At 41.9% G+C, this 57,671-nt stretch carries 56 protein-coding genes, 2 tRNA genes and 1 pseudogene (1 of these 59 running past the window's edge); 40 read left to right on the top strand and 19 right to left on the bottom strand.

The genetic code is table 11. The features are described from left to right. The 4 genes from astB to alr all read left to right on the top strand — a co-directional run. On the top strand, positions 1-1,149 hold the 3' portion of the coding sequence (gene astB / locus GWK51_RS14095; RefSeq protein ID WP_161934180.1) for an N-succinylarginine dihydrolase. It extends 192 nt beyond the left edge of the window; the window shows 1,149 of its 1,341 coding nt (coding positions 193-1,341); its start codon lies beyond the left edge, outside the window; it ends in the stop codon at positions 1,147-1,149. A 20-nt stretch (positions 1,150-1,169) separates the two neighbouring features. Then, the gene (gene astE / locus GWK51_RS14090; protein WP_161934179.1) at positions 1,170-2,147 is read left to right on the top strand and encodes a succinylglutamate desuccinylase; all 978 of its coding nucleotides are present in this window, start codon (positions 1,170-1,172) and stop codon (positions 2,145-2,147) included. A 405-nt stretch (positions 2,148-2,552) separates the two neighbouring features. Next, entirely contained in the window at positions 2,553-4,052 is a 1,500-nt protein-coding gene (locus GWK51_RS14085) for an amino acid permease (protein WP_161934178.1), read from the top strand. Between the two features lie 60 nt (positions 4,053-4,112). After that, on the top strand, positions 4,113-5,339 hold the full coding sequence (gene alr, locus GWK51_RS14080) for an alanine racemase (protein WP_161934177.1): 1,227 nt from the start codon (positions 4,113-4,115) through the stop codon (positions 5,337-5,339). Between the two features lie 103 nt (positions 5,340-5,442). On the opposite strand, the gene GWK51_RS14075 is transcribed toward alr, so the two are convergent. The 3 genes from GWK51_RS14075 to GWK51_RS14065 form a co-directional block, all read right to left on the bottom strand. Then, a complete protein-coding gene (locus GWK51_RS14075; RefSeq protein WP_161934176.1) occupies positions 5,443-6,384 on the bottom strand; it encodes a SphA family protein in 942 nt (313 codons plus the stop codon). 307 nt (positions 6,385-6,691) lie between these two features. Then, positions 6,692-6,767: transfer RNA gene (locus tag GWK51_RS14070), tRNA-Gly, on the bottom strand. Positions 6,768-6,806: 39 nt separating this feature from the next. Beyond that, positions 6,807-6,882, bottom strand: a tRNA-Gly gene (locus GWK51_RS14065). Positions 6,883-7,081: 199 nt separating this feature from the next. On the opposite strand from GWK51_RS14065, the gene GWK51_RS14060 reads away from it, so the two are divergent. The 5 genes from GWK51_RS14060 to GWK51_RS14040 all read left to right on the top strand — a co-directional run bounded on the left by GWK51_RS14060 (position 7,082) and on the right by GWK51_RS14040 (position 9,931). After that, a complete protein-coding gene (locus GWK51_RS14060) occupies positions 7,082-7,390 on the top strand; it encodes a BolA family protein (protein ID WP_100242289.1) in 309 nt (102 codons plus the stop codon). Positions 7,391-7,405: 15 nt separating this feature from the next. Beyond that, positions 7,406-7,795, top strand: coding sequence for a SirB2 family protein (locus GWK51_RS14055; RefSeq protein ID WP_161934175.1), 390 nt, complete (start codon positions 7,406-7,408; stop codon positions 7,793-7,795). Between the two features lie 83 nt (positions 7,796-7,878). Further along, a complete protein-coding gene (locus tag GWK51_RS14050; RefSeq protein ID WP_161934174.1) occupies positions 7,879-8,718 on the top strand; it encodes a ParA family protein in 840 nt (279 codons plus the stop codon). A gap of 14 nt (positions 8,719-8,732) precedes the next feature. Next, complete coding sequence (locus GWK51_RS14045; protein WP_161934173.1) at positions 8,733-9,122, top strand: hypothetical protein; 390 nt, start codon at positions 8,733-8,735, stop codon at positions 9,120-9,122. Between the two features lie 218 nt (positions 9,123-9,340). Continuing rightward, positions 9,341-9,931: a LysE family translocator gene (locus tag GWK51_RS14040; RefSeq protein WP_161934172.1), complete on the top strand. Its 591-nt coding sequence runs from the start codon at positions 9,341-9,343 to the stop codon at positions 9,929-9,931. 4 nt (positions 9,932-9,935) lie between these two features. On the opposite strand, the gene GWK51_RS14035 is transcribed toward GWK51_RS14040, so the two are convergent. Then, a complete protein-coding gene (locus GWK51_RS14035) occupies positions 9,936-10,571 on the bottom strand; it encodes a DedA family protein (protein WP_161934171.1) in 636 nt (211 codons plus the stop codon). A 189-nt stretch (positions 10,572-10,760) separates the two neighbouring features. Here GWK51_RS14035 and GWK51_RS14030 point away from each other — a divergent pair, with 189 nt between their 5' ends. Both GWK51_RS14030 and guaA read left to right on the top strand, forming a co-directional pair. Further along, positions 10,761-11,186 carry a DoxX family protein gene (locus tag GWK51_RS14030; protein ID WP_161934170.1) on the top strand — a complete coding sequence of 142 codons (426 nt, stop codon included), beginning with the start codon at positions 10,761-10,763 and terminating at the stop codon, positions 11,184-11,186. A gap of 181 nt (positions 11,187-11,367) precedes the next feature. Further along, on the top strand, positions 11,368-12,936 hold the full coding sequence (gene guaA, locus GWK51_RS14025) for a glutamine-hydrolyzing GMP synthase (RefSeq protein WP_100242283.1): 1,569 nt from the start codon (positions 11,368-11,370) through the stop codon (positions 12,934-12,936). Positions 12,937-12,984: 48 nt separating this feature from the next. On the opposite strand, the pseudogene GWK51_RS14020 reads toward guaA, so the two are convergent. Beyond that, positions 12,985-15,435 (bottom strand): annotated as a pseudogene (locus GWK51_RS14020) (AAA family ATPase). Positions 15,436-15,606: 171 nt separating this feature from the next. On the opposite strand from GWK51_RS14020, the gene GWK51_RS14015 reads away from it, so the two are divergent. The 3 genes from GWK51_RS14015 to GWK51_RS14005 are packed head-to-tail and all read left to right on the top strand — an operon-like array spanning position 15,607 to position 16,899. Further along, positions 15,607-16,137 (top strand): PadR family transcriptional regulator, encoded by a 531-nt coding sequence (locus GWK51_RS14015; RefSeq protein ID WP_100242281.1) that lies wholly within the window; start codon positions 15,607-15,609, stop codon positions 16,135-16,137. 17 nt (positions 16,138-16,154) lie between these two features. Continuing rightward, complete coding sequence (locus tag GWK51_RS14010) at positions 16,155-16,562, top strand: transcriptional repressor (RefSeq protein ID WP_161934169.1); 408 nt, start codon at positions 16,155-16,157, stop codon at positions 16,560-16,562. A gap of 25 nt (positions 16,563-16,587) precedes the next feature. Then, positions 16,588-16,899: a DUF3861 domain-containing protein gene (locus GWK51_RS14005; protein WP_161934168.1), complete on the top strand. Its 312-nt coding sequence runs from the start codon at positions 16,588-16,590 to the stop codon at positions 16,897-16,899. A 30-nt stretch (positions 16,900-16,929) separates the two neighbouring features. Here the strand turns inward: GWK51_RS14005 and GWK51_RS14000 are convergent, their stop codons facing one another. Next, positions 16,930-18,210 carry a GGDEF domain-containing protein gene (locus GWK51_RS14000; RefSeq protein ID WP_161934167.1) on the bottom strand — a complete coding sequence of 427 codons (1,281 nt, stop codon included), beginning with the start codon at positions 18,208-18,210 and terminating at the stop codon, positions 16,930-16,932. Positions 18,211-18,512: 302 nt separating this feature from the next. Here GWK51_RS14000 and GWK51_RS13995 point away from each other — a divergent pair, with 302 nt between their 5' ends. The 3 genes from GWK51_RS13995 (at position 18,513) to GWK51_RS13985 (ending at position 20,590) form a co-directional block, all read left to right on the top strand. Then, positions 18,513-19,460 carry a pirin family protein gene (locus tag GWK51_RS13995; protein ID WP_161934166.1) on the top strand — a complete coding sequence of 316 codons (948 nt, stop codon included), beginning with the start codon at positions 18,513-18,515 and terminating at the stop codon, positions 19,458-19,460. Between the two features lie 15 nt (positions 19,461-19,475). Continuing rightward, positions 19,476-19,874 carry an OsmC family protein gene (locus tag GWK51_RS13990; RefSeq protein ID WP_142769765.1) on the top strand — a complete coding sequence of 133 codons (399 nt, stop codon included), beginning with the start codon at positions 19,476-19,478 and terminating at the stop codon, positions 19,872-19,874. Between the two features lie 71 nt (positions 19,875-19,945). After that, a complete protein-coding gene (locus GWK51_RS13985; protein ID WP_161934165.1) occupies positions 19,946-20,590 on the top strand; it encodes a glutathione S-transferase family protein in 645 nt (214 codons plus the stop codon). Between the two features lie 49 nt (positions 20,591-20,639). On the opposite strand, the gene GWK51_RS13980 is transcribed toward GWK51_RS13985, so the two are convergent. After that, entirely contained in the window at positions 20,640-21,254 is a 615-nt protein-coding gene (locus tag GWK51_RS13980; protein ID WP_161934164.1) for an SPOR domain-containing protein, read from the bottom strand. A 143-nt stretch (positions 21,255-21,397) separates the two neighbouring features. After that, a complete protein-coding gene (argS, locus tag GWK51_RS13975; protein ID WP_161934163.1) occupies positions 21,398-23,188 on the bottom strand; it encodes an arginine--tRNA ligase in 1,791 nt (596 codons plus the stop codon). A gap of 187 nt (positions 23,189-23,375) precedes the next feature. Between argS and GWK51_RS13970 the strand changes: the two genes are divergently transcribed. The 6 genes from GWK51_RS13970 (at position 23,376) to GWK51_RS13945 (ending at position 32,932) form a co-directional block, all read left to right on the top strand. Next, positions 23,376-23,660: a DUF2798 domain-containing protein gene (locus tag GWK51_RS13970; RefSeq protein ID WP_161934162.1), complete on the top strand. Its 285-nt coding sequence runs from the start codon at positions 23,376-23,378 to the stop codon at positions 23,658-23,660. Between the two features lie 431 nt (positions 23,661-24,091). Further along, positions 24,092-25,792 (top strand): NAD-dependent malic enzyme, encoded by a 1,701-nt coding sequence (locus GWK51_RS13965; RefSeq protein ID WP_161934161.1) that lies wholly within the window; start codon positions 24,092-24,094, stop codon positions 25,790-25,792. 197 nt (positions 25,793-25,989) lie between these two features. Further along, positions 25,990-29,379: a type VI secretion system Vgr family protein gene (locus GWK51_RS13960; RefSeq protein ID WP_161934160.1), complete on the top strand. Its 3,390-nt coding sequence runs from the start codon at positions 25,990-25,992 to the stop codon at positions 29,377-29,379. Between the two features lie 7 nt (positions 29,380-29,386). Next, on the top strand, positions 29,387-29,920 hold the full coding sequence (locus tag GWK51_RS13955; protein WP_161934159.1) for a hypothetical protein: 534 nt from the start codon (positions 29,387-29,389) through the stop codon (positions 29,918-29,920). 2 nt (positions 29,921-29,922) lie between these two features. Next, positions 29,923-32,406 carry a hypothetical protein gene (locus GWK51_RS13950; protein ID WP_161934158.1) on the top strand — a complete coding sequence of 828 codons (2,484 nt, stop codon included), beginning with the start codon at positions 29,923-29,925 and terminating at the stop codon, positions 32,404-32,406. Position 32,407: 1 nt separating this feature from the next. Continuing rightward, the gene (locus GWK51_RS13945) at positions 32,408-32,932 is read left to right on the top strand and encodes a hypothetical protein (protein ID WP_161934157.1); all 525 of its coding nucleotides are present in this window, start codon (positions 32,408-32,410) and stop codon (positions 32,930-32,932) included. Between the two features lie 54 nt (positions 32,933-32,986). Here the strand turns inward: GWK51_RS13945 and GWK51_RS13940 are convergent, their stop codons facing one another. Then, positions 32,987-33,901 (bottom strand): Dyp-type peroxidase, encoded by a 915-nt coding sequence (locus GWK51_RS13940; protein WP_161934156.1) that lies wholly within the window; start codon positions 33,899-33,901, stop codon positions 32,987-32,989. A 163-nt stretch (positions 33,902-34,064) separates the two neighbouring features. On the opposite strand from GWK51_RS13940, the gene GWK51_RS13935 reads away from it, so the two are divergent. Continuing rightward, positions 34,065-34,688: a LysE family transporter gene (locus GWK51_RS13935; RefSeq protein WP_161934155.1), complete on the top strand. Its 624-nt coding sequence runs from the start codon at positions 34,065-34,067 to the stop codon at positions 34,686-34,688. A 36-nt stretch (positions 34,689-34,724) separates the two neighbouring features. On the opposite strand, the gene znuB is transcribed toward GWK51_RS13935, so the two are convergent. Genes znuB through GWK51_RS13920 form a run of 3 tightly spaced genes read right to left on the bottom strand, consistent with a single transcriptional unit; the run spans position 34,725 to position 36,790 of the window. Beyond that, entirely contained in the window at positions 34,725-35,525 is an 801-nt protein-coding gene (gene znuB, locus GWK51_RS13930) for a zinc ABC transporter permease subunit ZnuB (RefSeq protein ID WP_161934154.1), read from the bottom strand. A gap of 3 nt (positions 35,526-35,528) precedes the next feature. Further along, positions 35,529-36,320, bottom strand: coding sequence for a zinc ABC transporter ATP-binding protein ZnuC (gene znuC / locus GWK51_RS13925; protein WP_161934153.1), 792 nt, complete (start codon positions 36,318-36,320; stop codon positions 35,529-35,531). Then, on the bottom strand, positions 36,293-36,790 hold the full coding sequence (locus GWK51_RS13920; protein ID WP_142770097.1) for a transcriptional repressor: 498 nt from the start codon (positions 36,788-36,790) through the stop codon (positions 36,293-36,295). The genes znuC and GWK51_RS13920 overlap by 28 nt, the downstream gene beginning before the upstream one ends. Before the next feature lie 138 nt (positions 36,791-36,928). On the opposite strand from GWK51_RS13920, the gene GWK51_RS13915 reads away from it, so the two are divergent. The 12 genes from GWK51_RS13915 to adhP all read left to right on the top strand — a co-directional run bounded on the left by GWK51_RS13915 (position 36,929) and on the right by adhP (position 46,705). Continuing rightward, positions 36,929-37,768: a metal ABC transporter solute-binding protein, Zn/Mn family gene (locus GWK51_RS13915; RefSeq protein ID WP_142769756.1), complete on the top strand. Its 840-nt coding sequence runs from the start codon at positions 36,929-36,931 to the stop codon at positions 37,766-37,768. A gap of 170 nt (positions 37,769-37,938) precedes the next feature. Continuing rightward, a complete protein-coding gene (locus GWK51_RS13910; protein ID WP_100242266.1) occupies positions 37,939-38,337 on the top strand; it encodes an ATP synthase subunit I in 399 nt (132 codons plus the stop codon). 102 nt (positions 38,338-38,439) lie between these two features. Then, positions 38,440-39,315: a F0F1 ATP synthase subunit A gene (gene atpB, locus GWK51_RS13905; RefSeq protein ID WP_100242265.1), complete on the top strand. Its 876-nt coding sequence runs from the start codon at positions 38,440-38,442 to the stop codon at positions 39,313-39,315. 84 nt (positions 39,316-39,399) lie between these two features. Continuing rightward, positions 39,400-39,645 (top strand): F0F1 ATP synthase subunit C, encoded by a 246-nt coding sequence (atpE, locus tag GWK51_RS13900; RefSeq protein WP_000424060.1) that lies wholly within the window; start codon positions 39,400-39,402, stop codon positions 39,643-39,645. A gap of 38 nt (positions 39,646-39,683) precedes the next feature. After that, a complete protein-coding gene (locus GWK51_RS13895; RefSeq protein ID WP_100242264.1) occupies positions 39,684-40,154 on the top strand; it encodes a F0F1 ATP synthase subunit B in 471 nt (156 codons plus the stop codon). Positions 40,155-40,166: 12 nt separating this feature from the next. Further along, positions 40,167-40,703: a F0F1 ATP synthase subunit delta gene (locus tag GWK51_RS13890; protein ID WP_100242263.1), complete on the top strand. Its 537-nt coding sequence runs from the start codon at positions 40,167-40,169 to the stop codon at positions 40,701-40,703. 42 nt (positions 40,704-40,745) lie between these two features. Then, positions 40,746-42,290, top strand: a complete 1,545-nt coding sequence (gene atpA, locus GWK51_RS13885; protein WP_100242262.1) for a F0F1 ATP synthase subunit alpha — start codon at positions 40,746-40,748, stop codon at positions 42,288-42,290. A gap of 86 nt (positions 42,291-42,376) precedes the next feature. Beyond that, complete coding sequence (gene atpG, locus GWK51_RS13880) at positions 42,377-43,246, top strand: F0F1 ATP synthase subunit gamma (RefSeq protein WP_100242261.1); 870 nt, start codon at positions 42,377-42,379, stop codon at positions 43,244-43,246. Between the two features lie 29 nt (positions 43,247-43,275). Beyond that, entirely contained in the window at positions 43,276-44,670 is a 1,395-nt protein-coding gene (gene atpD, locus GWK51_RS13875) for a F0F1 ATP synthase subunit beta (RefSeq protein WP_100242260.1), read from the top strand. Positions 44,671-44,687: 17 nt separating this feature from the next. After that, on the top strand, positions 44,688-45,107 hold the full coding sequence (locus GWK51_RS13870) for a F0F1 ATP synthase subunit epsilon (RefSeq protein ID WP_100242259.1): 420 nt from the start codon (positions 44,688-44,690) through the stop codon (positions 45,105-45,107). Between the two features lie 84 nt (positions 45,108-45,191). After that, entirely contained in the window at positions 45,192-45,491 is a 300-nt protein-coding gene (locus GWK51_RS13865; protein ID WP_100242258.1) for a hypothetical protein, read from the top strand. A gap of 182 nt (positions 45,492-45,673) precedes the next feature. Then, positions 45,674-46,705 carry an alcohol dehydrogenase AdhP gene (adhP, locus tag GWK51_RS13860; RefSeq protein WP_161934152.1) on the top strand — a complete coding sequence of 344 codons (1,032 nt, stop codon included), beginning with the start codon at positions 45,674-45,676 and terminating at the stop codon, positions 46,703-46,705. 57 nt (positions 46,706-46,762) lie between these two features. Here the strand turns inward: adhP and GWK51_RS13855 are convergent, their stop codons facing one another. From GWK51_RS13855 to GWK51_RS13840, 4 genes are all read right to left on the bottom strand, one after another. Further along, positions 46,763-47,338 (bottom strand): hypothetical protein, encoded by a 576-nt coding sequence (locus tag GWK51_RS13855; protein WP_161934151.1) that lies wholly within the window; start codon positions 47,336-47,338, stop codon positions 46,763-46,765. A gap of 152 nt (positions 47,339-47,490) precedes the next feature. Continuing rightward, positions 47,491-47,904 carry an RcnB family protein gene (locus GWK51_RS13850; protein WP_161934150.1) on the bottom strand — a complete coding sequence of 138 codons (414 nt, stop codon included), beginning with the start codon at positions 47,902-47,904 and terminating at the stop codon, positions 47,491-47,493. Between the two features lie 173 nt (positions 47,905-48,077). After that, positions 48,078-48,623: a glutathione peroxidase gene (locus GWK51_RS13845; RefSeq protein WP_142769752.1), complete on the bottom strand. Its 546-nt coding sequence runs from the start codon at positions 48,621-48,623 to the stop codon at positions 48,078-48,080. Between the two features lie 105 nt (positions 48,624-48,728). Next, positions 48,729-49,487: an AraC family transcriptional regulator gene (locus GWK51_RS13840; RefSeq protein WP_161934149.1), complete on the bottom strand. Its 759-nt coding sequence runs from the start codon at positions 49,485-49,487 to the stop codon at positions 48,729-48,731. A 99-nt stretch (positions 49,488-49,586) separates the two neighbouring features. Here GWK51_RS13840 and GWK51_RS13835 point away from each other — a divergent pair, with 99 nt between their 5' ends. Next, on the top strand, positions 49,587-50,516 hold the full coding sequence (locus GWK51_RS13835) for a DMT family transporter (protein ID WP_235941155.1): 930 nt from the start codon (positions 49,587-49,589) through the stop codon (positions 50,514-50,516). A gap of 383 nt (positions 50,517-50,899) precedes the next feature. On the opposite strand, the gene GWK51_RS13830 is transcribed toward GWK51_RS13835, so the two are convergent. Genes GWK51_RS13830 through GWK51_RS13820 form a run of 3 tightly spaced genes read right to left on the bottom strand, consistent with a single transcriptional unit; the run spans position 50,900 to position 53,821 of the window. Beyond that, on the bottom strand, positions 50,900-51,469 hold the full coding sequence (locus GWK51_RS13830; protein ID WP_161934147.1) for an L-threonylcarbamoyladenylate synthase: 570 nt from the start codon (positions 51,467-51,469) through the stop codon (positions 50,900-50,902). Between the two features lie 38 nt (positions 51,470-51,507). Next, positions 51,508-52,653 (bottom strand): DNA-processing protein DprA, encoded by a 1,146-nt coding sequence (gene dprA / locus GWK51_RS13825; protein WP_161934146.1) that lies wholly within the window; start codon positions 52,651-52,653, stop codon positions 51,508-51,510. Positions 52,654-52,666: 13 nt separating this feature from the next. Beyond that, positions 52,667-53,821, bottom strand: a complete 1,155-nt coding sequence (locus tag GWK51_RS13820) for a LysM peptidoglycan-binding domain-containing protein (RefSeq protein ID WP_161934145.1) — start codon at positions 53,819-53,821, stop codon at positions 52,667-52,669. A 119-nt stretch (positions 53,822-53,940) separates the two neighbouring features. Here GWK51_RS13820 and def point away from each other — a divergent pair, with 119 nt between their 5' ends. From def to GWK51_RS13805, 3 genes are all read left to right on the top strand, one after another. Then, positions 53,941-54,474 (top strand): peptide deformylase, encoded by a 534-nt coding sequence (gene def, locus GWK51_RS13815; RefSeq protein ID WP_100242248.1) that lies wholly within the window; start codon positions 53,941-53,943, stop codon positions 54,472-54,474. Positions 54,475-54,562: 88 nt separating this feature from the next. Beyond that, positions 54,563-54,994, top strand: a complete 432-nt coding sequence (locus GWK51_RS13810) for a DUF2946 family protein (RefSeq protein ID WP_161934236.1) — start codon at positions 54,563-54,565, stop codon at positions 54,992-54,994. Positions 54,995-55,063: 69 nt separating this feature from the next. Next, complete coding sequence (locus GWK51_RS13805; protein ID WP_161934144.1) at positions 55,064-57,106, top strand: TonB-dependent copper receptor; 2,043 nt, start codon at positions 55,064-55,066, stop codon at positions 57,104-57,106. Positions 57,107-57,671 lie beyond the last annotated feature (565 nt).

Below are 57,671 nucleotides of genomic sequence, written 5' to 3'. Positions count from 1 at the left end.
CAAGAACGCCCGCATGTGCCAACTTTACGTAAATTGGGCTTCCGTGGTGATGATCACAGCGTCATTGAACAAGCGATGCGTACTTCGCCAGAGTTGTTGTCTGCGCTAAGTTCAGCTTCATGCATGTGGACGGCCAATGCAGCAACGGTATCACCGTCAGCAGACAGTGCAGATGGTCGCGTGCATTTTACTGCGGCAAACTTGAACAACAAATTCCACCGTTCAATTGAGCATGAAACCACATCACGCGTGATGGCTGCGATGTTTAATGATGAGCGTCACTTTGCACATCACGAAGCTTTACCACCAGTGGCATTGTTCGGTGATGAAGGCGCGGCGAACCATAACCGTTTAGGCGGTGCTTATGATCAAGCCAGCGTACAAGTGTTTGTCTATGGTCAGCAGTTCATGGGTGGTGGTGTAGGTCCAAAACGCTATCCTGCTCGTCAATCGCTTGAGGCGAGTGAAGCAGTGGCGCGTTTACATCAGTTGAAAGCCGAACAAACTGTGTTTGTACAACAGCATCCAGATGTGATTGACCAAGGGGTCTTCCACAACGATGTGATTGCGGTGAGTAACCAAAATGTCTTGTTTCATCATCAACATGCCTTCTTGAACCAAACGGAAGCTTTGGCCGAAATTCGTGAAAAAATGGCGCGTTTGGGTCAAGAGTTTGTGTCCATTGAAGTACCTGATCAGCGTGTTTCAGTGAAAGATGCGGTGAATACTTATTTATTCAATAGTCAATTGCTCACGCGTGCCGATGGCGGTATGAGCATTGTGGTGCCTGAAGAATCCCGTCAAAACCAAGCGGTATGGAGCTACTTGAACGACATGATTCAAATGGGTACCCCAATTGATGACATTAAAGTCTTCGACCTACGTGAAAGTATGCGTAACGGTGGCGGTCCTGCATGTTTACGTTTACGTGTTGCAGTGAACGAAGCAGAGCTGAAGGCGATTAATCCGAATCTGTTCATGAATGATGCTTTGTTTACTCGCTTAAATGCATGGGTAGATCAGCATTACCGTGATGAATTAGCGCAACAAGATTTGGCAGATCCGCACCTATTGATCGAAAGCCGTACAGCCTTAGATGAATTGACGCAAATCTTGGGCTTAGGCTCGGTGTATCACTTCCAACGTTAATCAGCAGGCAGGGACAGCAGATGATGGATTTTTTAAAAAGTGTTTTAGAGCAAAAAGTACCGACCTCAACTCGAGGGGTACAGGATGACTTTAGCTGGGAATGGCTGGCTGAAGGCGTACTATCTTTTACGCCAAAACAGGATTATGAAAAAGCCATCGTGTTGTCTGCAGGTGTGCATGGCAATGAAACTGCGCCGATCGAGTTATTGGCGCAGATCAGTCAGGATATTTTTACAGGTGCATTACCACTCAAGGTCAAATTGTTATTGATCTTGGGTAATCCTGTCGCGATTCGTTCAGGTCAACGTTATGTTGAAAATGACATGAATCGCATGTTCTGCGGGGCACATCAGCAATTTGCAGAGACTTTTGAAGCGCAGCGTGTGGCAGAGCTGGAACAATTAGTGGCTGATTTTTATCGATCTAGCCCTGAACAGGTCAAGCGCTATCACTATGATTTACATACGGCTATTCGTCCGTCTTTGCTTCCGACTTTCGCTTTATTCCCTTATCAAACCCATCGTTATGATGCGGTGATGTTGGACTGCTTAAGTGCAGCGGAACTGGATGCCTTGGTGTATCACAATGCCGCAGGGCGAACCTTTACCCACTATACCAGCTCAAGATTTCAGGCAGCGAGTTCAACCCTTGAACTCGGTCATGCCAAACCTTTTGGTCAAAATGATTTATCGGCTTTTACAGCGATTGATCAAGTGTTGCGCGCGGTCGTGACAGAGCAGGCATTACCTGTACGTCAAAAGCAAGCAATCAAAAACTTTCGTGTCGTCGATTCGATTATCAAAACTGAAGATGACTTTCAGCTCAATCTTGCTGATTCTGCCCCAAATTTTTCAACGTTCCAATCTGATGCGGTTATTGCACTACAACAGGGCAAACCCTATGTAATTGCACCAGAACAGGTCTGGATTTTATTTCCAAATACCCAAGTGAAAAAGGGCTTAAGAGCAGGTTTGATATTAACTGAGCTTCGTGCGTGATTATTCGTGTCGATTTATTAAATATGATGATGGTGGTTTATCGAACTTAAATCGTTAAATTAATTTTCAATGGAATTGAATATATGGATATTGTAAAAAATATTAATTCAATATTGACATCCAGTGATTATAAGTCCGCTTGTAGTCACTGGATAAACTCGTTTCGAGTTTTTGTTAAGCTATTGTATTTCAATATAAAATTAATTAAATTGGCATAGCTTTTGCAATCTGTGTTGTGGTTATTTGGTTGCTGTGATTGAAGTGTAAGAACAGGGCTAAATAATAAAATTAATGTTATTGAAAGATAATATGTAGCTTAATTTTGGACTGTAATGAAATAACGGACTTATTTTATTTTAGTCCCATATTTACACCCGATTTGGGCTGTAAATTGGAGTAAAAAACATGATGAATGGAAAAAAACTCACTCAGTCAAATGAACCGTTAGAGGGCGATTTACTGGGCGGACATCATTACGACGCAGCTGGAGAAGAACAACTCGATCGTTCTCTCAGTAATCGCCATATTCAAATGATTGCGATTGGCGGAGCCATCGGAACAGGTCTATTTATGGGTTCGGGGCAAACCATTGCCAATTCTGGAACCTCAGTCATTTTGACTTATATGATCGTTGGCTTTGTCTTGTTTTTTGTCATGCGTGCCATGGGCGAGTTGCTGCTTTCCAACACCAACTATAAGTCATTTGTGGATTTTGCTACGGATTATCTCGGTCCTTGGGCAGGCTACTTTTTGGGCTGGACCTACTGGCTTAGTTGGGTCATTACTGCCATTGCCGATATTATCGCGATTGGTGGTTACATGCAGTTCTGGTATCCCGACTTACCTGTGTGGATTCCTGCTTTGGCTACTATCACCATTTTGACCGTGCTGAACTTACTGACGGTAAAAATGTTTGGTGAAACCGAGTTTTGGTTTGCCATGATTAAGATTGTGGCGATTGTGGCCTTTTTAATCTTGGGTATTAGCTTGGTGGTGATGGGCTTTGTATCTCCAAATGGGGTCAAGGCATCTTTCTCGCATATCACTGATCCTGATGCGTTTTTACCGCATGGTGTGACAGGTTTCTTGGCGGGATTCCAGATGGCAGTGTTTGCTTTCTTGGGTATTGAATTGGTCGGTACCACTGCAGCAGAAACCAAAAACCCAGAAAAATCATTACCTAAAGCCATTAATTCAATTCCTTGGCGCATTCTGTTGTTCTATGTGGGTGCTTTATTGGTCATCATTTCCGTGACTTCATGGCATCAAGTTGATCCAGGTAAAAGTCCATTTGTGGCCATGTTCCAATTGGTCGGGCTTACAGCGGCTGCTGCTGTGGTGAACTTTGTGGTGGTGACGTCGGCGATGTCTTCGGCAAACAGTGGTATCTTTGCCACCAGTCGTATGTTGTATGGCTTGGCGGTTGAGAAAGATGCACCGCAACGCTTTAGAACCTTGTCTAAAGGTAAAGTGCCTGTACAAGCGCTGTTGTGCTCGATGATTTGTGTCTTTATCGGTACGCTAATTCTGTTTGTTACGCCAAACGTCATGTCTGCCTTTAATATTGTGACGGCATTGACCTCAATTTTGACTGTATTTGCTTTTGGTATGATCCTCGCATCGTATCTGGCTTATCGTAAAAAGCGTCCTGATTTGCATGCGCAGTCTGTTTATAAAATGCCTGCGGGTATTTTTATGAGCTGGTTTGGTATCGCATTTATGGTGTTTGTGGTTGCGATTTTATGTCTCGATCATGATACGCGTATTTCACTGTTTGTTTCACCACTTTGGTTTATCGGTTTATGGATTGCTTACAAGCGTCGTAAACGTCAAGACAGCGAACGCACTTGGATTTTAGAGCATGGTCGTCGCATTGATCATGATGAAGTATCTGAAAATAATTAATGATGCATGAGAGAGGGAATTTCCCCTCTCTTTTTTTATAACGACGAAGAGGGATTTGTCTTGAAAAAAGTAACATTATTGGCATGTATGTTGGGGGCGGGACTGCTAAATATGAGCAGTACCATGGCTGCACCAATGTTGACATCACATATTTCTTCGACACAAGCAACAGCTCCACAAGCCAATGCTTGGGTGGAAATTAATGTGCAGGCCTTTGAGCAAAACATTCAAACTTTGCAGCAGCAATTGCAGGATAAAAGCCAAATTTGTGCCGTGATGAAAGCCGATGCCTATGGACATGGTATTCAGTTGCTAATGCCAAGCATTATCAAGCTGAATGTGCCCTGTGTGGGCATCACCAGTAATGCGGAAGCAGCGATGGTACGCCAATCAGGTTATCAAGGTCGCATTTTAAGATTGCGTGCAGCAACCGATCAGGAAATTCAAAATGCAGCTTCACTCAAGATGGAAGAATTGTTCGGCAACTACGAGCAGGCACAGCGCATTTCCGCTTGGGCAAAACAGCAAGGCATAACGGTTGCTTACCATCTAGGCTTGAATGCTGGCGGTATGGATCGTAATGGTTTGGAGCTGAACACCGAGCAAGGCAAGCAGCAAGCGTTCAACATGACCAAATTACCGAACCTGAAACTGGTGGGCATCATGACGCACTATGCAGTGGAAGATGAAAAATATGTGCGTGAGCATTTGGCGATTTTTAATCAGCAAACCGATTGGTTGATTAAAAAAGCCAAACTCAAGCGTGAAGCCTTGACCTTGCATACTGCCAATTCATTTGCCACATTAACCGTACCAGAGTCGCATTTAGATATGGTGCGTGCGGGCGGTGTGATTTATGGCGACAGTATTCCGGATCGTGTCGAATATAAAAAGTTGATGACCTTTAAAACCCAAGTCGCAACAGTGAATGCCTATTTAAAAGGTACCACGGTTGGCTATGACCAGACCTATACCTTAAAGCGTGATTCGTTGTTGGCGAACTTGCCGATGGGCTATTCGGATGGCTACCGCCGTGCATTTAGTAATAAAGCCTATGTGCTGATTCGTGGACATAAAGTCCCTGTTGTGGGGCGTACTTCCATGAATACCACCATGGTGGATGTCACCGATTTCCCTGATATTCGTGCCAGCGATGAAGTGGTCTTGTTTGGTCAGCAGGGCAATGAAACTGTAAAACAAAGTGATTTGGAAGACTACAATGGTGCGCTGCTTGCAGACGTATATACCATGTGGGGCAATTCTAATCCTAAAATTGCCGTGCGATAAATTGGCTAAAACCCGTTAAAAATCATTACCCCATGCTTGAGTCATCAGGCAAGGGGTATTTTTATATGCACATCTAGAGGGTCAGTTGATGATCCATCAAAGCTTAATATTGATAGTTGATGGTCAGTTGATAGGCCTCACCTTCAGGGCGGTTTTTCACATCAAATTCATAGATCCCGCGTAGTGATGCAGAAAGTCCTGTGCTTTGGCTGAGTTTTTTGTCGTAGGTCAAAATTGGACCAGCACCTAAAGCACGACCTTGGAAGCCATTCAGGCGGTCTGCCAGACGACCATCATCATCAGTGGTTTGTTCAATCCAGCCAAACACTGCACCCACGCCTAAACCATCACTTCCCAAATCACCAAAGCGTTTTAAACCGAGGACGTCAAGGCGGAAAATATCGCCACTGGTATAATCGGTGGCATCATTTTTGGTGTACATCTCGTAGGCCATATTGCTGCTGAATTCTGCATTGATGCTAGGGAAAATGTGAGTGTAGGCAAAGTTAGGAATAAAGGTCCAAGTATTTTGCCCTGCATTGCTGAGCCGATCCGTATCATAGCTGCCTGTCGGTGCATAAATGGAAACACCAAACAGGGCGTGCGTAGTTGGGCTAAAGTGATAGTTCATCATTAGTGGTGAAAATATGGCATCCCCGATTTTGGTCGAGTCATCACTACGGTTTAAATTATTCACATAGGCATTGATATCGGTATATTGCACAGGAATGCCGACTGTGGTTGCTAAGCTCCATTTGTCATGGGTATTCCACACAAAAATCCCGTTAATGAGATTGTAAGAGACTTTATAGTCTAGCCCAGCGGTAATTTGCCCTGAGATCGGGGCATTGCGCGAGGCTTCAATATTGCCATCATAGTAAATGCTGGAAACGGTGAGTACGCCGCCTTCTTGAATCGGTAAAATACCATTCATGGGTTGTACTTGCATGCCTGTAATCGGACGTCCAATACCGCCTTCAGTCGCGAAAACCTGTTGTGTAGAGCATAGTGTGAGGAGAATACCGAGCGCGTGTTTGTAGTTCATGTGATGGGGTCCTTATTCGTAAGTTAGCTGGACTGTTTTATCGTTATGGCTATTTTTTAAACTTATTGTGACATGTATACATTAGAATGCTTTGCTCGTCCAACCCACATTTCAATTTACGATTGAAGTAAGATTGTGATGACAGTTGAGAATTCAGAAAAGATTGAAGTGAGATCCATCATCCAGAATTTCTAAACGGGAATAACTTTATGGAAAGTGGGCTGTTTTAAGCGTTGCAGGGGGGGGGTGAAATTTTTATTGTATAAATAAAAAAGCCCTAATCTTTCGACTAGGGCTTTTTTGAATCTGGAGCGGGAAACGAGACTCGAACTCGCGACCCCAACCTTGGCAAGGTTGTGCTCTACCAACTGAGCTATTCCCGCATATTGAGCAGTTTTTTCTAAAACTTACACTAAAAAATTTGGAGCGGGAAACGAGACTCGAACTCGCGACCCCAACCTTGGCAAGGTTGTGCTCTACCAACTGAGCTATTCCCGCATGCCGTGTATAATACAGTATGAAAAATCATGGTCAATATGTTTCTGAAAAAACTTGTATCAATTGCATAAAATAAAAGCATTTTATGTCATATTTTTTAAAAATTTGCGCTTGTAGTCACAAAAAATGCGTGTTGATACAAAACCGACAGGTAGAACCGCTATACTGTAAGCAACTGAAAAGATAAAGGCAGAGTACCATGAGCTTAGAATTACAACTGCGCGACCGTTTACAGCAATTAGCTCCGACTTATTTAGAAATTGTGAATGAGTCTTCGGGACATGGTGGTTATTTCCCTGGTAAAGAATCGCATTTTAAGGTGGTGATTGTCAGCGAAGCCTTCGATGGCTTACGTTTAGTTCAACGTCATCAGAAAATTTATGCGGCTGTGGGAGATTTATTGGCACCGAGTCGCATTCATGCCTTAGCCATTCATGCCTTTGTGGAATCGGAATGGCAAGGACAAGACACCTCAAGCCCTGAATGTGCGCATGCACCTAAGAACTAAGGATATTGAGTCTTTATGGATGCACAAATGTTATTAACGCTGCATTGGGTAGCGGTGATACTGGCAGGTGTGGCAATTTTGAGCCGCGCATGGAGTTTATTTTCGGGAACTGAAGGCAATATGCCGAATCCAGCGGCACGTAAAGTTTTTGTCGCGGTGCAGCACAGTGCCATGACCCTGTTGATTCTGACGGGTGTTGCCTTGCTGGTCATGAAAGGTTTTGAGGTACAGTCTTGGTTTTATGCCAAAATCATTCTGTTTGTAGTGCTGTTGTCTTCTTTAAGCAAAGCCTATAAAAAACAGGATCAGGTTCTGTTGGCGCAGCGCCGTGCAGGCTTGTTTTTGGCTGTGGTGGCGTTTATTTCCATCTTGGGTTTGGTGATGATTCAGCCAAATTTCGGCTGATTGTCGGACATAATCTTAAACGATAAAAATATGATCGATTACACTGCTGAACGATCACAAATAAAAATTGAGGGAGGGGGCATATGCGGACACGTGTGGTATTTAATCAGAAAGGCGGGGTAGGCAAGTCAAGTATTACAGTCAATCTGGCTGCCATTAGTGCTCATCAGGGGCTAAAAACACTGGTGATTGATTTGGATCCGCAAGCCAACTCCAGTCAGTATTTATTGGGAGATGATGCGACCTATTCGGTGGATAAGCCTGCATTAGAACCCAATGTTGAAAACTACTTTGAAGAAGTGTTGGGCACAACCCAAACCAAAGCAGGCTTATTGGGCAATGCGATTGGCTCTTTACTGAAGAATCGCCCCAAAGGGCTGGAAAGTTATGTGCATCAGACCCCGTTTAAACTATTGGATGTGATTCCTGCGAGTCCGAGTCTGGGTACGTTGGCCTATGCTTTAGAAGCCAAACACAAAATTTATAAATTACGCGATGCCTTGAAGTTACTGGAAGGCAAATATGACCGTGTTTATATTGATACGCCGCCAGCGTTTAACTTTTTTACCTTGTCTGCTCTGATTGCTGCCGATCGCGTGTTGATTCCTTTTGATTGTGATGTGTTCTCGAAGCGGGCCTTACAAAGCCTCATTGAAAATGTGATTGAAACCCAAGATGATCATAATGACCAGTTGGAAATTGAAGGCATTGTGGTGAATCAGTATCAAGCACAAGCCAAGTTGCCGCGTGAAGTGGTGCAGCAACTGAAAGATGAAGGCTTACCAGTATTGGAAAATATGTTGCCACCTTCGGTGCTGATGAAAGAATCCCATCATCAAAACCTGCCATTAATTCATTTGGCTAAAGATCATAAATTGACGCAGGCCTATCTTTCATTGTTCAATGAAATTGAGCAAAAATAAGATTGAGAAAACAGATGAAAAAAATAGCTTTATCTATCCTTGCTGCCAGTAGCCTATTGCTGACCGCGTGTGCCACTACGGTAAAACCGACTTATGTTTCTCCAACGCAATATCAGTCATTGAACTGTCAACAATTACAGGCAGAGTATGACCGTATTCAACAATATTTAGACCAAGGTGTATCAACTGCGAAACGGACTGGTGTCGGGGTAGATGTTGGCTTGGGCGGTGGCTGGAGCCATGGTGGAGGCTGGGGCTTTGGTCCAAGTGTTTCATTAAATATGGGGCAGTCTTCAAACACCAAAAAGACCGAAATCTCGCGTTTAATGGGTCAGCAAGATGCCATTGTTCAGGCAGCTCAGTTTAAAAACTGTCCAATTCAAGTGGTGCCAAGAACTTCATAAGGGTCGTTTTCACCCTCTGTCGACGAGTCAAGAAAATGATCGAGGGTGAAAGTTTTTCAAAATATTTCAGATATAAATATAATATAAATAAAAACTTAGCGTAAATTTTGGGGTTGAATGAAACCCAGAGGTTCTCAATTTAGACTGAGCTTGGCTTGTTCTTCAGGGCAGCTTTCAGATAAGGTGTGCAACACTTTGAACTTGAGTGATAGGTTTTTATGATTGAGAGTTGGCTATTTGTATTTGCAATGATTGCGGTGTTTCTGATTCCAGGACCGACCAATGCATTACTGGCAAGCTCTGCGCATCAACAAGGCGTTTTAAAAACCAGTTTACTCATTCCCGCTGAACTGTTGGGCTATGTTTATGCTATCAGCTTATGGTCCTTGTTCATTCATCTGACCGATCCTGTTTGGCCGCATTTAATTACCTTATTGCATGTGCTCAGTGCGCTATATGTCTTCTGGATGGCTTTTCATTTGTGGAAGTCTGCACATTTACAATTGCTTAATCAAAAGCATCCCTGTATCCGTCCACATCAATTATTTTTTTCCACCCTGAAAAATCCGAAAGCGCTGCTGTTTGCCGCGGGAATTTTACCGCCAGAAATGTGGAATAGCAGTTTAAGTGCAGGACTGGTATTTCTGGCTTTTTCCTTGATTCTGATTCCTGTGGCGATGTTCTGGATGGTCTTTGGCAAGGCACTTTTGGCGGGAAATTTAAAGCAAATAAAAGCCGATCACTTGTATAAAGGATCGGCCATGTTATTGATTGTCTGTATGTTGCCAGTGGTGATTCGCTTCTTTTAAATGCTTATGCTTTGTTTTTTCCCAGCTTCTGACGAATAAAACCAATAATGCCCGGTAAGATACTGATAATAATAATGCCGAAGATTAAATGGGTGAAATTGTCTTTGACGATTGGCATGTTGCCAAACAAATAACCCAGAGTAATAAACGAAGCAATCCAGCAAAATGCGCCAATCACATTATAAGTGAGGAAAAACTTATAGTTCATTTGTCCTGCACCTGCCACAAAGGGTGCAAAGGTACGTGCAAACGGAACAAAACGGGCAAAAATAATAGTTTTACCGCCATGTTTTTCAAAGAATTTCTGGGTATTAATCAGGTGTTGTTTATTAATAAAGCGTGAATCCAGTTCAAATACCCGTGGTCCAATATATTTACCAATATGGTAATTCAGGGTGTCACCCAAGACTGCAGCAATAAACAGTAAAACACCCAACGCCCAAGGGTCCATTGCCCCTGTAGAGGCTGCCAAAGCACCCGCAGCAAATAACAAACTGTCGCCAGGTAAAAATGGCATGACCACCAAACCTGTTTCGACAAAAATAATTAGAAATAAAATAGCGTAAATCCACACCCCATAATTTGTAATAAATTCGAGTAAATGGTCATCTACGTGTAAAATAAAATCAATGAGTTCCATGGGGTACAGCATCGCGAAAATGTAGCCAAATGCTAGCAGCCCATATATGGAAAGTCAGTACTAAAAGGTAACTAATTTGCCAAATTGTCGTTTCATATATAAAACGATAAGTCTGAAAAATGCATATTTATTCTATTATCAACAAAAACTAAGCTGTGCCTATCCACAAAATTAAGAAAAGGTTCAATTATGTTTAATCCCAATGTTGTTGTGAAAAATATCGTCACCCAACCTGCACTCGACACTACCGTTAGTTTGATTGGCCGTGTCCTTTTGGCGTATATCTTTCTGGTTGCAGGCTGGGGCAAATTGACGGCCTATAGCGCTACCGTTGGCTATATGGAAGCTATGGGGGTGCCAGGTGCATTACTACCTTTAACCATCTTGGTTGAATTTGGCGGTGGCTTAGCACTGTTATTTGGTTTCCAAGCGCGCTTTGCTGCCTTGGGTCTAGGTATATTTAGCATTATTACTGCATTTATTTTTCATGGTGGTGCAGAGGATGCGATTAACTTTATGAAAAACTTTGCCATAGCGGGTGGTTTATTTTTCTTGATGCTGCATGGTGCAGGCAAGTTCAGTCTCGATGCGCTGATTGAAAAATCAGAGGTTTAGTTTCTAGGTGGTAGGATTGCAGAATTTTGTTACCAACCCCAAGCACCGACAAGTTCGGTGCTTTTTATTTAACTCTATGTTTTATTTGAATATTTATTGATTGCCCAAATAGTGTGCTTAATAACTGGAAAAATGTTAGAATATGGCGCTTATATTCGTTTGCCTATCATAGTTGTTTGTCATGACTACCAATTCTCAAATTACTGAAGATCGTATCCTTATTTTGGATTTCGGCTCTCAATATAGTCAGCTTATTGCACGTCGCGTACGCGAGGCGGGTGTATATTCTGAAATGTATGCCTACGATATGTCTGAAGAAGATATTCGTGCGTTTAATCCAAACGGTATTATTTTATCGGGTGGACCTGAAAGTGTTCATGTTGAAGGGAGCCCACGCGCACCGCAAGTGGTTTTTGAGTTAGGCGTGCCAGTATTGGGAATCTGTTATGGTTTCCAAACCATGTCTGAACAGCTAGGCGGTAAGGTTGAAGCGGGTACAGTACACGAATTTGGCTATGCTGAAGTTGATATTCAGCAGCGCGACCATTTAATTGGTCAGCTTCAAGACCGTGAAAACCAATTACACGTGTGGATGAGCCACGGTGACAAAGTGAGCCGTCTTCCAGAAGGTTTCTCTACAACTGCAAGCACACCAAGCTGCCCATTTGCTGCGGCATCTGATGAAAGCCGTCGTTTCTATGGCGTGCAGTTCCACCCAGAAGTGACGCACACTGCAAAAGGTGCAGAGTTATTGTCTAACTTTGTTCACAAGATTTGTGGTTGTGGCGGTTTATGGACACCAGAACACATTATCGATCTTCGTGTAGAACAATTACGTGCACAGATTGGTGATGAAAAAGTACTTCTTGGCTTGTCTGGTGGCGTAGATTCATCGGTTGTAGCGGCGTTATTACACAAGGCGATTGGTGACCAATTGACTTGCGTATTTGTAGACAATGGTTTACTTCGTTTAAACGAAGGCGATCAAGTGATGCAAATGTTCGCTGACAACATGGGTATTCGTGTAATTCGTGCGGATGCTGAAGAGCGTTTCTTGACAGCGTTGGCGGGTGAAGTTGATCCTGAGAAAAAACGTAAGATCATCGGTCGCGAGTTCATTGAAGTATTTGCAGAAGAAGCACGTAAACTTGATGGCGTGAAATTCTTGGCACAAGGCACAATTTACCCAGACGTGATTGAATCTGCTGCAAGCAAGCAAGGTAAAGCACACGTGATTAAATCACACCATAACGTGGGTGGTTTACCAGAAGATTTAGCATTTGACCTTGTTGAACCATTACGTGACTTGTTTAAAGACGAAGTGCGTAAATTGGGGACAACTTTAGGCTTGCCACACAGCATGATCTATCGTCATCCATTCCCAGGTCCAGGTTTGGGCGTGCGTATTTTGGGTGAAGTGAAAAAAGAATATGCAGATATTCTTCGTCTTGCAGACGACATCTTCATGCAAGAGCTTCGTGCAAGCGGTTGGTATGACAAAACTGCGCAAGCATTTGCAGTATTCCAACCTGTGAAATCTGTGGGTGTAGTTGGTGATGGTCGCCGTTATGCATGGGTTGTTGCACTTCGTGCCGTTGAAACTGTGGACTTCATGACTGCGCGTTTCGCTCACTTGCCGTATGAATTGGTCGACAAGATTTCTACACGTATCATGAATGAAATTAAAGATGTATCACGCGTAGTATATGACGTGTCATCTAAGCCACCAGCAACAATTGAGTGGGAGTAATTTTTCCAGATAGTTGTTAAAAGAAGGACGCGTAAGCGTCCTTTTTTATTATGTTTGATTGTCTGGATACAGAGAGTCATTTTTAATCTCTATATCTATACTTTCTAATAAGGCATTGTATTGGACTATATCTTCTTGTTGCACTTTTCTAATGATAGCTTTAGCTGATTTTTGCATTTCAGGTTGTTCAGAAATGGTTTCACCACGTTCAAGTACACCTGTCATATGAGAATATTCATTATGAATTCTATCAGTCAAAGTTTTATGGATTTGTTCTCCCCAAAAAACCTTTAATTGAGCATCGAGTTGATATGTAGGAGATGGGAACTTATAAAAAGTATAAATTTCTAAAAACTTTCGTGCATTATTGCCGAAATTGTAGAAAAGATGAAAGTTTGAATCATCAATTTGATTTACTGTTGCGCACTTATAAATTTGATCAAATAAGAAGTTAAATTCTGTTAAGAATTTACTTAAATAAAGAGGCATTTGTCTAATAGTTGAAAAGTTATCATGTCTTTGAATTAAAAAATAACTAGCTTTTCTTTTTGGCTCTCCAATTTGTCCAATCGAATTGTCAGTTTCCACACCTTTAATACGGCGTAAATATTTTAGGAATTCTACATTGTGAGTGGAGATAAAAAGCTGTAAAAATTTCTGATCGCTACAGATTTTTTCCTCAATTATTGAATATATGAAGAAAATATGATTGCTATCGAGACTAGAGATCGGATCATCAATCCAAAGAATTGGTTCTTTATTTTGATCCAAATCATCTTGAATTTTTGCTAAGAAATAGCAGAAGGCAATCAAACTTTGTTCACCTTCACTTAAGTTGTGAGCTTTAGTTTTATTACGTTGAATTTCAAATTTAATCTCTTTCCCATTTGTAGTGTTGACTTCGATTGGTTCTAAGCTTAAGGCTTGGTGTCCGAAATCATGCTGTAAAATAGAATTAATGCGTTTACAAGCTTCACCTTCGGATTTTAATTTAGCTTCTTCCTCTTTAATCTGGCTTTCAATCAGGCTCTTTCTAGTATTTAGTACTTCGAGCTGATGCTCTAAAGGTTCAATTGCTTGAAAAGCTGTGTCTATATCTGCTTTTAATTTGGTGTAATTAATGTTTTGTATAAATTGATAAACATGATTGAGGCGTAGTTCATTCTTAGCCTCTTTTTGTTTGGTAGTCAGTTCGCTGTTAAGTTGAATACACTTCAATCTAATTTGGGAAATTTTGTTGAGGACAGTTATAATTTCATCTGAGTGATCATCAGGATATTCCGCTTCTAGCTCAGTAAATAGCTTTCCATTTTTTTGTTCTAATAAAATTTTAAGTTGTTCAATAGACGATTTTTGCTTACCTAGGGCTGCTTGCAGATCTATATTAAGTTTAAAAAGATTGGTGTGATATTGTTGATAATAATGATTAACATCAAAGCTGATTTTAAAATTTTCACCATTTAATAAGCTAGTTAAATGTTCAATACCCTTTGAAATACGATTGCGAAGGTTTTGAGTTTCTAGGTCAAAATGATTTCTTAATTCTTCGCGTCTGTTCTCTGATATTTCATTACTACAAAATGCACAAGTAGTTCGATCACTATGTAGCTGATGACCCGTTTGTACCTATATATTTAAAGCACTATTATTTACTAATTCTTCAATCTTTTTAGAATCACCAACTATTGTTTTTAAAATTTCAGCTATCGACTGAATAAGAGAAGTAAAGTTTAGAGTATATGCTGAAACTTCGGGAGGATTATCTAATTCTTTTTGAGTTATTATGGTTTTATTTTCTGCTATTTGATCATCAGTTAATGCGTTAAAGGTACTTTCTTGAACTGAGGCTATGTCCTGATAGAGCTTAGTGATAGTGTAATTAATCTCACCAAATATAGAGTATTGGTTCTTTATAGAGTCAGAATTTTTTGTTGCTTTATCATTTAGTAGTTTGTCGAGGTCACGCTTTTTAGTCCCATGTTCTACTGTAGCATTTTTTAACTCATTTTTCGTATTTTGAATATCTAGAAAAGTACCCGTTTTAGTATTTTCTGTATTTGTTCCAAGTTCATGCTTTAATTCTTGAATACGATCTAGAATTGGCTGATTCTCATCACCTAAAGTTACTGAAAAAGATTCAATACTTTCATCTTCATTATGAAGAAATTTTAGATTTTCTTTTACAAAATCAGAATTATAAACATGAATTGGATGTGCAAACTTAGAGAGAGTAGATTGGGTAATTAGACTTTCATCATTTAACTCAATTGTAAAATCAGGATTTTCATATTTTGAAGGTAAAACCTGTTTCTCTAAAGATCGAATGATTTTCGATAGACTGGTTTTTCCTGAGTAATTACGACCATAAAAGATATTGATATCTTTAAAATTATAGATTTCAGTGTTGTTTTTATGTTGGTAACTTAGACTGGAATCCCAATCAAAATTTTTAAAAATACCGAAATTATCAATCTTTGCAATTTTCGTTATTTTCGACATCTTATTTCCTATTATAGTGTTCTGTATCTTATGAATTTTATATAAAAAATACTTCAAAATTAGTAAAAGTTAAAAATAAGCCAGAATCTATAGTTCTATCTTTACTTGATTTAAGATATATAAAGATATATCTTAATGGGTATAAATTCATTACTAAAGAGAGCAATCATCATGAAACATGGTTCTCATCATGACTATGAGTCGTACTCCCATCATCCAGAACGCCCACATGGTGGGCGTCGTGGTCGTTTATTTGAAGCAGGGCGCATGAAGCTACTGGTTCTCTATCTAATTGCCCAAGCGCCCAAACATGGCTATGAGCTAATTAAAGACATCAGTGAATTGGTGGGCGGTGGTTATAGCCCAAGTGCAGGAACTATCTATCCAACTTTAACCTATCTGGAAGATATGGGCTTTGTGCAGGTTCAACTGACCGAGGGTGATCGTAAACAGTTTTATATTACAGAAGTCGGACAAGCCCATTTAAAAGAACAACAAACGGTGATTCAGCAATTATTAGAAAAGTTGGAAACCAAACGTGATATTCAAAGTAAAGATGAGCTGATGGATATTCATCGTGCCATGGAAAACTTAAAAACCTCGCTACGCTTAAAGCTAAATGCTAAATCGGTTGATGCTGAAACTGTACGTCAGATTGCTGCACAAATTGATGCCGCCGCTGTAGCCATTAGCCGACTTTAAGGATCTTGAGCCTAGATATGCAAAGTCAGGAATTATTGAAACAAGCCCATTTAAAAGTTTCATTAGCCCGTACATCCGTCTTGCAGCAATTATTGGATGCCAAGGTGGCGTGCAGTGCCGAGCAGGTGTATTTACAGCTACAACAGCAACAAAGCGGCTTGAGTTTAGCCACGATCTATCGCGTACTGACAGAGCTGGAACAGGCAAAATTGATTGAACGGCAATACCATCAGCGCGCCAAAGCCAGTTTTGTAATACGGCAACAACGAACGCAGTTTCAAATTTTGCATGTGCAAAATGGGCAAGTCGAGGCATTTGAACATCCAGATTTATCCAATTATTTGAACCAGTTGGCTGAAGCCATGCAACAGCAATTGGTCAAAGTTGAACTCACTTTACATGTACAACCCAAAGCTGAGTTTTAAATTCATCCGTTTAAAGGACAATACAATGAAACAACATCAATATCATATTACTGTAGAACATCTTTGTGATGCCAAAGGTCAGCCTTCAACTTATACCGAGAAACTCGCCTTTGATGTTGGTAATCATGATGATATCTTGGCAATCGTCGCGCGAATGCAGCAGGCAAAACTCTTTGATGCAGATGCGACGGCTGCCTTTGCGGTGGGTTTAAAGTTGTTTGGTGAAACCTTATTGGAAAACCGCCAACATCCCTTATTTCAGCAACTTCTGCCGCAGTTTGGTCAGTTTATGAAGCATTTGAAACAAACATTGGCAGAGCAGAGAGTTGAACAGTAATAGTATTGCCAGATGTATTTCAGGGGTGCCCTAGACTTCATTCGGTAAAGGATCGTAAGAGACCACTTGATTACGTCCATTTTGTTTGGCGCGGTACAGCGCCACATCAGCTTCTTTAATTAGTAGATGTAAATCCACCTCATCAGGATCAAGTTGTGAAACTCCAATGGAAATGGTGAAGTTGAGCTTGATCGTGTTGCTGATACAGACTGTGGTCGATTCGATTTTTTGACGCAACCTTCCCGCAATCATCATGGCATCATCAATGGAAGTTTCAGGCAGTAGTGCAACAAACTCTTCGCCGCCAAAGCGTGCCAAAACGTCATCTCGACGCATTTCTTTACGTGCAATCTCGGCAATTTTTTGTAAGACCTGATCGCCAATATCGTGTCCATAATTGTCGTTGATGCGTTTGAAAAAATCGACATCGAACATCAGTAAGCAAATTGACTTATATTGCGGCCATTGATGAATTTTCTGTTCCGCAATCAGTTCAAATTGACGTCGATTATTGAGTTGAGTCAATTCATCGGTATGTGCCAGTTCACGCAACATATGTCGATCCCATTCATCGAGCATGGAGCGTAAAAAGGTTCGCCGTGCATTTAAGGTATTGTTCCAACTGATATACAGGCTGAAAATCAGAATCGGGACATAAACCAGTAAAAAGATGATGGTTTGTTGCGCGCTGTTCATTTGGACGACACCTGCAATAATCACCACACTGATCAACAGTGCGGTAAGAATTGAGGGGCGAAAGCGCACCTGAATAGACAAACAGCCCAACAAGATAAAAATCACCGATGCATATTGATAATAATAGACGCTCGGACTACTGGATTGATGCAGTAGCCAAAACCAGACACTGGCGGCAAAAGCACTGGAAAGGGGGAGTAATAAGTCTAAGGTTAAAATATTTTTGCAATATTTAAACATTGCCCAGTTCAGCAACATAATACTCAAAACAGCACTGACACGGGTCACTCCTGAAATATAGGCAATATCGGGCAATAAGAACCAGTCGGCGAAAAAATAGGACAGAAAGGACAGTTGCGCCAAAAAGTTAATTTGCCGCAGGTAGCGCCGTTGATGTGCATTCTGATAACTGTAATAGCATTCCAAAAACTGTTTTGGAATTAAAGCATTATGATCTTGTAGTGCATTGATGATGGCAGTGCGATTTTCAGGTTCACATAATTGGGAGGGTAAAATATAGGTACTTTCATGAGCATGCTGAATATTTTGGTTGTCTTGAAGTTCAGTCGTGTGCTTATGACCCAAATCAGTCTGTCCATGTCCTCCTTTAATCATAGGCTGCTCCATTGTATCTACAATGTATTCTTTTGAAATAATAAACATTTATCACGTTTTTGTATATAAAATGCGCATTTTTCATTGGAATGGATATGTAAATATACGTTCTTTATTCTTGTCGATGTTTGTGCCTATTCTATGGGATAAATGCCATTCAGCATATAGACAGTCGTATTTTATTGTATTGAATTTTTAACCTTTAATTGAAGATTTGCATCCAAATTTGAATTTGAGCTAGTCCTTTGCAGATGTTGTGGTTATGCTGATGGAATTGGTAAAACAAAATTCAGGATAACAACATGACCAATAGTAATTATATTGAACTTTCAGATTCTGATGACTGCGAAAAATATATTAACCAATTTATTCAAGAGTTTCCGTTACGTTCAGCCGAAATTGGGCAGGGCACCATCATCAAGCGCGCATTGCCAAGTCGGCATAAACGCATGATCGGAGCTTGGTGTTTTTTGGATCATGCTGGTCCTGTGAGTTTTCCGCAAGGAGATGGATTGGATGTTGGTCCACATCCGCATATTGGTTTGCAAACCTTTACGTGGATGATTGAAGGCACCATGATGCATACTGATAGCTTGGGCTCCAAACAGTTGATTCGTCCAAAACAGGTCAATTTAATGACGGCAGGTTATGGCATTTCACATACTGAAGTTGCTCCTGCAACCGAAACCCATATGCATGCCGCGCAACTCTGGATTGCTTTGCCAGATGATAAGCAAAATATGGCACCGCGTTTTGATCATTACCCAGCACTGCCAAGTTTCGCGCAAGATCAAATCGAATTTACGGTTTTGGTGGGTGAATTCTTGCAGACCGCTTCCCCAGTGAAAGTGCATACCGAACTGTTGGGGGTGGACATGAAGGCTTTGGTCTCGACTACAACACGTTTGCCACTCAATCCTAAATTTGAATATGGCTTTTTAGCCTTAGAAGGCACGGCTGTGGTCAATGGTCATGAATTAAATGATGATAATATGTTGGCACTGGAGCCTGGCGTCAAAGAAATCAGCATCGAAATGCATCAGGGCGCGCGTATTCTGCTACTGGGTGGAGAACCGTTTGAATCGGCCATTTTGCTGTGGTGGAATTTTGTCGGACGTACACAAGAAGAATTACAGTTGGCGCGTGAGCAGTGGATGAATCAAGATGAGCGCTTTGGCAGCATCCCAGATTATGATGGACCACGCTTGGAAGCCCCTGTTTTTCCAGAAAAAATGAAAGCATCAAAATAAGCAAGGAACAGCAAGATGAGTATTATTGCACAAGCGCAGGTGCGGACTCGGGCAGAACACTGGTTAGGTGAGATCTCGAGTGGCACCCATCATTTTTTGACGGATAAACCTGCTGCATTTGGTGGAGAGGATCAAGGCCCAGCACCTTACGATTTCCTTTGTTCGGCTTTGGTGTCCTGCACCATGATTACTTTGCGCATGTATGCGCAGCATAAGCAAATTGAGTTGGGTGCTTTTAGTGTAGACGTTGATTTTCATAGCAATAAAGAAGGGCAGGAGTGGATTGAACGACGCTTGTCCTTTCAGCAGCCCTTGTCGGCAGAGTTGCAGCAGAAAGTGCTGGAGATTAGCGAGAAAACGCCCGTCACCAAGACCTTATTACGCAGTGTAGAAATACGCACCCGCCTGATTTAATCAGGCATTTGACGAGACAGATAATTGCCACTTGGCTGATTCTGAAATTACTTTTTAATTGAGGCAAGGGCATGATTACCTTACATCATTTGGAGCAATCACGCTCTTTTCGTATTTTATGGGCTTTAGAAGAGTTAAATCTCGATTATCAAATCAAGTTTTATCGTCGCTTGGCAACACTGGCTGCGCCACCAGAACTGAAACAGATTCACCCTTTGGGTAAGGCGCCCGTATTAACCGATCAGGATCAGAATATTGCCGAATCTGCGGTCATTTTGGAATATCTGCAAGAACAGTATGATCCACAACAACAGTTCAAGCCGCAGGAACGAGCCGATTTGCAGCAATATCGCTACTGGATGCATTATGCCGAAGGTTCATTGATGCCGTTGTTGGTGATGCAATTGGTAATGAACAATGTGCCGCAGCATGTTCCCTTTCTGGTCAAACCTGTGGCAAAGAAAATTACCGCAGGTGTAAAAGCCGCATTTATTCAGCCACGCTTAAAAGACCATATTCAGTTTTTAGAAATGTATTTGGCCAGCCATGATTATTTTGCAGGGACATTTTCCTTTGCAGATATCCAAATGAGTTTTCCTTTGCAGGCACTCATGACTCGCGCGCATGGCAATTACCCCAATATTCAAGCTTTTCTGCAACGTATTGCACAGCGTCCCGCCTATACGCGAGCGCTCAGCAAAGAGCAGGCGTTATAGACATTTAAGACATAAAAAAAGATGCCGAGGCATCTTTTTTTATGTTGTTTTAGCGTTTGACCACAATCGAATCAATCCCGCTATGCTGTAAGGTTTGTTGGGCAATTACGGCTGCCTCTTGTGTGTCGTAGGGTCCAGATACCACGCGATACCAAGTTTTACCCCCTTCAACAGTTTTGACTACGTCGGCAGATAAACCATTCAAGATGATTTCGGCACGACGGGCATCGGCACTGTCAGGGTCTGGATAGCTACGCACTTGGAGTATATAGCTTGGCGTACGTTCTGCAGGCAGGGCATTGATTTGTGCCTCTATTGCATCGGGCGCAGCGCTACTGGCTGCAGTTTCGGTGCGAGGTGCTTCCACAATCACAACAGTACTTTGATCTTTGCTTTCAGGAATGGCTTGTTCAGGAATCGGGGTCACTTGCTGCTGCGGCAGCAAATCGTAAAAACGATAATCCTTGTTGGTTTCTTCCTGATAATGCTCAGAAGTCACTTTGTTTTTCGGTTGAACAGGCGCCCACGGTTTCCATAGCATCAAAGCCACGGCAAAACTCAATACGATCAGAATCACCACAAGCGTACCTAACCACGCTGGAATGAGGGGTTTCTTCGGTTTATTTGGTCGTTCTGAAACACCGCGTTGCGTTTTTCCAAACACGTGGAAATTCCTCTCTTCTTATCTTTTTACAAGGCGACTCAGGGCAAAGCCCCGAGCAAATTCGCCATGTAAAATGAATTTACATGGCTACCTCAAGCGTAACTTTCGGTCATGCGACGATGCACAAAGTATTGCTTTGTTAATTACATCGTCTCAGGTGCTGATACACCTAATAATTCTAAACCATTGCGTAATACTTGTTGTACGTTTACTGAAAGTAAGAGGCGTGCTTGTGTAAGTTCCGCATCATCATTCAGTACTTTGTGCTCATTATACCAGCCATGGAATAAAGCAGCCAATTCTTTCAAGTAGTTACCAACCTGATGTGGCTCATAAGCATTCGCAGCACGTGCAACTACTTCTGGGTAAGCCGCCAGTTTGGCAAGAATTTCAGTTTCTGCTTCCAACTCAAGTTTGTTGGCAAATTCACGCGCAGTTTGAGCACTGAAGTTCACGTTAGTTGTTGTTGCTTTTTCAAGCATACGGCAAATACGGGCATGCGCATATTGGATGTAGTACACCGCATTGTCTTTGCTTTGTGAAACTGCAAGGTCCAAGTCAAAGTCAATGTGTTGTTCAGATTTACGCATAACATAGTAGAAACGCGCAGCATCATTCCCCACTTCTTTACGCAGGTCACGTAAGGTGACGAATTGACCTGAACGAGAAGACATTTGCACCATCTCGCCACTACGCCATAAGCTCACGAACTGCACCAATAATACGGTCAGTTTTTTCGAGTCATAGCCCATTGCATCAATCGCTGCTTTCACGCGTGAAATATAACCGTGGTGGTCAGAACCCCAGATGTCGATTAAATCGGTGTAGCCACGTTGTAATTTATTTAAGTGATAAGCAATGTCAGACGCGAAATAGGTGGTTTGTCCATTACGACGTTTGACTACGCGGTCTTTTTCATCGCCAAATTCAGTTGATTTAAACCAGATGTTGCCATCTTTCTCATAAAGGAAGCCACGTTGATCCAGCGTTTGTAGCGCTTCATCAATTTTTTCAGTCAAAGAGGCTTCGCTGAACCATTGATTGAAAGTTACGCCGAATTCACCGAGGTCATCTTTAATATCATCCAAAATGGCTTTCAGTGCCGCTTGATGGAAAACGCGATAACCTTCGCCAGTCAACTGTTGTGAATTGAAAATTAAGCCATCGATATGCTTTTCTTTATCACCAGAAAGCACGACTTTATTGCCTTCCGCATCTAACTCTTCTGCATATTGCACATCTTCAGGCACATCTTTATACACGTCAGCCACTGGATGTACATAAGCGTTGCCATCTTGGTCAATAATGCCTTGTGCGATTTCTTTGACGTAGTCACCTTGGTAAGCATTTTTCGGGAAAACCAGTTCCTGACCTGTCAGCTCGAGGTAACGTAAATAGGTGGAAGTCGCTAAAATGTCCATCTGACGACCAGCATCATTCACATAATATTCACGATCTACTTTAGCACCAGTCGCTTCAAGCAGGTTGGCTACTGTCATCCCATAAGCCGCGCCACGACCATGTCCCACATGCAGACTAGAGGTCGGATTCGCAGACACAAATTCTACTTGGATGCGTTTTTCTGCATTGACTTGCGTACGACCAAATTCAGCACTTTGCGCTTGAATTTGATCCAGTACAGCAAAACGCTGGTCTGCATTTAAAAAGAAGTTGATAAAGCCTGGACCTGCGATTTCTGCTTTGCTGATGTCAGTGACTTCAGGCAGGGCTGCGAGAATTTTTTCGGCCAAATCACGTGGCTTGATACCTGCAGCTTTAGCACCAATCATGGCGATATTCGATGCGAAATCCCCGTGGCTTCGGTCTTTGGTACGCGTCAAATTGCTGTTGTTGTTCCAGTCAGATGGGAGTACGCCTTCCGCTTGAAGGGATTGCACTGCATGATCGAGCGCTGCTTGGATTGCCGTGTTCATATGAGTCGAAAATAAATGTCGCAGAAAAACAGCAAATATAGCAAATTTCAGACTGTTTAGGTGAGTCCTTTCTAGAGAATGTTTTTTATTCAGTTTAGGTTTGATGCGCTGGTTTTGTGGAGAATCATCACATCCATGCAGCGAAATTGTGGCATAGTCAATCATTACAACATTTTGGATGCCAAGAATGAGCAATCAACGTCCGAAAATTATCGGTAATATTCCCAAACTCCCGACTAAATTTGTAGGCTGGGTCATGCCCTTTTTTCTCTCCTGTTTAATGAGTGGCATTATTTCCTTTATTAATATGTTAAGGAACTTGGGCTGGAGTGATGCATTCCTGTCACTTTGGTTTTCGGCGTGGATGATGTCTTGGGCAATTGCTTATCCTGTGGTCTTGGTGATGTTGCCACTGGTACGCAAGTTGACGGGACTGATTGTCGAGATGCCTCCAAATCAAACACCGAAGTAGGCGTAAAATGGCTGAATAAATTAGCTAAAAGTCTTAATCTTTTATAAGTATATGTTTTGTAATTATTTTTAATAAATTTTAACTTGGCTGTTCATCATATAGAAAAATACATACTGATTAACATGGATTAAGTGTGTAAAATTATAATAATAGAAATTATCTATTTTTATATTTGTGGGATTTAAATGTTAATGTACTAAATTTGCTTTAAATGGTGAATATATCTGCAATATTTTTTGAGAATCTCGATTTAATAAATAGATAAAAACGATGAATAAATCTTCATTTAATTGCGAAATTAACTCTATACCATTATCACGTATCTAAATATACGTTACTGAAAAAATAGGTCTAAGCTATACACCGAATCGAAGAGAATTTGATGACGTAATGTAATCCTGCTGAGAGGATTGCGCGCACTGAGACTGGTTATGACAACTGTACATTTGAAGACAAAACACCCTTTATATATCCCGTATGCTGGAAACACTCTATTAGAACTACCCCTATTAAACAAAGGCTCTGCTTTTACAGAAGAAGAACGCACTCGCTTTAATCTACATGGCTTGGTTCCGCATGTAATTGAATCGATTGAAGAGCAAAGCCAACGTTCTTATCAACAATACTGTGCTTTCAATGATGAGATTAATAAGCATATTTACCTGCGTAATATTCAAGACACCAATGAAACTCTGTTCTATCACCTGATTGAAAATCATTTAAGCGAGATGATGCCGATTATTTACACTCCAACTGTGGGTGAGGCCTGTCAGCGTTTCTCGGACATTTACCGCCGTCACCGCGGGATTTTTATTTCCTATCCTGATCGTGCACACATCGATGACATTTTGCATAACGTGAATAAAAAGAATGTCAAAGTGATTGTGATTACTGATGGTGAACGTATTTTAGGCTTGGGTGACCAAGGGATTGGCGGCATGGGCATTCCAATTGGCAAACTCTCGCTGTATACCGCATGTGGTGGGATTAGCCCAGCCTATACTTTGCCAATTACGCTGGATGTCGGTACCAATAATCAGCAATTGCTGAATGATCCGATTTATATGGGCTGGAGTCAGCCGCGCATCAGTGGTGAAGAATACTATAACTTTGTGGATGAGGTGATGGCGGCAATTAAGCGTCGCTGGCCAAAAGCACTGATCCAGTTTGAAGATTTTGCACAAAATAATGCCATGCCGCTGTTAAACAAATACCGTGATCATGTGTGCTGCTTTAATGATGATATTCAGGGGACAGCCGCAGTTTCGGTGGGCAGTTTAATTGCAGCATCACGTGCGGCTGGCAAGCAACTCAAAGACCAGATTATTACCTTTTTGGGTGCGGGTTCGGCAGGTTGTGGTATTGCAGAGCAAATCGTTGCGCAAATGGTGGCGGAAGGTTTAACTGAAGCACAAGCGCGTGGACGTGTATTCATGGTCGATCGTTTTGGTTTGATCACTGAAAATCAGCCAAACTTGCTGGACTTCCAACGTAAATTGGCACAGCAACCTGAAGCCATTGCTGCTTGGGGGAATGTGGAAGAACACATTTCTTTATTGGATGTGGTGAAACATGCTAAGCCAACGGTGTTGATTGGTGTTTCAGGTCAACCGGGCTTATTTACTGAAGAAGTGATTAAGACTTTGGCAAGCAATTGCGAATCACCAATTGTATTACCGTTATCGAATCCAACTTCTCGTGTAGAAGCGGTGCCTGCTGATATCGTGCAATGGACCGAAGGTCGTGCATTGATTGCGACGGGTAGCCCATTTGCACCTGTAAATTATCAAGGCAAAATTTACCAGATTTCACAATGCAATAACTCGTATATCTTCCCAGGTATTGGTTTAGGTGTAGTGGCTTCGGGTGCAACCCGTGTGACGGACAGTATGCTGATGGCATCGAGTAATGCTTTGGCAGATTGCTCGCCAAAACTGAGTAATCCTGATGCGGACTTGCTGCCAGATATTAATGACATTCAGCAAGTTTCTAAAATCATTGCTTTCAAAGTGGCGAAAGCCGCGATGGAGGCAGGCGTTGCACCAATGGTCAGCGATGAATTATTGCATGAAGCGATTGAGGCCAATTTTTGGAAACCTGAATATCGTCAGTACCGTCGCATTACGTTCTAAGTGATTATATTGATTGATATAAAAAAGGGGCTTTAGCCCCTTTTTTATTGGCGATATTTATAAAATAAGCACGCGATGATAGTGTCATGATCTGTGTTGCGAATAAAAATACGACAAAAAACACTAGACCTTTATTTGAACGATTCATTAGAATGTCGCGCTTAATCGACGTATAACTTTAATAACGAATTACAACTATGTTGAATCATATCCAAAGTGTTTTAGACCAGCTTGGTTTAACTACACTGAAAAGGGCTATTCATGTTCATTTTTCGAATGTGGAACTCAATGCGCAGGTGTTTTTACAGCGGATTGAAGGAAAACATGTATTAAATGGTCTGTTGAATGTCCGTTTAACCTGCTTATCTACAACGGTACAGCTGCCATTGAAGCAGTTTATCGGTTGTCAGGTGGCTATCGATCAAGTGACGGATATGGGGCAATACACCCGTCTCACCGGCATTATTACCCAAGCCAGTCAAATATATAGTGATGGCGCATTTACCCTCTATCAGCTGACCTTACAAGACCCAACTTCACTGTGGCATAAACGACGAAATAGTCGGGTGTTTATGAATAAGACTGTGCCAGAAATTAGTGAAATTTTGTTTAAAGAATGGCAGCAAAAAAGTCCCTTATTCAGTCAATCATTGACCTTGGATTTGTCTAAATTATCAGAAAGTTATGATATTCGACCTTTTGTCATGCAGTCGAATGAGTCGGATTATGAATTTCTTACGCGGCTATGGCGAAGTGAAGGCATTAACTGGTGGGTGGATGAGCAGCATTTGATTGTGTCACAAGTGTTGCAAATGATTGAGCCGCAAATTTTGCGGTTGGTGGATAATAATCAGCACTTTTCTGCCCTACAGCGCGGGTCAATTCGATTTCATCGCAGTCATGCAACCGAACGCTTTGACAGCATGATGAGCTTTACCGCACATCGGCAGTTACAGTCGACCGCAAGCTATGTACAACGTTGGCAAGCAGACAGTTTGACTCAGGATGATGGTGCAGGGTCGGTACTCAGTTCGCATCAGCATAGCCAACTTTTTGAAAATGAAAGCTTGAGTCTAGAGCAGGCATGGTCTGTCAGTCCTGCATGGGTAGCGGACTTAAACGGAGATGATCAGGCGACCACTTCAAGTTCTCAGCAATTAGATAAACTCAGTTCGAACTTAGCTGCCTATCAGGCGTTACAGGCAAAGTATTTTAAGGCACAAACGACAGTGCGTGATGCACATGTCGGATATTGGTTCAGCTTACAAAATCATCCCGAGCTTGATTTACATGCAGAAGGAGATCGGCAGTTTCTGATTTGTGAAAAGCATTTTTATAACCAGAATAATTTGCCTATTGAACTCAATCAGCGTTTGGCTCATTTATTCGATCAGGCAAATTTAGATGACTTAAAACAGGATGAACGACAATTCAGTGAACTTGTGTTGATTCGTCGACAGATTAAATTGGTGCCAGAGTTTGATTTGTTGAAGCATCGTCCTGCTGCTCATCCTCAACATGCGCGTGTAGTTGGACCTGAAGGTGAGGAAATTCATGTCGATGAATGGGGGCGGATTAAAGTTCGCTTTCTTTTCACGCGGGAACAGGATCATCAACATCATGATGGTGCGGGTAGTAATGAGAATGATGCTGATTCGGCATGGGTGGATGTACTGACCCCGTGGGCGGGTGAAGGTTATGGTGCCCGCTTCTTGCCTCGTATTGGGGAGTTGGTGGTCATTGATTTCTTTGATGGATGTATTGATCGACCTTTTGTGCTGGGGCGAATTCATGAAGCTCATCGCTCTCCAACCAAGTTTGATGTAAAAGGACAATTGCCAGCCACCAAAAAATTGAGTGGCATCCGCTCTCAAGAAGTAGATGGAAGCGGTTTTAATCAGTTACGTTTTGATGATACGACGGGTCAGATCAGTGCCCAGTTGCAAAGCAGCCATGGAGTAAGCCAACTGAATTTGGGTAATCTCAGTCATCCTAAAGAAGCTGAGCAAAGCAGTGGTCGAGGGGAGGGGTTTGAGCTCAGAACCGATGCTTGGGGCGCCGTACGAGCGGGCAAAGGTATGCTGATTAGTACGTATGCCCAAGAACAGGCCATTGCAGACCATTTGGAAGCTGCTCAAGCACAATCTTTACTGTCACAGGGTTATGACAGCATGAAAATGCTGAGCGAAGTTGCTACAAAGCAACAGGCAGATGCGCTCAATGTGATTAACCGTCTACCCAAGTTCATTCAGTCACTAGAACTCAAAACTACAGGGCAAGCATTTGAGAGCACCTTGAATCTATTTAAAGAAGGGATGAGTAAAGATCCGATTCATGCCTTAAAAGATTGTGGTGGCTTTATTGAGGATATTGGTGCATTAGGCGGTGATGCTAAAGGCGCAGTGGATGAGTTCAATGCATTCTTTAGTGATGCTAAAGATGCGGTAGAAAATCTAAAAGAATTTATCGAAAACGTAGAGGAGCATGGAGCTGATATTGTCAAAGGCAAACTTGCCAGTATCAAAGATCGGATTCAGCAGAATCCATTTGAGAGTATTAAAGAAGTTGGGAAAGTCTTAGCCAATGTCCATATTCAAGATTTTGACTTGATGAGTGCCTGTGGAACTTTTCAAAAAGGCAATAAATTGGAAGTTACACCATCCAAAGCTTTGGATTCATTGCAAGGCTTTATGGAGGGATATACCCAAGGTCTAGAAAGTAGTTCTGATGCAAAGCAGCAAGAACAAGGCAAGATTTTTAGACAGGCATTGATGTTGTTGGCTTCACCTAACGGGATTGCTTTAACAACACCTGAAAACATTATTTTGCAAGCTTCGCAGGATATTGCGGAGAGTGCCAGTGGTTCAATTAACCTGAGCGCGCAGAAGAATATTATTGGGCATGCACAGGATAAGATCAGTTTGTTTGCCGCACAAAAGGGCTTTCGTGCTTATGCAGCAAAAGGAAAATTGGAGTTGCAGGCGCAGGATGATGCGATTGAAGCGATTGCCAAGAAGGTAATTAAACTGATTTCCACTGAAGACAAGATTGAAATCACCAGCCCCAAAGAGATTGTACTAACAGCGGGCGGATCTCAGCTCAAAATTAATGCAGATGGCGTATTTTCAACAACAGGTGGTAAGTTTGAGAGTAAGGCTGGTCAGCATTTGTTTGTGAGTGGCGCAACCGTAAATGCTGAACTGCCTAAAATGCCAGAAAGTGGAATTTTTAGCCGTCGATTTGATTTTAGTGAGTTGGTTAATGCTGATTTATTGAAAGATGGATTTAAATATAAAGTTATTAATCACGCTAAGAAAACAGAATACATCGGTTTTCTTGATCAGTTTGCAAGAACGGGGCGGATCTTTAGTGATAACCCAGATAGCGTCGAAATTCTTTTACTTGGTAAGAATGATGACAGTTCAGATAAGCTACAACTGGTTGAAGAAGTGATCACGGAAGGGCAAGGTCATGGCTCAGATGAGGCCTGTTGCGGTGGTGATGATGACCATGGCCACGATAGTGATGAATATATTGAAGATACAGATTTAAAAGCAGATTTTGAAAGTTTTGGACTTAAGGATTAATTTAATAATGAATACTGTAAAGATAATGATTGGTGCATGTATTTTGCTAAATAGTATAAATTTACACGCAGAAAGTGCCAAAGAATGTATGAAATATTGGGAAGAAAAGTCAGTTGTACCTATTAAAAAATTGGGTGAAGTAGAATGTGAACATATATGGGATTATGGAAAGAGTAATACTAGTCAAAATCGCTTAAAACTATTAAGTCAATTAAATCTAAAACCAAAAAACAATCAATGGATGTCAACAGGGAGTTGTATCAAGGTTTTATATAATAAGAATAACTATTATATCTATCGAGCTTATTATAAAGAAGATAGAGATGAAATATGGATTGCATATAATGATAAAAATGCATTTTCATATTTTAGAAAAGTAACTGCTCCACAGAAAGAAGAGGAGAGTTCTCGGGTAAAGCTAAGTTGTGCAAGAAATGGAGATTATGGAGAAGCCAAAACTGTATTGAATAGTTATTTAAAGAATAATACTGAAGTTAGTATGAATTTTTATAAAGTGGGTGATTGGTATAAAGAGAATTGATTATGAAAAAGACAATTAACTTCAAAAAATCAAGTAAAAGTTTTGAGACTAATTTAGCTGGTTTTATTGAGGCTGTTAGCTTTAAGGAGTCTTCATCAAATTTACAATTACCTCTAAACCATCCAGTTAATATAGAATCAGCTAGTATTGTAAACGAAAGTGGTTTTCTGGGGTTGTTTCAATGGGGAGAAGAGGCATTATATGATTTAGGTTATTACTTAGGGGATCAAGGTATTTCTTATGCTGACATTAAGAATACAGATAAAAACTCGTCTTTACGCACAAATTGGAAAAAACAATTTGATTCTAATAACTGGGTAGGTAAGTGGTCTGGTAAAAGGAATATCTATTCAAAAAAAGACTTCCTGAAAAGGCCGGAAACCCAATATGAAATTATTAAGGAGTGGATCAAATATTTATGTAATCAACTTAGAAATAATAATTTTAATGAGCATTTCGGTAGAACAATTCAGGGTGTAGAAATTACAGAATCTGGTGCAATTGCAGGAATGCATCTTGTTGGAATAGGGGGGTTAGGTGCTTTTTTAGGAATTCCAAAATTTAAGGGCCAAAAGCAAATAGATGGTAATAAAACCCATATTAAAAAGTATATTGAGGATTTTGGTGGATTTGATTTAGAACAGTGTTGTAATAGGAAAATTTATATTAGTTTAAAAGATGTGGATAAAAATATCTTGAAGAATAAAGAGGTTGTGGTTGTTTCTAATTATATTGGAAAGAGTTTCTCGGGTGAGACAAAAATAAAGGTTAAGAGTGATGAGAGTGGTAACCTTCCTGTTATTGTTCGACATCCAAATACAGAAATAAAAATTGTGGCTGATGGCAAAGAGTCAAATAGTATTATTCAAAAAGCAAATGAAAAACAAAAAGCAATTTTAAGTGATTTCAAAGTTACAAGTCATTCAGCAACTTTAGAGACGGATAGTGCACCTCAACCGAGACCACAGGTTAATAAAACACCTCAAGAAGTAAGAAATGAGCAGGTACAATCTTCGACATCTCAAGAGGTAGAGGCAACTCCTGCATCTAAAGAAGTAAAATTTAATATTGAAATAGTCGAAAGTGATTCTGGAAAGGCAATTTCCAATATGAACTTTTTTCTTACCTATAAAGGTAATATTAAAAAGCATACAGCTGATAGTCGTGGGATTAAGCAAGGGGTTACTGCAGAGGAAGGGCAAGATATTGAGGTGTCAGTAGAAGGTGATGGGCAGAAGCAGGTAATTCATCATTTTCAAGTTAGCACTGCATTGAAAAATAAGACAGTTAAAGTGAAGCTTCCTGTGCATTCTTTTAATATTTCAGTAACTCAAGATGGTCAACTTGTCCCAAATACATTGTTTAGTCTCTTTTATCGAGGTCGAGAAATACCGAAAAGAACAAATAATCGAGGTGTAATGAATGTACGTATGTTAACGGGTTTTGTTTATGGCTTTGGTATAAAAAGTAAAAGTCTAGTTTTAAGTCGTGTTGAAAAATCTAAACCTATACAGCCCTTCAAAGTAAATGACAGTACTATTATCGCATCTAAATTATATGAAGTTGCAGATGCAAAACGTAAACAGGCCGAAGATTTAAAAAAGCAACAACAGCAGAAAGAAGTTCAGGAACAGAAAGCAAAAGAAGAAGCAGAAAAAGCAAAAACTGAGACAGATAAGAAAACTCAAACGAAGCAAAATAATACGTATACTGAAAATGGGGGGAAGCCATTAACAACGGTAAGTAATCAAGCTGCAGCTGCGAGTGATACAACAAATTATGTAATTTATCCTAATGGAACCATTGATCGCATTAATAAGACTGCCTCGGGTTTTGCTGCATATTATTACGTAATAAATAATCAACCTGTTTTGATAGGCAAGAGTAAAATTTATAAAGTTGATAGATGGTCAAAGAAAGGCAAGAAGGGCTCAGGAAAAAGCTATCTAGTTAGTATAAGAGAAATTTTTGGTGATATAGCTTCAAAACCCATAAATAGATGGGAGAGAAAAATAGGTAATTTAAATATATCGATTCATAATGATTCTCAACAGCAGCATCGATATTGGTTATCGACTGAAGCATTTGCTGCATATATTGGAGCTGTTTGTAAGTTTGGTGAAAAGGTTCGTTTTAGTGGATTTAGTGATAGCAATGGTTCTCCTGGAGGGAGTAGTTCTCATATTAATGGAGAAGTTGGAGATATAGGTTATGTTAGAACAGATAGAAATAATGGAGTAGGGGTTAATTTTGAAATGTCAGAATATGATCATGAGGCTTCATTGAGATTTATTAATATTTTGATTTCATTTGGCTGGGGAAAGAAAAAGAATATGTTGAGTGAATACTACCCTAATCACTTGGTCAAAAAATATAAACTGAGTAAAGGTTATATACTCCCTAGGTGTAGTGAATGGACTAATCCAAGACATAATAATCATCTTCATTTACAAGGTTTATCATTAACATTTAATAAGGATGAATGATATGAGATTTATATTTATTTTATTTTTAATAGCTTTGAGCGCGTGTGGCTATTCCAAAGCCATTTCTAATAAAAAAAATTACTTGGATTTAAACTCAATAAATTTTGAAGGAAAGTCTTATATTCTTGGTAATGAATATTCAGGTTTTAATTTTTCCTCAAAGGGCATTGAAAAAAATGAAATAGGAAACTGTACAACTTTTTCGGATATTGATAATGGTATTTCATATACTTTTAATAAACAGAAGCTGGTTGAAATATTAATTAAAAACGAAAATAAAAGTATATATACATCAAAAAAAATTCGTAATGGTATGAATGTGAAGGAAATATATAAGAGTTATGAGGGATATGAAATTAAAAAAATGAAAAGTGAGGGTGTAGGGGATTCTCAAGATGATTTTACCTACACGGTTACTGATAATTTGCAGAAAAATAATATTTTAATTTTTGATGTTGTGCATGGAGAAATTCAAGGAATGCATGCGGGAAAAAGAGGATTTGATTTATCTGATTGTGAAGAGTGATGCTTTAAATTGTACTAGCTCAAGCCGACTTCTGTCGGCTTGATTCTTTTTATTTTATAGAACCTCTTCCAACAACTCTTCACTCGGAGCAAAGAAGTAAGCACCATCTACGGCGGTCACGAAATGCAGTAAGCGGTCATGAATGCCATCACCTGTGGTGCCAAACATGTGCTCTAACATGTCATCAATAATGGCTAGATTCTTGGTATACGCAATAAAGAACAGTCCTTGCTCACCTTTACCATCGCCATAGGGTAAAGAATGACGCAGAATTTCCATTTCTTCACCTTCATCATCTTCAATCACAACACGTGCAATATGGGCATTCTCTGGTTTTATATCATCATCCATTTCAATGCTTTCAAGCTTTGATCGTCCCATAACACTTTCTTGTGCATCTACTTTTAGGCGTTTCCATTTTTCTAAATCATGCACATAACGTTGCGCAAAAATAAATGAACCATCTTTAAAAATGCCTGCATCAGCACCGAGTAGCGCAGTTTCGGCACGGTCATCTGGGAATTGCGGGTTCTCAGTACCATCAATAAAACCCGTTAAATCACGACCATCAAAATAACGGAAGCACACACGTTCATCCAAAACCTCAACTTTATCTTGAATATCATCAAAGAAAGCTTGGCTAAGGGTGAAGCAGATATCACTGCGTTGCGAGGCAATATGAATCAGCACATCTGCGGGTACGGCTGGCATTTCAAAAGCACCCTGAATGGGGTCAAGTTGTTTGAATCCTTCAGGAGATTGCGGATAGAGTTGTGCCCAAAGTTCAGGACCGAAGGCCACCGCAGTTTTGATTTCTGCATTGGGGTGTTGAGTCATTAAACGATCACGTGTATTCAGTAAATCTTCAATCTTTTCTTTCAGTTCTGGCAGGCTTAAATCTTTTAAACGCAATACGATGAAACGGGCATGATCTGAAGGTAAGGGTAAAATTACTGATTGTGCGGTCATTTATAGCTCCTTTGATTTTTATTCAATGCGTGGCTGGGTTTATTGTGCCTGAACGATGCGGGGCTGAATAGCCCAATCTACATTATTCTTGGGTGAGAATTTCTCCGCACATTTAACGTGTGAAAAGTCATATAATGACCTGTCTTTCAGAGGTGGTGCGGTGATGTCTTTTCAAGTTTGGGTAGCATTTATGTTGGCATGCTGGGTCATTAGCATTTCGCCTGGTGCAGGTGCAATTGCATCCATGTCGAGTGGCTTAAACTATGGATTTCGTCGTGGCTACTGGAATGCACTCGGTTTGCAGCTGGCATTACTGCTGCAAATTGGCATTGTGGCAGCAGGGGTGGGAGTACTTTTTGCAACCACGCCGTGGGCATTTCTCGTGGTGAAATGGTTTGGTGTCGGCTATTTATTGTATTTGGCTTATCTGCAATGGAAAGCGCCGGTACAGTCCATCGAGATTCAACAAGAACAGCAAGCCACTAAATCAATTCCGAAACTCATCGCGTATGGCTTTTTGGTCAATATGAGTAATCCGAAGGCAATCGTATTTTTATTAGCGGTCCTGCCACAATTTTTAGATTTATCTCAACCACAATGGATTCAGTATGGGGTGATGGCGATGACCATGATCAGTATTGATTTGATGGTGATGGCGGGATATACGGGTTTGGCAGCAAAAGTGTTGAAACTGCTGAAATCGCCGAAACAGCAAAAATACATGAACCGTACTTTTGCTGTGTTGTTTAGTTGTGCTGCAGGGTTGCTGAGTTTGGTGCATCAATAAGCCCACTTCTGTTGAAAGCATGTGGATGCTGCTGAATTAAGCCAGTTTTCTGACTTTTTGTACCCCGAAAATGACAGCAAATACCAGTGCCATGCACAGGACAATGCTTAAACCTGTTGGGGTATTCAGTGCGGCACTTGACCATAAACCGACACTGACACCAAATTGTGCTGCGATAAATGCCCAAATCACCATTTGTTTGGGTGAGTGTGCGAGTAAGCGAGCGGTTAACGCAGGAATCACCAACAGTGCACCCATCAACAATGAACCGACTGCGCGTAAGGCCAATACGGTAAACACGGCCAAAAGCAACATAAATACCAGACGTTGCCATTTGGCATTCACGCCCTCACTAATGGCAATATCAGGGTCAATCGCAATTTGAATCTGGGCTTTCCAGTATTTAAATAAGACCGCCAGTGCAAGCGCAATCACAATGGCAAAGATTGGGAGATCAGCCCAAGCAATGGTGAGTAAGTCGCCAAATAAATAGCTGAGGAGTTCTGGTCGTAGTGCGGGTAAATGTTGAATCAGCATCAAACCTGCGCAGAGCAGAGTGGCAGAGCAGAGCGCCAGCAAGGCATCGTTGGGTAAGCGTGGATCATGCAGCACCCATAAAATGGCGACCAGCATAAATGCCAGCAAGGTAACGCCCATCCAGAACGGTAAGCTGAGAGCACCCGCCATTGCTACGCCCAACAAAGTGCCGTGTGCCATGGTATCGGCAAAGAATGACATGCGACGCCAAAGCATCAGACAGCCCAAAGGGGCGGTTAAAAATACCAATAAGGTTCCCATGATCCAAGCAGGTAATAGCAGATCTAACCATTCCAACATCTATTAGGCTTCCGGTTCAGGGTGAATGTGTGGGCGAGGATCATGTTGGCAAGCGGTGGCACTATCCCCATGCGCACAATGATCATGATGATGTTGATAAAATACGCGGTTAGTGCCAAAAATCGCTTGGTATTCTGGATGCTGTTGAATATTTTCAGGCAAGCCGCTACAACAAATATGTTTATTCAGGCAGACCACGCGTTGCGTACCTTGCATCACCCATTGTAGGTCATGTGACACCATCAGTACCGCACAGTGATATTTTTCCGGCAGGCTGCGCACATAGTCATACAACTCAGCCTCGGACTGGATGTCGAGACCTTGCATCGGTTCATCCAGTACTAAAATATCAGGTTGACGCAGTAGGGCACGTGCTAGCAAGACGCGTTGGCGCTCGCCACCTGAAAGTTGTTGTACTTTCGAGTCTTGCAGTTTGGCAATGCCTGTATCTTGAATGATTTCTTGTTTGATGTGTGTAGGGCAGGGCTCAAGTTCAAGCAGGTCTTTCACGCGTAAAGGTAAACTGTGTGAAGGGTTGAACTTCTGCGGCACATAAGAGAACTTGAGTTTGCGCGCAGAGAAGACTCGACCTGCGTTGGGTTTGAGAATCCCAAGCAGCACTTTAATCAGCGTAGATTTTCCTGCACCGTTTGGTCCAATTAAAGTGACAATTTCACGTTCATGTAGGGCAAAATCGATCTGCTTTAAAATATCGCGTTCATCGATCCGGACACTAATTTGCTCAAGGCGAATCAGTGTTGGGGTGTTTAGTTCGCTTGGCTGCAATTCTGACATTTTCCAGAAATCTCAATAATGCTGTGTTGGGCGGTAAAATGGTCGGAAGCAGCAAGGGCATCGAGTTGTTGTAATAGTCCTTCCGAAGAAGCTTCTTTGACGACATGACATTCGGTACAGATTAAAAATGCCGCTTGATGACCTTCACGCGGATGACAACATGGAATATAGGCATTAATCGAGGTCAGGCGATGAATGAGTCCCTTTTCTAATAAAAAGTCGAGCGTGCGATATACGGTTGGCGGGGCGGCAGGGCGGTCAGATGCACTTTTAATTTTTGCCAATAAATCATAGGCCCCCATTGGGCCATGCGCCGTCAAAATCAGTTCGAGCACTTCTTTACGGAGCGGGGTTAAGCGTGCTCCTGTGGCTGCACAGAGACTTTCTGCTTCAGCAAGGCGTGTTGCGACATTATGATGATCATGTACGCCATGTAATGCATTGTGGTGTTCATGCGAACATAAGCTCATAGCAACCTCAGTACGGGCTTGGAATAGAATAAACGACATTAAATTTTAACATGAACCGCTTTAAGTTACGATTAGACGTAGGTATTTTTGTTGAGTTGTTATATTATAACACTTGATGAAATTTAGTGTTGTTCAATCATGTCCCGTATCTTCGCTTTTTGTTTACTGTCTATTTTAAGTACTGTTGGTTGGACACAGAGTCTGGTGGTGTCTACCCATCCTTTATATTTGATTGCACAGGAAGTGACGAAGGGCGTTGAGCAACCCGTCTTGTTGCTGGAAAACCAGACGGGACATGATGTGTCATTGACACCAGCGCATCGTAAAGCCATTCAAGATGCAGGCTTGGTCATTTGGCTGGGGAAAGCACACGAAGCACCACTGGATAAGTTGTTGCACAATAACCCGAAAGCAGTCTCCATTTTATCTTCTGGCTTGGTTAAAACTTTGCCGCAACGCAGTACGCGAGGTGCACCTTTAGCCAATACGGTAGATACCCATGTGTGGCTGGACCCGAATAATGCCGTACGGATTGGCTTCTTTATTGCGGCACTCCGTTCACAGCAACAACCGCAGTATCGTGATAAGTACTGGCACAATGCGCAGACGTTTGCCAAGCAGATGTTTGCGACCGCGCAAAAGTTTCAAACCCAAACTGCCGCACAACCTTATTGGTCGTATCACGATGCCTATCAGTATTTGGAACGCCCGTTACATTTAAAGCTGGCAGGATCAATGACTGATGATCCACATATTGCGCCGACACTCGCACAAATCAAATATCTGAATGATCATCGTGGACAGAAGAAAATGTGCTTATTGGCAGAAGGGCATGCCAGTGCCAATCAGTATCAAAAACTACAGCCTATTGTGTTTCAGGCCGTTGATGAAAGCTTAAATGCGGAAAATAACTTTGTCTCGGCATGGTCCGATTTGGCGCAACAAGTCAAAAACTGTGTATTAACTGCACGCCAATGAAGCGAAAATAATCAATATTTAATCAACTGCTAGACATTTATTGTATTGAAAAAAACTCGACTTAGGTCGGGAAATGATTGCATGTTCAGGGGTGTAACTCTATAATGCCTGCGATTAAAAACGATCATCAGCTAAACTTGTCAAGCATTTATGCTGTGAGTGGATAAATAATGAGCCGAACTAGTCGCTTGATTGACCGACGATTAGCGAAAGCATTAGTCATCTTGCAAGCATTTATGATTCCTGTGTCAGCCTTGTTGGCGTGGCTTGTGAAGGATGCAACGGCAGCTTTAAGTGCCGCACTTGGTGCAGGCGTATGTTGGCTCGCCAGTTGTTATTTTTCGTGGCAGTCGTTTCGAGCTGCAGGAGCGAGAGCATCTAAGCAGGTACTTTCAAATATGTACCGCGGGATGATGGGCAAGTTTGCGATTGTGATCGTCGGATTTATTTTAATTTTAAGCAATGTCAAACCGTTATCTCCGGCGGCGTTGTTTTGTGGTTTTATCCTCGTTCAAACCATGTCGTGGGTCGCTCCTTTTTGGGTGTCACGTCTACAAAAACGAGTTTAAGCGCAGCTAAATTGAAAAGTTTTTTTGGAGATAAGCGAGATATCACGCAGCATGCGATATTCGCTTACTCTATTTGTATTTGACATTGACCAGGTGTGATTTATGGCTGCTGAAGAACATGCCCTTACTTCGACCGAGTATATCAAGCATCACTTGACCAATATGACCTATGGCAAAATGCCAGACGGTACGTGGAAATTGGCTGAGAACGGTGCTGAAGCTCAACAGATGGGGTTCACTGCTATTCACTTGGATTCAATGGGTTGGTCAATCGGCCTTGGTGTTATTTTCTGCTTGTTATTCTGGATCGTAGCGAAAGCTGCAAACTCTGGTGTTCCTACCAAGTTCCAGTCTGCAATCGAAATGATCATTGAGTTTGTTGACTCAAGTGTCCGTGACACTTTCCATGGCAAATCACGCTTAATCGCTCCGCTAGCTTTAACCATCTTCGTGTGGATTTTCCTCATGAACTTGATGGATTTGATTCCTGTTGACTGGATTCCTTATGTAGCTCAGCACGTTGGCGCAAGCGTATTTGGTATGGACCCACACCACGTTTACTTCAAGATCGTTCCATCTACAGATCCTAACATTACCCTTGGTATGTCTTTATCTGTATTTGTCCTTATCTTGTTCTACAGCATCCGTGAAAAAGGTGTTGGCGGTTTCGTTGGTGAATTGGCACTTAACCCATTTAACCCAAGTAATCCAGTTGCAAAAGCGTTGCTTATTCCTGTGAACTTAATTCTGGAATTAGTAACTTTCCTTGCACGACCAATTTCATTGGCTCTACGACTATTCGGTAACATGTATGCGGGTGAGTTAATCTTCATCTTGATCGCGTTACTACCGTTCTGGATCCAGTGGGCGTTGTCTGTGCCTTGGGCGATCTTCCACATTCTTGTTATTACGCTACAAGCATTCATTTTCATGATGCTGACTATCGTATACTTGAGCATGGCAAGCGAAAAACATTAATGGTATTGCCTAACTATCACCGGATGGTTGGGCTTAAAATTTTTTACTTTAATTTGGTATAAACCTAACCTCTGAGGAATTATCATGGAACTCACTTTAGGTCTAGTTGCAATTGCATCTGCTATCTTGATCGCTTTCGGTGCTTTAGGTACTGCGATTGGTTTTGGTCTTTTAGGCGGTCGCTTCCTTGAAGCTGTTGCTCGTCAACCAGAATTGGCTCCACAACTTCAAACTCGTATGTTCTTAATCGCGGGTCTTCTTGATGCTGTGCCTATGATCGGTGTTGGTATTGGCTTGTTCTTCATCTTCGCTAATCCATTTGTAGGTTAATCAGCTTAATTCCTAAATTAAACTATTGAGGAATAGCAATGAATATCAACCTCACATTGATTGGCCAAGCGATTGCATTTGCGATTTTCGTCGCATTCTGCATGAAGTTTGTATGGCCACCACTAATCAATGCGATTAGTGAGCGTCAGCGTAAAATCGCTGATGGCTTAAATGCTGCTGAAAAAGCTAAAGCTGACCTTGCTGATGCGCAAGCACAAGTTAAGGCAGAATTAGACGCAGCTAAAGCACAAGCGGCTCAATTGATCGAACAAGCGAACCGCCGCGGTGCGCAATTGGTAGAAGAAGCTCGTACTCAAGCTGCTGCTGAAGGTGAGCGTATTCGTCAACAAGCGAAAGAAGCTGTTGATACAGAAATCAATTCTGCTCGCGAAGAATTACGTCAACAAGTTGCTGCCTTGGCAGTTACTGGTGCGGAGAAAATCCTTAACCAGCAAGTTGATGCAGAAGCTCACAATGCCATGCTTACTCAGCTGGCTGCTAAACTTTAAGCGAGGCGGAATATGGCTGAACTCTTGACGTTGGCTCGCCCATACGCAAAAGCAGCATTTGCTTACGCATCTGAGCAAAATGCAACTGACAACTGGTCAACTGCATTACAAGTGCTTAGTGCTGCGGTACAAGACGAAGCATTTTCAGCTTATTTAAATCGCCCTGAGCTTACTCCTGCTGAGCAGGTCAGTATTTTCGCAAAAGTATTAGGCGAAGACCAAACTGCAGCAGTGTCAAACTTTTTGACATTGCTTGCTGAAAACGATCGTTTGGTTCTTCTTCCTGAGATTGCTGCAGAATACGAACAGCTCAAATCACAGAATAACAACACTGTGGATGTAGTGATTGAATCTGCATTCCCAATGTCTTCTGTTCAAGAACAATTACTTGCACATGCATTAGAGAAAAAATTCGAAGCAGCAGTAAATGTAACTGTAGAAGTTAAACCAGAGCTTATTGCTGGTGTGGTTATTCGTGCAGGCGACCAAGTGATAGATGATTCTGCGCTTAACAAGCTTGAAAAAATGCGGACTCGTCTTCTTGCTTAACCGCAAAAAGACTGAACTATTAAAAGATTGAGGTATAGCGCAATGCAACAACTGAATCCATCCGAGATCAGTGCGCTCATTAAACAGCGTATCGGCGATCTGGACACCAGCGCGACCGCTAAAAACGAAGGTACCATTGTTATGGTATCCGACGGTATTGTGCGCATTCACGGCCTTGCTGATGCAATGTACGGTGAAATGATCGAATTCGACGGCGGCTTATTTGGTATGGCACTGAACCTAGAACAGGATTCAGTGGGTGCCGTTGTTTTAGGTAACTACTTAAGCCTTCAAGAAGGTCAAAAAGCTCGTTGTACAGGTCGTGTATTAGAAGTTCCAGTTGGTCCTGAACTTCTTGGCCGTGTCGTAGACGCTTTGGGTAACCCAATTGATGGTAAAGGCCCTATTGATGCAAAACTTACTGATGCTGTTGAAAAAGTAGCACCAGGCGTAATTTGGCGTCAATCAGTAGACCAACCTGTACAAACTGGTTATAAATCAGTTGATACAATGATTCCTGTTGGTCGTGGTCAACGTGAGTTGATCATTGGTGACCGCCAAACTGGTAAAACAGCTATGGCGATCGATGCGATCATCGCTCAGAAAAACTCTGGCATTAAATGTGTATACGTAGCTATTGGTCAAAAACAATCGACTATCGCTAACGTTGTGCGCAAGCTAGAAGAAACTGGCGCTATGGCGTATACAACTGTTGTTGCTGCTGCTGCTGCTGATCCAGCTGCGATGCAGTACTTAGCTCCGTACTCGGGCTGTACAATGGGTGAATACTTCCGTGATCGCGGTGAAGATGCACTGATCATTTATGATGATTTGTCTAAGCAAGCTGTTGCTTACCGTCAAATCTCATTATTGTTACGTCGTCCACCAGGTCGTGAAGCGTATCCAGGTGACGTATTCTATCTTCACTCTCGTCTTCTTGAGCGTGCTTCGCGCGTTTCTGCTGACTACGTTGAGCAATTCACTAAAGGTGAAGTTAAAGGCCAAACTGGTTCATTAACTGCATTACCGATTATTGAAACTCAAGCGGGTGACGTATCTGCATTCGTACCAACCAACGTAATTTCGATTACTGACGGTCAGATCTTCTTAGAAACTTCATTATTCAACTCTGGTATCCGTCCTGCTGTAAACGCAGGTATTTCGGTATCTCGTGTTGGTGGTGCTGCGCAAACTAAGATCATCAAAAAATTGTCAGGTGGTATCCGTACCGCTCTTGCACAATACCGTGAATTGGCTGCGTTTGCTCAGTTTGCTTCTGACCTTGACGAAGCAACGCGTAAACAACTTGAACACGGTCAACGTGTAACTGAGTTAATGAAGCAAAAACAATATGCTCCTTACTCAATTGCTGACCAAGCTGTTTCAGTTTATGCATCTAACGAAGGTTACATGACTGACGTTGAAGTGAAGAAAATCGTAGACTTTGATACTGCGTTAATTGCTTACTTCCGTTCTGAACATGCTGCGTTAATGCAAAACATCGATGCTACTGGTGATTTCAACAAAGACATCGAAGCTGAATTTAAAGCAGGTATTGAGAAATTCAAAGCGACTCAAACTTACTAATTCAGCATTAGCTGTTTAGTCTAAAGTTTGGTTCACGGATCAACCTTCGAAAGCTCGAAAGGGCTTTCGAATACTAGGTTAAGCGTATGGCAAATTTAAAAGAAATTCGCGCCAAAGTAGCTAGTATCAAGTCGACGCAGAAAATTACGCGTGCGATGCAGATGGTAGCTGCTTCGAAAATGCGTCGTGCGCAAGAGCGCATGGCTGCAGGCCGTCCGTATGCCGAAAATATGCACCGTGTAATTGCTCATTTAGTTCAAGCGAATCCTGAATATAAACACCGTTATATGGTTGAACGCCCTGTAAAGCGCGTTGGCTATATCGTGATTTCTTCAGATCGTGGTCTTGCTGGTGGTTTGAACATTAACTTGTTCAAAAAAGTTGCTAAGCATGTACAGGAACAGCAAGAGCAGTCAATTGAAGTTCAATTTGCTTTAATTGGTCAAAAAGCGGTTTCGTTTTTTAAAAACTACGGCGGTAAAGTGCTTGGAGCAACAACTCAGATCGGTGATGCACCGACTCTTGAACAGTTGACAGGTTCTGTGCAAGTTATGCTTGACGCATTTGACAAGGGCGAACTCGATCGCATCTATTTAGTGTCAAATGGTTTCGTTAACGCAATGACGCAGAAGCCTCAAGTTGAACAACTTGTTCCACTTGCTCCAGCGCAAGAAAGCGACAGCCTCAATCGTCAATACGGTTGGGACTATATCTATGAACCTGAAGCAGAAGAATTGCTAAACGGTTTATTGGTTCGCTATATCGAGTCTATGGTTTATCAAGGCGTGATTGAAAACATCGCGTGTGAGCAATCTGCTCGTATGGTTGCAATGAAAGCTGCAACTGACAACGCAGGCGACTTGATCAAAAGCCTACAACTCATTTACAACAAGCTGCGTCAAGCCGCGATTACTCAGGAAATTTCCGAGATCGTTGGCGGTGCCGCTGCCGTTTAACATTATTAGTTTGAATTGAGGAGACAGCAATGAGTAGCGGTCGTATCATTCAGATCATCGGCGCGGTAATCGACGTCGAGTTTGAACGTAACAGCGTTCCTAAGATCTATGACGCTCTCCATGTTGATGGCACTGAAACTACTTTAGAAGTTCAGCAACAACTTGGTGACGGTGTTGTACGTACAATTGCGATGGGATCTACTGAAGGTCTTAAACGTGGTTTGAACGTAACTAACACAAATGCACCGATTTCTGTTCCAGTAGGTACGGGCACGCTTGGCCGTATCATGGACGTTCTTGGTCGCCCTATCGATGAAGCTGGCCCAGTAGCAACTGATACTACTTGGGCAATTCACCGTGCAGCGCCTTCGTATGCTGAACAAGCTGGTTCTACTGACCTTCTAGAAACTGGTATTAAAGTCATTGACTTACTATGCCCGTTCGCGAAAGGTGGTAAAGTTGGTCTGTTCGGTGGTGCGGGTGTTGGTAAAACCGTTAACATGATGGAGTTGATCAACAACATCGCTAAAGCGCACTCAGGTTTATCTGTATTCGCTGGTGTTGGTGAGCGTACTCGTGAAGGTAACGACTTCTACCACGAGATGAAAGATTCTAACGTTCTTGACAAAGTAGCAATGGTTTACGGTCAGATGAACGAGCCACCAGGTAACCGTTTACGCGTAGCGTTGACTGGTTTGACCATGGCTGAATACTTCCGTGACGAGAAAGACGAAAACGGTAAAGGCCGTGACGTATTATTGTTCGTAGACAACATCTACCGTTATACACTAGCAGGTACTGAAGTATCAGCACTTCTAGGTCGTATGCCATCTGCAGTAGGTTACCAACCGACACTTGCAGAAGAGATGGGTGTTCTTCAAGAACGTATTACATCGACTAAGTCTGGTTCGATTACGTCTATCCAAGCGGTATACGTACCTGCCGATGACTTAACAGATCCATCGCCTGCGACAACGTTTGCTCACTTAGATGCAACTGTTGTATTAAGCCGTGACATCGCTTCTCAAGGTATTTACCCTGCGATCGACCCACTTGACTCTACTTCACGTCAGTTAGACCCATTAGTAGTTGGTCAAGAGCACTACGGTATTGCTCGTTCAGTTCAAAACGTTCTTCAACGTTATAAAGAATTGAAAGACATTATCGCGATCTTGGGTATGGACGAATTGTCTGAAGAAGATAAGTTAACTGTTTACCGTGCGCGTAAAATCCAACGTTTCTTCTCTCAACCGTTCCACGTAGCTGAAGTATTTACTGGTGCTCCTGGTAAATATGTACCTCTTAAAGAAACGATTCGTGGCTTTAAAGGTATCTTGGCTGGTGAATACGACCACCTTCCAGAACAAGCGTTCTACATGGTTGGCGGTATTGACGAAGCGATTGCTAAAGCTGAGAAACTCTAATTTAAGGAGATCATCTCATGTCGACTATGCAATGTGATGTGGTAAGTGTTAAAGAGTCAATTTACTCTGGCACGATCAGCATGCTAATCGCTAAAGGTGCAGGTGGTGAGTTGGGTATTATGCCTGGTCACGCGCCACTTGTAACTTTACTCCAACCTGGCGCGATTCGCGTGATTTTGGAAAACGGTACAGAAGAGATCGTCTATGTATCTGGTGGTGTGTTAGAAGTTCAACCGCACGTTGTTACGGTACTTGCAGATACTGCAATCCGTGCTGACAACTTAGATGAAGCTGCAATTTTGGAAGCGCGTAAACACGCTGAACAATTGTTAGCAAATCAAAAGAGCGATTTGGACTCGGCTGCTGCGTTAGCTGCTTTGGCAGAAACTGCGGCTCAGCTCGAAACTATCCGCAAAATCAAAAACCGCGCAATGTAATTGACGGTTTGAGATTGAAAAAGCCACCGAAAGGTGGCTTTTTTTATGCTATAAAATTGTATTGCTTAAACTCGAGTCGATCTCATGCAGCTCATAGAACATGCTCCACATTTTTGGGAACTCTATCAGGATGATCAGCAGCTCTATCTCGCCATAGCTGTTGATATGAGTTCGGTGGTGTCGTGTTGGGAGTTGGTACTGACACAGCAGCAAATCCAGAATTATTGGCAACAAGGTTGTGACAGTATTCATCATCTGACCAAGAGCATTATTGATGCGGTGTATCGTGGTGATTTCAGTTATCTAGAACAGCATCAGGTTTCTGAAGAGGTGAAAGCAGCGATGCAAAATGCTTTCTTGCATTGGCGTGCACAAAACCACTGATTAATGGATTTCTGAACTGTGTGCTCGTTCAATCATGCGTTGGTGGGTGCAGACTGATTTGTAGCAACAATCCGATCAAAAAACATACCAAACAATTACCTTTCATCTTCAGTTTCTATGTTACTCATAAATGAGGGTACGACATCAGAACTTGACTCAATTTGAGTACATGGAGAATGAAAATGGCAAATACAATGAAAGCCGCAGTCGTCACTGCATTCAATCAACCCTTACAAATTCAACAAGTCGAAATTCCTAAAATCAGTGCGGGTAAAGTGCTGGTGAAAATGATTGCAACGGGCGTGTGTCATACTGATTTGCATGCCATGCATGGTGACTGGCCGATTAAGCCGAGCTTGCCTTTTATCCCAGGTCATGAAGGGGTGGGTGAAGTTGTAGAAATTGGGGAAGGTATTGATCACCTGCATGTGGGTGATCTAGTGGGAATTCCTTGGCTATATTCCGCCTGTGGACATTGCGATCATTGTTATGCAGGCTGGGAAACGCTGTGTAAGCAACAACAAAATTCTGGCTATTCCGTGAATGGTAGCTTCGCAGAATATTGTCTAGCCGATGGCGATTATGTCGGCGTGATTCCTGCGGGTGCAGACCTGTTGGAAATCGCCCCGATTTTATGTGCAGGGGTGACGGTCTATAAAGGCTTAAAAATGACCGAAGCCAAAACAGGGGATTGGGTCGCCATCTCAGGTATTGGTGGCTTAGGGCATGTCGCCATTCAATATGCGAAAACCATGGGGTTTAATGTGGTTGCCATTGATGTGGACGATACAAAGTTAGATTTGGCAAAACAGCTGGGTGCCGATGTGGGCATTAATGCCCTAAAAGTGAATGTGAAAGATGAAGTGCTGAAAGCCACTGGAGATGGCTGTCATGGTGTGCTGGTCACCGCTGTTTCTCCGAAAGCATTTGAACAAGCGGTGTCTATTATACGACGAGGCGGAACCATGGTTCTCAATGGTCTGCCTCCAGGAAAATTCGATCTTTCGATTTTTGATATGGTGCTGGATGGTATTACCGTCCGTGGATCAATTGTCGGGACACGCTTGGATTTGAAGGAAGCACTGGATATTGCTGCGCGTGGCAAAGTGAAAGCCCATATTCATGTTGAGCCTTTGGAAAATATTAATGATATTTTCGAACGCATGGAGCAGGGCAAAATTGATGGGCGAATTGTGATTGATTTTAAACTTTGACAACTATCGCGGATCAATTCTGTTGAAGTCATCAGAATTGATCCTCTTATATTAACTTTAGTTTTGACTTGCCGCTGCATCTGGTTTTAACAATAGCATTTTCGCAAGGGTCAGCATCTCGGATTGTAGTAACGAAATCTGTTGTTCAATTTTCGCTAAATCGACGGTTTGAAGGTCGACCTTGCCATTCAAATAGGGTAAATCTAGCACTTGTTGATTGGTGCTCATGATTTTTTCTCGAATCGATTCAATTTCCTGACTTTTTAAATCCAAACTGCTTAATGCACGGTTAAAGTCGGTGAGTTGCTGATGTAAGGCATTCACAGAGCTTTGTAGCGCCTGCTGATCTTTATCTGCCAGAGCTTGTTCTAATGCTGTTTGTGTATCTTTAAGCTGCTGCACATAGTTACCCGCTTTCAATTGCATGTCTGCAACATCACTGACCACATACAACATATTGCCACTTTTTAATTCTTTGTCTGCTTGATCTGCACTTGATGCAAATACTTCTTCAGCATCTGCAGTGTTTGCTACGGCTTCTGTATGTTCTGTAGCCTGATCGCAGCCAATTAAACTTAATCCCGCAGCGAAAATGGCAAATGGAAGTAAGGCACCTTGCAGAATTTTTTTCATAATCTTGAACAATCTCAATCTAGCGTTATATCAGGGTAAAAGGATTATAGAACGCACCTTTTACTTTCTAAAGTCAGGCTGCAAAGTAACAACAAAAAGATCGCTTGCATAAAAAAAAGAGTGCAAAACGCACTCTTTTTCATTCAAGGCGCTTACATGCCTGGAACGATTTTAATGATGTTATGGTTTAACACGTTGGTTAATACATAGTCACCATTTACTTTGATCCATTGCTCATTTTTACCTGGCTTGTTTAACTTTTTATATTTGGTGTGGTCAACTTGATAGCTTTTACCACGGTATTGTGTTGGAACTGGGTTACCTGGTTTCCAAGCAGCTGATGGGCGAGTTGATTTGTTGTTGCTCGCTTTGTTATTTGAAGCTTTGTGTTGATCTTGTGCATGATGACTTGAAGCGTCGTTATGCATGTCTTTATGGTTCGCATCATTGTGGTTTTGAGTTGCATGTTGTTTATGATCTTGCGAGTTTTGTGGTGCAGCGAAAGCTGGTGCTGCCACTAATGCTGTTGATAATGAGAAAACCACAGCTTGTACTAAACGATTCATAATCTACCTTCAATGCGATCTAACTTGTTCTGATGCTGTTATTAAAACAGTAAGTGACTGAGTTAGTTTGAATTTAATGTTGTAATAATATTAAAACTATGGAGGGATTAAGTAGATTGACTAAACAATATCAGAAAGCAAGATTCTCACTTTCTGATAATGTATTTGTAACCTTATTTCTGCAATTCTGCTTGAATCGCATCGACAAGGCGTGGATCTTCTGCGGTAATGTCAGGTGCAAAACGTGCCACGATTTGTCCTTGTTTATTCACCAAAAATTTCTCAAAGTTCCACAGAACTTCAGGTGGTTCATTCGGGGTTAAGCCATAATCGACTAAATCTTTCCACCAAGGACCTTCACCAATACGTTCAGGAATCGCGTTGATTAAGGTTTGGTATAAAGGGTGTTTATCTTCACCCACCACCGAGATTTTCGAAAAGAGCGGGAAATCAATCTTGTAGTTGACGGAACAGAATTCTTGAATTTCACTGTCGCTGCCTGGTTCTTGTGCCAAGAAATTATTGGCAGGGAAGCCCAAGATTTCTAAACCTTGATCTTTCTGTTGCTGATACAGTTTTTCTAAACCTTCATATTGTGGGGTTAAACCGCATTTTGATGCCACATTCACTATCAGCAGCACTTTGCCTTGATATTGATTCAAGGTCACGTCTTGACCTTGGATGGTTTTTACAGGAATGTCGTAAACAGACTGGCTCATATACAGATCCATTGATTTTTTATTGGGTTTCCATGTTGTAACGAGAATTGGCTGGAACTGCAAGTTGAATCCTGTAGTTGAACCGAAAAAGATACAGTTGTAGGCTTAGGCTTCACGGATTTGAGCAGGGGTTTGTCCTGTATAACGTTTGAAGAACTCAATAAAACTGGAACTGTGTTGATAGCCCAGATCATAAGCCAGCTTTTTCACGGTCGATCCTGCGTGGAGTTGTTCCATGGCATACAAAATTTTGGCGCGATTGCGCCATTCTGCCAAACTCAGTTGCAGCTCTTGTTGGCTCAAACGTAACAAATGTCTTTCGCTCAAGTGAATGTTATGGAGTAGCTGTTGCATGCTCAGGGCAAAATGTTCTGGATTGCACAATTGCTGCAAGATCGGTTTTAACACGGCATGTTGCGTTTGCGGCAGGTAGTGTTCATAGGCTGGCGCTGTACGAAGCTGGTCTAGGAGTACATAGAGTAAATGTTGGTATTCCTCGGAGGGCTTTGAACTTTGTTGGCGTAGGACTTCTTTAATGAAATGGCGTAGAAAAGAACTAATTTCTACGGTTTTGGTTTGGCCAGGAAACAGCTTGCACAGTTCAGGATGCAAATGGATACAAATATAGTGGGTGGTTTTTAATTCACGGGCAATACAGGCATGTGCGGTGTGTGCGGGAATCCACAGCCCATAGTTGGGCGGCGATAAATAATGTATTCCTTCAATTTCATAATCCAAAATGCCATTTAGGCTAAAATTGAAATCGCCCCAAATACAGGAGTGCGCAGCAATTTCATCATTGTGTTCATAAAAATATTCATGCACTTCGATCCATTCGGATAGGGGAGGTTGATGCTTCTGCATGGCTGATTTTTACCGTATCAATGTCTGAAAAACCGTATTTTTATTATTTCAGACTTTTAGCACAATAGCAGTATCTGATGGGTGAAGATGAGTAAGCAAATGCAGCAAAATAGATGGGTGAAATTGGCGGTACTGTTACCCTTGATTGCAGTTTTCATTTGGTCATTGAATATTGCAGTCACACGCTATGTTGCGGATTATATTTCGCCTGTGAGTATCAGCTTTTATCGCTGGCTGGTGGCATTTATAGTGTTGACCCCTGTAATGCTGCCTAAAGTCTGGCAACAGCGTCAATTGGTGATACAGCATTGGCAACAGTTTGCGGTCTTAAGCGCCTTTGGTATGCTGCTTTATCAGGGGCTGGCGTATAGTGCAGCACATTACACCACCGCCACTAATATGGGTATTATCAATGCCTTTATTCCAATCTTTACCATTTTCGTGTCCATCGTCATCCTCAAGGAAATTCCGAATCGATTTGCCATTTTAGGTAGTCTGGTTTCGTTTTTGGGTTTGATGTATGTGATTGCACAAGGCAACCTTGCGACATTGCTCCATTTAGGTGGGCATTGGGGCGATCTGTTGATGGTGATCGCAGTATTCTTTTATGCCTTTTATGGCGTGTTCCTGAAAAAATGGCAACTTAAAGTCCCGCTGATGATTAGCCTTTATGTGCAGATCGGATTTTCCCTCATTTATCATTTGCCTTTTGTGTTGTGGTTGGGTATTGACCGCTTAGATATGCAGAATAGTGCCAGCGTGTTCTATGCGGGTTTATTTGCTTCTTTAATTGCTCCTTGGGTGTGGATGTTGGCGGTACAGCGTTTAGGTCCCAATCGCACCAGTATTTTTATGAACTTGATGCCGATTTTTACTGCGATTTTGGCTTATTTTTGGTTGCATGAGGCTTGGACCATTCACCATAGCATTGGTGGAATCATCATTATTGCAGGTATTGCGATGGCACAGATGAAATCAAAAAAGCAGGAGCTAAGCGTTGATGAATCGCTAAATGCGATTAATAAATAGACAAACAGGTCTCGAAGTGAAAATATTTTTTTTGGACTAAACCACCAGTTATAAGTGTAAAAAAGTATACTGTCAAATGATTATTTATTTAAAAATATTTTAAAAATAGGAGGATAGTTTGACTTTTTGAATAAATTTCACATTTTAATCATGGATTTAAGCAAAAGTATGCATTAAATAATGTATTTGTGTTTTTATTTGGAATGTTAGATAATGTTCACATCAAGAATGATCAGTTAAGTATTTCTTAACAATGCTTTAATTCTGACATTCAGCAAGATTTTCGAACCCTCTGGATGTGATTAACACACATCCTTTTTATGCTCAATCAACCTATTTGATTGAGCTTTTTTTTGTCTAAAATTTCCCTCAGAAGAGGTTCATTAGGCACGAATGACCAGTCCTGTTTCAGCATCAAGAATACGACTCGGTTCTTGGCTTAAGCCTAGATCACCATTTAAATAATCTGGTTGCTGACTAAAATACTTGCTGGCATCTTGAAGGGAGCGGGCAGGTTCGAGTCCAGCAGGATTGGCACTGGTCGAAACGATAAAGCCATTAAACGCATTGCATAGTGCGACACATAAAGGGTGGGTAGTAACACGGATGGCCACTTTCGGGTGATTGCCCTTAATCCAGACAGGAATGTCGTCGCTGGCGGGAAGCAACCATGTGGTCGCGCGTTCAGTGGGGCTGCGATTACTCCAAGAGGCGATTACGGTATCACGCATTGCTGGCGTCAGTCCTGCCAGTAAATGCTCTACCTGACTAATATGTCCAGCCAATAGAATGACGCCTTTTTCAATCGGGCGTTGCTTGAGCTTTAAAATTTCATTAAATGCCGCTTCATTATGAGGATCACAACCTAAACCCCAAACAGCCTCTGTCGGGTATGCCAAGACATGTCCGCGTTTTAAACTTTCGGCAGCTTCAGCAACAGAGGTGGTAATCATGTTCGTGTCCTATTTTGAGCAAAGGCTTATTCTGAACCTTATTGGATAGGACGACAACGCAAATACACCCCAGATTGTTGCATACATAAACCTAAAAGCTCTAATTCCATCAACTGTACGGTCAATGTTGCGGCATCTTGCTGCAAGTGGATGGCCAAATGATCTAAAGCAGCGCCTGTCCAGTCCAATTGATTATACAGCGGCATCAAATGTTCAGGGATTTCAGGTTTTGCGCTGAGGGAGGATGTAGCTGACTCATCAAGGGATTGCTGCTGTGCTTGCCACTGGGTTGGCAAGGCAAGGTCTTCTAACACTTGTTCAGGATGATCAACCAGAATGGCTCCTTCGCGAATCAATTGATGGCAGCCCTGATGAAACTCGCTATAAATATGTCCAGGGATGGCAAACACTAATTTACCCTGTTCAGCTGCCAGTTTGGCTGTAATGATCGAGCCACTGTTCAGACTGGCTTCCGCGACAATCACACCTAAAGAAAGGGCGCTGACAATTCGATTACGTCGCGGAAAGTGATGCTGAAGGGGTGGTGTGTGGGGGAGAAATTCAGTAATGATTGTGCCTGATTGCTGCACAATCTGCTGTCGCAGTTGTTGGTGTTGTGAGGGATAAGTTTGATCTAATCCAGTGCCCATGACCGCCAGTGTCCGTTGATGCGGTAAAGCCCCTTGATGGGCGGCCTCATCAATGCCTTGTGCCAAACCGCTGCTGATGACAAAACCTTTTTCACTTAAATAATAAGAAAAATCATAGGCAATTTGTCGACCATGTGGGCTAGGTTTACGGCTGCCAACGATGGCAATTTGTGGTTGCATCAATTGAGCCAATTGACCTTGTCCAAACAAGATGGGCGGTTTATCGCTGTAGGGAAGCAATTGTCGCGGATATTCTGGATCGTGATAACTTAAGACAAAATCCGAATGTTGCTGAATCTCTGCAAGGATACTTTGGAATTTGTGTTGTTCGGCAGGTGTGTAAAATTGCTGTGCGCGTTGAAGATGGTTTTTATGTAAACCGAGGCCTGACCAAAGCGGCAAGCTTTCAGGCTGAACAGCTTTGTGAATGCTGCCAAAGTACTGTTCGAGTTTATAGAAACTGCTTAGAGAGTGCTGAACCAAATACCACAAGGTAATGGTGTCCATTTGCACTTGTGATAATGGTTTCAGCATGTGGCGCTCCGAATTAATCGTCCATTAGTGGCGGTTGAATGTAAGCACCGATTTTGATTGGTAATGAGCTATCGAGCACATAAGCATAACTAAAATGATCAAAAGTCTTGAACACCATCAAGTTACCAATTTTTTGCCCTGGCAATTGCACCATCTCTTTGGTTTTCGGGTCTCGCACCTGTTCACCTTTTTGGTTGATGCTAAACACGTGACCGACTTGAACACCTTCAAGATTGCCACGGTCAATGGTGACCACGCTGTTTTTAGCTGCCGTGCCAATTGAACCCATCACACGCACAATTTGTCCACCTGCGGCAACATCTTCAGCCATAGTTGGGTAGAACAGAGTCGGGAGCATTGGGTCATAGACAGGCAAGACACGATCACCACGACGGACTTCTGCGTTAAAGCTGTCGGTTAACTCAATAGTGGTAATGTCGTTTTCACTTGCCACAGCAACACCCGTAGCAACTTGATTTAGCTCAAGCCCTGCATCGTATTTTTTGCCTTTGGCATTCAACATGGTGTACGGGTCGCCTTCACGATAGACGGCATATTGTTGACCCACTTCTAAACCATTGCCACGGGCATAAATGGTTTGTCCTTTACCTGCAAGTACGCGTTGATCTGCTGTACCCAGAACATAAGGCGTATTGGCAATCGATTCAGGTGCAATAATGGTGGAGTGTTCTAACCACTGCTTAATATTGTCTAATGGAATCACAGGAATCGCGTTATTTAAGGATTCGACGCGGACCTGTGGTTGTAATTTGGTGCCGCCAGCATATCGACGGATAATGCCGTCACAGCCGTCACCTTCGTCTTTACCAATCAATGGCTTGCCTTGGTAGCTACAAAGCAGCAGCTTGTCACCTGGGAAAATCCAATGTGGATTTTTCACGTGACGGTTGCTGGCCCAAATTTCAGGCCAGCGCCAAGGTTTGTCTAAGAATTTTCCAGAAATATCCCAAAGGGTATCGCCCTTTTTCACCACATAAACCTGTGGAGCACCCGCTTTTAAAGAGGGAGGATTGATGTTGCGTGCTGGTGCAGCTTCGACCACTGCGATAGAACCAACACTGATTGCCAAACCGACAGTCAGCGCCAGCAATTGCTGTTTAAACCCCAAGGCACTAAAAGATGGTATGCCCTTCAAAACCTTTTTCATTATCATAATTCCTAAAATTATGTATGTAATTTACGTTATAATAACGATATTACACACATTTTTTTGATGAAGCATTCCTTCATTTGGTTTTTTGATCAATGGCATAAGTGAGGACGTTTATGGCCTTATTACCTATTTTAAGTTTCCCCGATCCCCGTCTTCGTACCATTGCACAACCAGTCGAAGAAGTTACTGATGAAATTCGTCAGTTAGCTGCAGATATGTTTGAAACCATGTATGAAGCGCCAGGCATTGGTTTAGCCGCTACCCAAGTCGACCGTCATATTCAGTTAATCGTAATGGATCTTTCTGAACATAAAGATCAGCCTATGGTGTTCATTAACCCCAAAATTACCCCATTGACTGAAGAAACCCAGCCCTATGAAGAAGGCTGTTTATCAGTGCCTCAAATATACGACAAAGTTGAGCGTCCGTCACGTGTAAAAATTGAGGCAATTAACCTTGAAGGTCAATCCTTTACAATGGAAGCAGACGAACTTCTCGCTGTTTGTATTCAGCATGAAATGGATCACTTAAACGGCAAGTTATTTGTCGATTATTTATCGCCACTCAAGCGCCAACGTGCACGCGAAAAAGTGGAAAAAGTGACGCGTCAACGCCAAAAAGAGAAAGTGGCCGTCAAGCGCGGATAATTTTCCATTTAAAATCATCATTAAGTATGAACCCAATTTCGATTGGGTTTTGTTATACTGGCACCGCACAAATTGCAGGATGATTTTTTTGCTTTTCCGTGGTGGTTTGCTGCTGGCATATGTCGCAGTTTTTTTACAGATTGCTGTTTTTTTACAGCCTTTGCTACCTAAGCAATACCAAGTTGCTCCGGTCTGTGAAACCATTACGCGTGCATTATTACTCTCTTCTCCAACGGCACACGCCGTGCATACTTCAGTTGCACAACATGAGCAGCATTCGCATATGCGCATGCAGCATCAAGAGCAACCTGCGCATAATCATCATGATGCTCATCATCAATGTCAGTACTGTACCGTATATGGCAATTTGGTCTTGCCGCCTGAACTTGATGTAAAGCCTATACTTGATCGTATTCAGGTGCGTTTAATCGCTTGTCAGAAAGCCTTTGCGCATGTCTGGTTTGTTCTACAGCAACTGTTTCTAATTCCGCAAGGACGGGCACCGCCTCTCTGGACATAAATCCGCTTTATTTCGCTTGGGTCGTAGGGACTTGAGCACAGTGTTATTTATGTTTTATGAGAGATTGATATGGCTCAGCCAAAATTCTTTTTACAGCCTTTATCGGCTGCGATTTGTGTCGCGTGTTATTCAGCTACAGCGCTAAGTTCAGAAGTAGAAACGACTCAATTTTTGGCACCGATTGTGGTGACGGCTCAGCAAGGTAATGATGCCAATGGTTTGATCGTACATGCCGATCCGAAACAGCCGACGCAGCCGATTCCTGCAGTAGATGGTGCTGCCTATTTACAAAGTATTGTCGGGTTCAATCAAATTAAAAATGGGGGAGCCAACGGAGATGTGACTTTCCGTGGCATGTTTGGTTCACGGATTAAAATTTTGACCGATGGCACAGAAAATCTGGGCGCATGCCCAAGTCGTATGGATAATCCAGCGTCTTACATTTCACCAGAAAGCTATGACAAGATTACCGTGGTGAAAGGACCGCAAACGGTACAATATGCACATACAGGTTCTGCTGCGACCGTGCTTTTTGAGCGTGAGCCTGAGCAATTGAGCAGTGCAAAACCTTATCGTGGACAAGCCAGTGTGATGCTGGGTTCCTATGGACGTTTAGATCAGAATATTGAAACGGCTGTGGGGGATGAAAGCAAATACGCGCGTCTAAATGCCAATCGTTCTGTTTCAGATAGTTATCAGGATGGAGCCGGTAATACGGTTCCATCGGATTGGGAGAAATGGAATGCTGATTTGGCTTTAGGTTGGACACCGAATAAAGACACTTGGGTGGAACTGAAGGGGGGTAAGAGTGATGGAGAGGCAGTCTATGCTGGGCGAAGTATGGATGGTTCTAAGTTTGCGCGAGAAAGCCTAGGTTTACATGTTGAAAAGAAAAATATCAGCGATGTGATCAAGCAAGTCGAAGCACAAGTGGACTATAGCTATAATGATCATGTGATGGATAATTTCCGTTTAAGAACGCCACCAACAACAACCATGACCATGCATGGTATGAGTATGACTGTGCCGAATAAGATGGAAATGGAAGTGACCCGTCGCACTTTAAATGCCCGTGCAGCGATGACTTCCGAATGGGATAAATTCAGCTTAATTACAGGCATTGATTCTCAGCAAAATAAGCATGGCGGCAATATGATTATGTATGCCATGCCGAGTATGAATTCGCCTTTTGCAACCAATATGAAATTTGAATCTTATGGTGCTTTTGGTGAATTAAGCTATCAATTCAGTGATCAGAATAAGTTGGTCACGGGGGCACGTATTGATCAAACTCAAATTGATAATCTGAAGACGGATACGGAACGTAAAGAAACGCTACCGAGTGGATTTATCCGCCTTGAAAGTAAATTTGCAGACCAACTGAAAACCTATGCAGGTTTGGGTTATGTTGAGCGTGTGCCAGATTACTGGGAGTTATTCAGTACCCAATACTATCAAACAGGGTCAACCTTCGATCATTTAAACAATGAAAAAACCACACAGTTTGATGCAGGCTATCAATATGAACAGGGTGCATTTAAATCATGGGCTTCGGTTTATGCAGGGCTGATTCAAGATTACATCTTGGTGGCATACACACCGACGGGTTCTATGGGGAAACTAGAAGCCAAAAGCCGTAATGTCGATGCGACCATTGCAGGGGCAGAAGCAGGAATTGGCTATCAGTTGACGGATCAGATTCAAGCCGATGTTAGTGCCATGTATGCGTGGGGTGAAAACACCACAGATCATCGTGCATTACCGCAAATTGCGCCGTTAGAAGGGCGTTTCAATTTACGTTATGTTCAAGACAAATATAATCTTGGTTTATTGTGGCGTGTGGTCGCAGCGCAAGATCGGACCAGTTATCGCGAAGGTAATATTATTGGCTATGATGTGGAAGACAGCAAAGGCTTCGGCACATTGTCCTTAAATGGAACCTATAACCTGCAAAAAGGCGTTGATCTTTCTGTTGGTGTAGATAATGTCTTCGACAAAAATTATGCCGAACATTTGAATAAATTAGGAAGTTCAGGCTTTGGTTATGCCGCAACTGAGCAATTTAACAATATTGGGCGTAACTATTGGGCGCGAATCAGTATGAAATTCTAAAGAAGACTAAGGGGTAGTGAAAGGCAGAGCTTAGGCTCTGCCTTTTTAATTGAGTTAGATCACTTTTAACGATATCTATGTAAAGGCAGTAAGCATCAACACGATGACTGTTTCGATTCAACTCGAGTAAATGAAATTTGAAATTGATTATTCCTAAAATTAGATTGAGTTGTTCTTCTAACGAATAAACAAAGCACAGCAATAATTTTAAAAGATGAGAACTTTAAAGGATTCAGACTCAGTTCAAAGTGACTCAGTGCAGTGTAGAGTGAGTTTAAGATTTGCTTTTTTGATTTTTAAATGGATTGAACAGAAGAAGAGACTATAGAAGATTGGCTATATCCTTTAAATGAGACAATACTTCTGGCAGTTTTTAGGTGAATCTGAAGATGTTGCTGATAGATTCAGAGAAGATTTACCGTGATCAGGTTTTTATTCGGTTAAGTACTGATGTTAATTTAAGCAGAAAAGTGGTTTTTACAGTAAAAAAAGCCATTTTTGCTGATTAAATGAGCGGGCGAACACTTTTTTTGAAAATAACCGAAAATAGGGGTTGTAAGAGATC

The sequence above is a fragment of the Acinetobacter kanungonis genome (genome assembly GCF_009939195.1).
Lineage (GTDB): Bacteria > Pseudomonadota > Gammaproteobacteria > Pseudomonadales > Moraxellaceae > Acinetobacter > Acinetobacter kanungonis.
Note: the sequence above shows the minus strand (reverse complement) of the source record. Positions and strands in the feature narration are given on the sequence as shown.

Coding starts and splice junctions, on each gene's coding strand:
- GWK51_RS13850 (WP_161934150.1), bottom strand. CDS start 47,904: ATGAATCGTTTAGTACAAGCTGTGGTTTTCTCATTATCAACAGCATTA.
- GWK51_RS14015 (WP_100242281.1), top strand. CDS start 15,607: ATGAAACATGGTTCTCATCATGACTATGAGTCGTACTCCCATCATCCA.
- GWK51_RS14040 (WP_161934172.1), top strand. CDS start 9,341: ATGATTGAGAGTTGGCTATTTGTATTTGCAATGATTGCGGTGTTTCTG.
- GWK51_RS13950 (WP_161934158.1), top strand. CDS start 29,923: ATGAAAAAGACAATTAACTTCAAAAAATCAAGTAAAAGTTTTGAGACT.
- GWK51_RS13855 (WP_161934151.1), bottom strand. CDS start 47,338: ATGAAAAAAATTCTGCAAGGTGCCTTACTTCCATTTGCCATTTTCGCT.
- adhP (WP_161934152.1), top strand. CDS start 45,674: ATGGCAAATACAATGAAAGCCGCAGTCGTCACTGCATTCAATCAACCC.
- atpG (WP_100242261.1), top strand. CDS start 42,377: ATGGCAAATTTAAAAGAAATTCGCGCCAAAGTAGCTAGTATCAAGTCG.
- GWK51_RS13960 (WP_161934160.1), top strand. CDS start 25,990: ATGTTGAATCATATCCAAAGTGTTTTAGACCAGCTTGGTTTAACTACA.
- GWK51_RS14010 (WP_161934169.1), top strand. CDS start 16,155: ATGCAAAGTCAGGAATTATTGAAACAAGCCCATTTAAAAGTTTCATTA.
- atpA (WP_100242262.1), top strand. CDS start 40,746: ATGCAACAACTGAATCCATCCGAGATCAGTGCGCTCATTAAACAGCGT.
- GWK51_RS13995 (WP_161934166.1), top strand. CDS start 18,513: ATGACCAATAGTAATTATATTGAACTTTCAGATTCTGATGACTGCGAA.
- GWK51_RS13970 (WP_161934162.1), top strand. CDS start 23,376: ATGAGCAATCAACGTCCGAAAATTATCGGTAATATTCCCAAACTCCCG.
- atpB (WP_100242265.1), top strand. CDS start 38,440: ATGGCTGCTGAAGAACATGCCCTTACTTCGACCGAGTATATCAAGCAT.
- GWK51_RS14050 (WP_161934174.1), top strand. CDS start 7,879: ATGCGGACACGTGTGGTATTTAATCAGAAAGGCGGGGTAGGCAAGTCA.
- astE (WP_161934179.1), top strand. CDS start 1,170: ATGATGGATTTTTTAAAAAGTGTTTTAGAGCAAAAAGTACCGACCTCA.
- GWK51_RS13915 (WP_142769756.1), top strand. CDS start 36,929: ATGTCCCGTATCTTCGCTTTTTGTTTACTGTCTATTTTAAGTACTGTT.
- GWK51_RS13965 (WP_161934161.1), top strand. CDS start 24,092: ATGACAACTGTACATTTGAAGACAAAACACCCTTTATATATCCCGTAT.
- argS (WP_161934163.1), bottom strand. CDS start 23,188: ATGAACACGGCAATCCAAGCAGCGCTCGATCATGCAGTGCAATCCCTT.
- GWK51_RS13935 (WP_161934155.1), top strand. CDS start 34,065: ATGTCTTTTCAAGTTTGGGTAGCATTTATGTTGGCATGCTGGGTCATT.
- GWK51_RS13895 (WP_100242264.1), top strand. CDS start 39,684: ATGAATATCAACCTCACATTGATTGGCCAAGCGATTGCATTTGCGATT.
- atpE (WP_000424060.1), top strand. CDS start 39,400: ATGGAACTCACTTTAGGTCTAGTTGCAATTGCATCTGCTATCTTGATC.
- GWK51_RS13840 (WP_161934149.1), bottom strand. CDS start 49,487: ATGCAGAAGCATCAACCTCCCCTATCCGAATGGATCGAAGTGCATGAA.
- GWK51_RS14060 (WP_100242289.1), top strand. CDS start 7,082: ATGAGCTTAGAATTACAACTGCGCGACCGTTTACAGCAATTAGCTCCG.
- GWK51_RS14075 (WP_161934176.1), bottom strand. CDS start 6,384: ATGAACTACAAACACGCGCTCGGTATTCTCCTCACACTATGCTCTACA.
- znuC (WP_161934153.1), bottom strand. CDS start 36,320: ATGTCAGAATTGCAGCCAAGCGAACTAAACACCCCAACACTGATTCGC.
- GWK51_RS14035 (WP_161934171.1), bottom strand. CDS start 10,571: ATGGAACTCATTGATTTTATTTTACACGTAGATGACCATTTACTCGAA.
- GWK51_RS14030 (WP_161934170.1), top strand. CDS start 10,761: ATGTTTAATCCCAATGTTGTTGTGAAAAATATCGTCACCCAACCTGCA.
- GWK51_RS14005 (WP_161934168.1), top strand. CDS start 16,588: ATGAAACAACATCAATATCATATTACTGTAGAACATCTTTGTGATGCC.
- GWK51_RS14085 (WP_161934178.1), top strand. CDS start 2,553: ATGATGAATGGAAAAAAACTCACTCAGTCAAATGAACCGTTAGAGGGC.
- GWK51_RS13945 (WP_161934157.1), top strand. CDS start 32,408: ATGAGATTTATATTTATTTTATTTTTAATAGCTTTGAGCGCGTGTGGC.
- GWK51_RS13940 (WP_161934156.1), bottom strand. CDS start 33,901: ATGACCGCACAATCAGTAATTTTACCCTTACCTTCAGATCATGCCCGT.
- guaA (WP_100242283.1), top strand. CDS start 11,368: ATGACTACCAATTCTCAAATTACTGAAGATCGTATCCTTATTTTGGAT.
- GWK51_RS13865 (WP_100242258.1), top strand. CDS start 45,192: ATGCAGCTCATAGAACATGCTCCACATTTTTGGGAACTCTATCAGGAT.
- GWK51_RS13910 (WP_100242266.1), top strand. CDS start 37,939: ATGAGCCGAACTAGTCGCTTGATTGACCGACGATTAGCGAAAGCATTA.
- GWK51_RS13955 (WP_161934159.1), top strand. CDS start 29,387: ATGAATACTGTAAAGATAATGATTGGTGCATGTATTTTGCTAAATAGT.
- GWK51_RS13805 (WP_161934144.1), top strand. CDS start 55,064: ATGGCTCAGCCAAAATTCTTTTTACAGCCTTTATCGGCTGCGATTTGT.
- GWK51_RS13985 (WP_161934165.1), top strand. CDS start 19,946: ATGATTACCTTACATCATTTGGAGCAATCACGCTCTTTTCGTATTTTA.
- GWK51_RS13820 (WP_161934145.1), bottom strand. CDS start 53,821: ATGAAAAAGGTTTTGAAGGGCATACCATCTTTTAGTGCCTTGGGGTTT.
- GWK51_RS14055 (WP_161934175.1), top strand. CDS start 7,406: ATGGATGCACAAATGTTATTAACGCTGCATTGGGTAGCGGTGATACTG.
- def (WP_100242248.1), top strand. CDS start 53,941: ATGGCCTTATTACCTATTTTAAGTTTCCCCGATCCCCGTCTTCGTACC.
- GWK51_RS13920 (WP_142770097.1), bottom strand. CDS start 36,790: ATGAGCTTATGTTCGCATGAACACCACAATGCATTACATGGCGTACAT.
- GWK51_RS13845 (WP_142769752.1), bottom strand. CDS start 48,623: ATGAGCCAGTCTGTTTACGACATTCCTGTAAAAACCATCCAAGGTCAA.
- dprA (WP_161934146.1), bottom strand. CDS start 52,653: ATGCTGAAACCATTATCACAAGTGCAAATGGACACCATTACCTTGTGG.
- GWK51_RS13830 (WP_161934147.1), bottom strand. CDS start 51,469: ATGATTACCACCTCTGTTGCTGAAGCTGCCGAAAGTTTAAAACGCGGA.
- GWK51_RS13890 (WP_100242263.1), top strand. CDS start 40,167: ATGGCTGAACTCTTGACGTTGGCTCGCCCATACGCAAAAGCAGCATTT.
- GWK51_RS13990 (WP_142769765.1), top strand. CDS start 19,476: ATGAGTATTATTGCACAAGCGCAGGTGCGGACTCGGGCAGAACACTGG.
- GWK51_RS14000 (WP_161934167.1), bottom strand. CDS start 18,210: ATGATTAAAGGAGGACATGGACAGACTGATTTGGGTCATAAGCACACG.
- znuB (WP_161934154.1), bottom strand. CDS start 35,525: ATGTTGGAATGGTTAGATCTGCTATTACCTGCTTGGATCATGGGAACC.
- atpD (WP_100242260.1), top strand. CDS start 43,276: ATGAGTAGCGGTCGTATCATTCAGATCATCGGCGCGGTAATCGACGTC.
- GWK51_RS14045 (WP_161934173.1), top strand. CDS start 8,733: ATGAAAAAAATAGCTTTATCTATCCTTGCTGCCAGTAGCCTATTGCTG.
- GWK51_RS13870 (WP_100242259.1), top strand. CDS start 44,688: ATGTCGACTATGCAATGTGATGTGGTAAGTGTTAAAGAGTCAATTTAC.
- GWK51_RS13835 (WP_235941155.1), top strand. CDS start 49,587: ATGCAGCAAAATAGATGGGTGAAATTGGCGGTACTGTTACCCTTGATT.